Here is a 56,674-nt window from a genome sequence, read left to right as displayed (position 1 = left end):
GCGCACCCCAGGGGTTGCGCCCTTCTCGTTGCCGTACGGTTTCGGAGGGAGATCTTCCCGGGGACGGTCAGCAAGCCTCTTCCATGGGGCAGCCCAGCGCGGCGGCATGTCGCCGTCGCCCGAAGATCACGAAGCTCGTTGCCGCCAGCGCCCATACCCCCAGCGCGCCATAAAGCATCACCAGACCGAACCCATGCATGAGCGCAGCGTGCACGGCCGCGTCCGTCGGTACGGCAGATGACAGTCCCGGCATGCCCTGCCGGAGCGAGTCGAGATTTCCGGCGGCAATGGTCTCTGCCAGCAGGCGCAGTTGCGTGCCCTCGATCACTCCAGGCAGGGCGTCCGCCAGAGAAGAGGCGACACCCGCCACCAGGATCACGCCCATCAGGGCGATATTGATGGCCAGGGTGATCAGCCTGGCGCTGACATCGATGCCGGACGCCATGCCCGTGCGATGCATGGAAACGGAGCCCGTCGTGGTGTTGGTCACCGGCGTGTTTGTAAGGCCGAGTCCGCTGCCGGCGACAATGCAGCCCGGGAGCATCGTCAGCCAGTTGGCATGATCGAGAGCGGTGCCAAGCATCATCAGGATGAAGCCCAGCCCGATCACGAAAAGCCCCCCTGGAATGACCACGCGGGCCTGGTAGCGCAGCATGAGACGCTCGGCCAGCGGCGGTACGAAGAGGGTCGGCAGCGTATAGGCCAGCAGGGCCGCTCCGGCGGCCACGGTGTCGTATCCCAATCCTGCCTGGAAATAGATCGGCAGGTAGATGATGAAAGGCCAGAAGCTGAAGTTCATGCCGATGGAGCCCATGATCGCGCCGGAGAAGTTCCTGATCCTGAAGACGGAAAAATCGAACATCGGGCGTGCGCTCATCCGCTCGACCAGGATGAAGAGCAGGAAGCTTATCGCTGCCGCAGCCAGGATGAGGAGGGCGGCGAGGCTGGTGAAGCCGAGGTCAGGCCCCTGCGTGATGAAGTAGGCCAGGCCGAACACGGCCACCGACAAGGTGACGATGCCGAGGATGTCGAGCCTCTCGGCCTGGGGATCGCGTGATTCCCGGACGCCCACTAGGGCCAGGGCCAGAGTGAGGACGGTCAGCGGCACATGCACCAGGAACACCCACTGCCAGGTCGCCAATGCTACGATCACCGCGCCGATGATGGGACCGAAGCCCAATCCTATACCCAGTACGATCCCCCACATCGCGAAGGCCATGCTGCGCTCACGTCCGGCCTGAAACTGATGCGAAAGGATGGCCGTGAGGCAGATCAGCATGGCGCCGCCGCCCATTCCCTGCAGGAACCGGCTGGCGATCAAGAGGGGCGCGCTAGGTGCAAGGCCGCAGATCAGCGAGGCGACGCCGAACAGGATGAGGCTGAGGATGAACACCAGCCGCCGGCCATAACGGTCGGCCAGCGTTCCAGTCGCCATCAGCACGGTCGTGCAGGCGATTGTATAGGCATTCATGATCCACTGCATGCCCTTGAAGTCGCCATGCAGCACCTTCTCGAGAACGGGAAGGATCACCGGCACGCTGGAGATCTCCAGGGAAAACATCAGCGCGGCCAGACAGAGCGCGGCAAGCGCGATGCGATTGCGCGGGACGCTGGAGACCGCCATCACCTCTCGCTCCCCATTGAAGGGATGGCCAGCAGCGGCGATGGCCTGGAAATCCCGAACGGGTGACCGACAACCTGTCGGCGCCTCCCGGATCCGATTGCTTGAAAGCGTGACGTCATGAGCATTCTCCGAAGTTCTATCGAGAGAATGCATATGAGATTGGACGATCCATTTACATTATGACCGATATAGACTTATCGTCCTGTTTTTTGGACGATGAGGACGATGCTCAATCTCAACGATCTCCAGCTCTTCGTTCAGGTCGTCGATCATCTAGGGTTTGCGGCGGCCTCCCGTGCCCTGACCATGCCGAAGTCGACCCTTGCCAAGCGCATCGGCGATTTCGAGCGCGAGCTCGGCGTACGCCTGATCCAGCGCACGTCCCGCAGCTTCACCGTGACGGAGGTCGGCCAGGACCTCTACCGCCACGCGGCCGCCATGCTGATCGAGGCCGAGGCTGCCGAGGCCATGCTCAAGGGCCGCCTTGCAGAGCCAAGCGGCACCGTGCGGCTGACCTCCTCCATCCTCATGGCGCAGATGTATCTCGCCGATATCCTGCCGGCCATCGCCTTCGCCTTTCCCAAACTGCAGATCGTGCTGCACGCGACCGACCGCTTCGTCGATCTGGTACAGGAGAGCTTCGACATCGCCATCCGCATTCACTACGCACCGTTGCCCGATTCCGATCTCGTGAGCAGGCGCATCGGGTTCTCCCCCAACTACCTGGTTTCCTCGCCTGGATATCTGGAAAAACACTCCCTGCTCCGGAGCCCGCACGATCTGGCCGAGCATGACGGGCTGCTGTGGTCGACGGCCGCGAAGGCCACGGCATGGTCCTTCAGCCGTGTTGGCGACAGACCTCTCTCCGTCAAGCCACGCCCCCGCTTCACCTCCGACGATCCGGTCACCTTGCTGAAGGCTGCCGTCGCCGGGCTGGGCATCGCATCGCTGCCAGGCAAGATGTGCGTGGAGGCGATCGAGCAAGGCCGGCTTGTGCGGGTGCTGCCGGAGTGGGATGTAGGCGGCGAGACCACGACAATCCTGACGCCACACCGTCGCGGGCAATTGCCATCTGTCCGAACCGTGGTGGAGTTTCTGGCCGAACGGCTTTCCAGGACGATCATCGACTGATCTGCCGGCAAGGCGCCGCCTGAGGGGCGCCCCGGACTCCAGCCGCTCCGGCTACAGTTCTTCCATCCTCCCCTGCAGATAGCGGCGGATGGCCGGGTCGCGTTCCAGACCGATGGCGCACAGATAGGCTTCCCGTGCCTCGCATTGCCGCCTGGCCCGCGCCAGCAACTCCGCACGGGCTGCCCAGTAGGGCTGGTACTCAAGCAGGCGCGCATCCCCCGACAACGCGTCGAACACGGCGAGCCCCGCCTCCGCGCCCTCGACATGGGCGAGCGCCACCGCCCGATTGATGGCGGCGACCGGCGAACGAGTGATGAGGACCAGCGCGTCGTAGAGCTCGACGATCGCCGTCCAATCCACGGCATGCCCCTTGCGTCGGACCGCATGCGCCGATTGCAGCGCCGCCTCGAGCTGGTAGCGCCCGAAACGTCCGACGCTCACCGCGCGGGCCAGCAGCGTCTCGGCTTCATCGATGAGCGCATCGTCCCAAAGCAGCGTGTCCTGCCCGGCCAACGGCACGAAATCACCCTCCGGACTGCGGCGCGCGGCGCGGCGGGCCTCGGCATGCAGCATCAGCGCCAGGAGGCCCAGCACCTCGGGTTCGCCAGGCATCAGCGAGGCGATGAGGCGGCCGAGCCAGATACCCTCGGCAGCCAGGTTGCGCCGGCGCGGCTGGGCCCCCTCCGGATCGGCCCAGCCTTCGGCATAGACCGCATAGACTGCCTCCAGCACTGCATCGAGCCGGTCCGCGAGTTCCTCGCGTTCGGGCACGCGGAAGGGTATGCCGGCCTCACGAATCTTGGTCTTGGCACGCACCAGCCGCTGGCTCATGGCGCCCGGCGAGATCAGGAAGGCGGTGGCAATTGCGGCGGCGTCTAAGCCGAGAACCGTCTGCAGGATGAGCGGCGCGCGCACGCCTGCGTCGAGCGCCGGATGGGCGCAGGCGAACATCAGGCGCAGGCGCTCATCGGGAATGGCATGGTCCTCGGCCCCGATCATGGCGAGTTCCTCGATCTGCCGGGTGACGTCGCCCGTCTTCTCCAGGCGGATCTTCGCTTTCCGGGCACTGTCGATCTGGCGGCGCCGGGCCGCCGTGAGCAGCCAGGCTTCGGGATTATTGGGAATGCCGCTCGCCGGCCAGTGCTCCAGCGCGGCCGCGAAGGCATCGGCGAGCGCATCCTCCGCCCCGGCCACATCGCCGGAGCGAGCCGCCAGGAAGGCGACCAGCTTGCCATAGCTCAGCCGGGCAACGCTTTCGGCAAGGCTTGAGGCGGAGAGTGCCACCGGTCGGTCAGCCGTACTGCGTCATGTCCCAGACCGGGCGGACCTCGATGGTGCCGCGGCTGGCGCCGGGGCAGCGCGCCGCCCAGCTTAGAGCTGCATCGATATCGGCGACATCGATGAGATAATAGCCGGCTAATTGCTCTTTTGTCTCGGCGAATGGCCCATTCAGCACCTGAGTCTTGCCATCGGCCACGCGCACCGTGGTGGCGGAAGCCGTCGGCCGCAACCGGTTCGAGCCGAGCATCACGCCGGAAGCCTTGATCGCCTGCGTGTAGGCGCCATAGGCAGCCAGCGTTTCACTGGTGGTTGCCGGATCTGCATTCAGCATCGCCTCTTCATTGGCATAGATCAGAATCGCGAATTGCATTGGATCTCTCCTCGGTCAGCCGCGCGGTCTCGCCCGGCAGCACAATGACGCGCGATCTCCGCCCTCTTCGACTCAGCCTCCGAAAATCTGCGGCGCGTTGCTCTCCGGCCCGCTGCCGGAAATGGCAAAATCTAACAGCGCCCGGTGCGTCAGGTCGGGCAAACGCTCCGACCTGAACACGCTCCGGTTCAGGGCGCGCTGACCTTGGTCAGATGATCGATCTCGGTCGAGCCGAGATTGAGCTCGGTTGCCTTGATCAGGTCCTGCAATTGCTCGACGCTGGTGGCGCTGGCGATGGGCGCCACGATGCCCGGCCGGGCGATCAGCCACGCGATGGCGATCTGGGCCGGTGTCGCATGCTTGGCCTGCGCGACGGCGTCGAGCGCCTCAAGGATCCGCAGCCCGCGTGCATTGAGATATTCGCTCATCCCGCTGCCACGCGCCGAACTCTTGGCGAAGTCGGCGGGCGTGCGGTACTTGCCGGACAGAAAACCCTTGGCAAGAGAAAAATAGCTGGTCACCCCGATCTCGTTCTTCAGGCAGAAGGCTTCCAGTTCCGTCTCGTAACCGGCACGATCATAGAGATTGTAGTGCGTCTGCAGGTTCTCGAAGCGAGGCCACAGTTCCTTCGTGCTGATGGCGAGAGCCTTGAACATCGTATTGGCGCTGTGATTGGAATTGCCGATCACGCGTACCTTGCCGTCCTTCACCAAATCGGCATAGGTGCCGAGCGTCTCCTCGAGAGGTGTCTCGGGATCCTCCCAGTGGGAAAGGTAGAGATCGATATAGTCGGTCTGCAGGCGCTTCAGCGAAGCTTCCACCGCACTCTTGATATAGGCGGCCGACAAGCCTTTCTTCCCCGGGCCCATTTCCGAACCGACCTTGGTGGTCAGCACGATGTCGGAGCGGTTGCCGCGAGCCTTCATCCATTTGCCGATGATGGTCTCGGATTCGCCGCCTTGGTTGCCGGGTGCCCATGCCGAGTACACGTCGGCCGTATCGACCAGGTTGAACCCCGCCGCGACGAAGGCGTCGAGCACGGCAAAGGACGCCTTCTCGTCAGCGCTCCAGCCGAAAACGTTGCCGCCAAGGCCCAGCGGAGCAACCATAAGATCGGAGCGTCCAATCGCACGTTTTTCCATGAGTATTCTCCGTCTCGTCGCTTATCGGGAAAGTAGCTGGCGAAGCGGCCCGGCGCAGGAGCGCGCCGGCAACCGCGATGGAAGGATCAGATCGAATAATTCAGTTCGGGCTCCCTCACGCCCGCCCCGCGCATCTCCTCGACCGACATGTTGTCGAGCAGGTCGGAGGAAAGGTCGCGTACGCGGCGCATCAGGAGGCGCACGGTGCAGCCTGGAACATCCGGACAGTCGAGGCAAGGCTGATAAGCGGTATGGCTCGCGCATGCGATCGGCGCAAGCGGGCCGTCGAGGACGCGGATTGCATTGCCCACGCTGATCTCGCTGGCGTTGCGAGCCAGCATATAGCCGCCTCCCTTGCCCTTCCTCGATCGCACCATCCCCGCAACCCGCAATTCAGCCAATATGGCATCGAGGAACTTCTTGGGGATGCGGTTGGCCTGAGCGATCTCCTGGCTCTGCGCCGTCTCTCCCGGCGGCAGGCCGGCAAGATGAGACAACGCCTTCAGACCGTATTTGCCCTTGTTCGTCAGCATGCGCCCTGAGTACTCCGCCCGTACGACACAGTCGACCACGTCTATTCGCAATATAGGGAATATCGAACGGATGGATAGACGGGCGGCGCGGAGATTTGTCCGCCGCATCCCGAGGCGAAGTGCGGCAACCCCGGTTCTCCCTACATCGCTACCGAGGAGGCTCCGGAGACAGGTCCTCATAAAGCGTCTGGGCTTCCGTCGCGGGGCCGCGCCGCTCGCCGAGGGCCTTGACGCGATAGACCCGGACCGTGCGCTCCAGGGCGACGGTGAGAACGTCGCCGGCCTTCACCGTCTTGGCCGGCGCATCCGTGCGAGTACCGTTGACGCGAACATGACCGTCCGCGACCAATTTCGCCGCAAGAGAGCGTGTCTTCACAACACGCGCATGCCAGAGCCATTTGTCGATCCGTAGGCGATCCTGGCTGCCGGCATCGCTCATCGCCTATTTTTTGTCCGGCTTGCCGCCCTGCATCTGCTCCTTCAGGGCGAGCAGCTTGGCAAAAGGCGAATTCGGATCGGGAGCACGATTGGAGTCACGCCCCTGCGGCCGCGCGTCGCTCGACCAGTTGCGCGGCCCGCGATCGCCCCCTCGATCCTGACGGTCCGGACGCGGCCCCCGATCGGGACGCCCCTCGCCGCCCGGACGGCGCTGGCCATCGCCGGACTTGCCCTCGGGACGAGGCCCCCGCCCCTCGAAGGGCTTGCGCTCTCCCTGAGGTTTGCCGTTGCCGCGGTCGTCACGGCGCGGCCGATCGAAGCGCCGCTCGCCCTGGCGAGCCTCGGCTCCTTCGGCAGCGGGAGCCGGCGCGGCCCCGTCGGCCGGGGCCGGGCGTCCACGACGGAAACCGCCACCTGCACCATTGTCGCCCTGGCGTTCCCCACCGGCATGGCGGTTGCCATGCTGCGGACGGTTGTGCTGGCGCGGGTGGTGACGCTCGAAACGGGCCGGACGCCACACTTCGATTTCCGGAATTTCCTCGACGGCCGCTTCGGATGCGGTCTCGCCCTCCGGCATGGCGACAGCCTCGCCGGAAGATTCCGAAACTTCCTGGAAGGATTCTTCGTGCGGCGGCGAGCCCACCACTTCCATCGCGTCGATCTGTGCCGCGGTCGGCGCGGCGATCTCTTCGGCGACCGATGCCTCGGCCTGCTCGACGACTGCCGGGACGGATTCGGCCTCTTCAGCCGGCATGGCAACCGCCTCGCCGGACGCTTCGGAAAACTCCTGGAAGGATTCTTCGTGCGGCGGCGAGCCCACGACTTCCATCGCATCGATGGCGGCCGCGCCGGGAGCGACATCGTCCACCGCGGTCGCGGGAGCGGCCTCGTCGACAGCCGCGGTCTCCTCCGTGGCCGCAGCCTCCTCGCTCACGGCCGGAGCAGCGGGCTCCGTCGGTGCCGGCAGGCGGATAGCCTGGGTGATCGCAGGTCCCTTGCGCTTCTCGGAGCGATAGCCGAGCCCGCGAAGGATGGATGCGAAATCCTCGCCCGAGCATCCGACCAGCGAGGTCATCTGCACGCTGGCGACGAAGGCATCGCCATCGGCCGTGCCGGTCGGAGGCTGGCCCACGGTGGTGCCCGGACGATAGGCGATCGCCGGCCGGATGAGATCGGCCAGGCGTTCGAGAATGTCGACACGCACCGCCCTCTCGCCGCACACGCGATATCCCACGAGACGGTAAAGGTTCTTGTCGATGGACTTGTCGGCGGGCATCGAAGTCCGGCCGGAGGCGGCCAGGTGCGGGATCTCGTCGAGGCCCTTCTGGTCCAGCCCGCCATGTGTGAGCGCCCACAGCTGCGCCGCGAGGGCGCGCGGGGCGGGCTTCATCAAGGCCGGCAGGTAGACGTGATAGGCACCGAAGCGAACGCCGTGCTTGCGCAGCGAGGCACGCTGGTTCTGGTCGAGCTGCTTGAGATCCTCCGCCACCCTTGCACGGTCGAGCACGCCGAGCGCCTCCACCAGCTGGAAGGCGATGCCCTTGGCGAGGCCCTGCAGGTCCTCGGCCTTGTCGAGCGCCAGCAAGGGGCCGAGCAGTCTGGTGATGTGATTGCCGATCCAGATGTCGAGACGGGTCTGAACCGCATCGCGGGCTGGACCGGTCAGTTGCTCGTCGGCCAGCAGGCGAATGCGCGGGCCGAGCGGCTTTTCGCCCCCGACGAGCTTGGCCACGGGCTCGCCGATCCAGCGCACGGTACCATCGCTCGCCAGTGCGAATTCGGTATCCGGTGCCTGCGAGAACTTCTGGCTACGCGACTCGATCTCGCCAGCCAGAGCCTTGGCCGCGGCTGCTCGCAGGGCGCGGCCACTCTCCCCGTCACCGGCACTCGGGTCCGGGGCGAACTGGAAGCCCTGAAGCGTCCCGACATGCTGACCTTCGACAATCACATCGCCGGTTTTGGTAATTTCAGTCTCAAGCATAGCGTTTTCTCTAAGGCGCCGCATCAGCACGCTGGTGCGACGGTCGACAAAGCGTTGGGCAAGCCGTTCGTGCAGAGCGTCGGAGAGTTTGTCCTCCACACTGCGTGTCACACCTTGCCAATGAGCGGGGTCTTTCAGCCAGTCAAGCCGATTAGCCGCAAAAGTCCAGGTTCGGATATGGGCGATACGCGTCGAGAGCGTATCGATGTCGCCGTCGGTCCGATCCGACATGGCAACCTGACGGGCGAACCAGTCGTCCGGGACCTTACCCTCCCTCATCAGGAATCCATAGAGATTCGTGATGAGATCGGCATGGGAGTGAGGCGAAATCTTGCGATAGTCGGGCAAGCCCGCCACCTCCCACAGCCGGGCGACGGCCTGGGGCCCGTGAGCGTATCGCCGGACCTCCTCATCCCGGGAGACGATGGAAAGCGCGCGTATATCGTCGGCATCAGGAGCCCGCGTCAGCCCCTGTTCCTCGGGAGTGGCCGAGAGAGAAGCCTGCAGGGCCGCGAGCGAGGCGAAGTTGAGAGCGGGATTGCGCCATTGCAGCACCTTGATGCTGTCGAAGCTGTGCCCCTCCACGGCCTCGACCAGTTCGGGCTCGAAGGGATCGCAGCGCCCTGTGGAGCCGAAGGTGCCGTCGCGGACATGACGCCCCGCACGGCCTGCGATCTGGCCGAATTCGGAGGGCGTCAGGCGCCGGAACTGGTAGCCGTCGAACTTGCGGTCGCCGGCGAAGGCGACGTGATCGACGTCCAGATTGAGCCCCATCCCGATGGCGTCCGTGGCCACGAGGAAATCGACATCCCCGTTCTGGTACATCGCGACCTGCGCATTCCGGGTGCGCGGCGACAGGGCGCCGAGCACCACGGCGGCTCCGCCCCTCTGCCGGCGGATCAGTTCGGCGATCGCGTAGACCTCGTCGGACGAAAAGGCGACGATGGCCGTGCGCCGAGGCAGGCGGGTCAGCTTGCGGTCGCCGGCGAAGATCAGGTTCGAAAGGCGCGGACGCGTGACGACGTTGACGCCCGGTATCAGCTTCTCCACGATCGGCTTCATCGTCAATGAACCGAGCAGCAGCGTCTCGTGGGTTCCGCGGCGATTGAGCAGGCGGTCGGTGAAGACGTGGCCGCGTTCGAGATCGGCGGCGATCTGGATCTCGTCGAGGGCGACGAAAGGCGCCTCGATGTTGCGCGGCATCGCCTCGACCGTGGCGACCCAGTAGCGCGCCCGCTCCGGCTTGATCTTCTCCTCGCCCGTCACCAGGGCCACGAATTCGGCGCCCACCCGCTCGACCAGCTTGTTGTAGACCTCGCGCGCCAGCAGGCGCAGCGGCAGGCCGATGATCCCCGCGCCATGGCCGAGGAGCCTTTCGATGGCGAGATAGGTCTTGCCGGTATTGGTAGGCCCCAGCACCGCGGTCACGCCGCGGGCGCGCATGGGCGGGGGCAGGATGGGAGGCAGCATCAAGGTCTCGGCGGTCTTTCGGGCGTCAGTCTGGTGGGAATGCCGGACATTCCCGATTCACGGATTGCCGGACACCCCATGTCCCGCGACGGCCAACTCTTTGTCTCGATACACTCCCCTGGCCCAGGAAGCTGTAGACCTTACCGGGAAATGCTCCGGGAAAACACCAATCAAGGGGCTTTTTCCTGCTTGCTGGTAACAGACGCGAAGGAGTCTGTCTTGCTATGAAGCACAATATGGCGATCGCAAAGCCAAAATTTAACCCCTCGAACAACGCTGGAACGAAGCACGGCCGAATCGCTGCAGGGACTGATTTCACGTCTCGTTCCCCCATCCGGCACCATGGTTAAGACGGCGGCGGGGTCCAGGCGGGGCGCGAAAACGGCCCTGTCCCACTTTGAAGCGCCCTTCCACCCGCCGCCGCGATCCGATTAACGAATGGAACGACCGTTGAACGAAGAACGGCCGAATCACTACCTTCCGCCGTCATTGTACTTCCGCAGGCCCTGTACTCCCGATGACAGGACCATCGCCCCAGCCGGGAACGCCGTAAAACGGGCGCCGCGGCGCATCCGGCGGCCATGCATGGTTAAATCCGAAAATGGGTCAATCCGAGGGGTTCTTCCGGCCGGTGTTTAACGTCCGGAACGGGCCCTGAACGAAGCACGGCCGAATCGCTGACACCGACAAACCCGGCGGATGCCGGTACGAAAAAGGCGGGCCGCGGCCCGCCCTCCCCGGATCCGATGATCTCATGCCTTACCAGCGGCGATAGTAGCGGTAAGGGCGATAGTAGCGCGGCCCGTGGTAGTAGCGGGGGCCGTAGTAATAGCGGGGCCGGTAGTAGCCGGGACCGTAATAATAGCGCGGTCCATAGTAGCGATAGACCCGGGGCCGGACGCGCACGCACCGCCCCCAACGATTCTGAACCCAGCCGCGACCGCAGGGCCATACGACATCCTGCAGCAGGTTGGAGGCACCCTGCCGATGGTTCATCGCGGGTGCGGCCGGCATGGCCGAAGAGGCCTGCACGGTGGCGAAGATTCCCATCAGGGCGACGAAGGCAGCGAAGATCAGTTTGGCGGGTGTTCTCATCCCCTAGTCTCCTCAGCGTTCCAGTAACGGAGAAACTATCAAGCGCTGGCTGAACCGCGTCTGAATGGAACTTGTTCCGTCCCGTCCCGAGACAGGCGGATACGTCACGCTTAACATTTCGAACGAGGCCGGAACGAAAGGCGAGCGAATCAGCTCCCGCCAGGCTTCTTCGCGGAAGATTCGTCGCCCAGCTTGAGGAGCCTGTCCTTCACCTCGGCCAGTTCGCTCGAGATCTGGAACACGCGCTGCCTGAGTTCGGCCGCGATGCGGGCGGCGGCGGCCGGATATTCCTCGAGCGTGCGCCTGAACATCTGGCGCGACAGGCGCAGGATGACGGTGGGTTCGCGGGCGATGGCGGTGGTGGGGCGCCGCGTCTCCGACACCAGCGCCATCTCGCCGATCAGGGTGCCGGGGCCGACGACGGCGGTCGCGACGTCGTCATCGATCAGGGTGATGCTTCCGCTCACCACCACGAAGCTGTATTCGGAGATATCGTCCTTGCGGAACAGCGTGTCGCCTGCCCGCAGGCGACGACGTTCGGACGAGAATGCGAGCAGACGCAGGGCGTCGCGGTCCATGTCGCGGAACAGCGCGACCTGAGCCAGCAGAGCCATATCTTCTTCGAGCGCCATTCGCCACTAACAGTCAGTCGGCCCGCCTGGATCAGGGAACGAGCTTGTAACCGCCCCCCTCAGTCACGAGGAGCGCGGCATTGGAAGGATCCTTCTCGATCTTCTGACGCAAACGATAAATATGCGTTTCCAGCGTGTGGGTCGTGACGCCCGAATTGTACCCCCAGACCTCCTGCAGCAGCACATCGCGCTGCACCGCCTTCTGACCGGAACGATAGAGGTAGCGCAGGATCGAGGTTTCCTTCTCCGTCAGCCGGACCTTGGAGCCCTTCTCTGTGAGCAGCAGCTTGGAGGCGGGCTTGAAGGTGAAGGGGCCGATGTTGAAGACCGCGTCCTCGCTCGTCTCGTGCTGGCGCAGATGCGCGCGTACCCGCGCAAGGAGCACGGCGAAGCGGAAGGGCTTCACCACATAGTCGTTGGCACCGGCTTCGAGCCCGAGAATGGTATCGGCATCGGAATCATGGCCGGTGAGCATGATGATCGGCGACTTGAAGCCGTTCTTGCGCAGGAGCTTCACCGCCTCGCGCCCGTCCATGTCGGGCAGGCCGACATCCATGATGACGAGATCCAGATGGTCCGCCTTGGCTGCCTGCACAGCGCGGCTGGCCGACTCCGCCTGGATGATCTCGAACTCGTCATACAACGCCAACTGCTCCGCCAGAGCTTGGCGCAGCTCATTTTCGTCATCGACTATAAGAATTTTGCGACTGCCGGACATGACAATCCCCAAAGACAAAAACAGTGGAACGTAACAAGCAGGCGGGGCGCTTTGCGGGGCGCGGCAGCAAGGCCCGTGACGATGCATTCGCATGGCCTCTATCGCATTATGAAAGCATGCGCCATGATTTGTGAAATGTCGGAATGTCCTTTCGACAAAGAATTTGCGACCAAGAAGCCGGAAATTGCCTCGTGAAGTATAAAATAAGCCTCGTACGGGTTCGGGCTTCGGCCCTAGACCGAACCAAGGGGCGGCTGACGATAGCCGGCGTGTCGTTCCCCTGCGTGCTTGGCAGGAGCGGGCTCGTCCGGGCCAAGCGGGAGGGCGACGGCGGCACGCCGCGGGGCATCCTGCCCCTGCGCGGCCTGCTCCAGCGCCGCGATCGCGGGCCCCGCATCCCCTGCGCGCTGACCTTCCATGCGATCCAGCCGGAAGATGCCTGGTGCGACGACGTGACCGATCGGCGCTACAACAAGCCGATCAGGCGCCCGCTCGACCAGACGAGCGAGGAAAGGCTCACACGCGCCGACCGGCTCTACGACATCATCGTACCGCTCGGCTGGAACGACGGGCCGACCGTGAAGGGGCGCGGCAGCGCTATCTTCTGGCACCTTTCGCGCGAAAACGGCACACCGACCGCCGGATGCGTGGCGGTGGCGCCCGAAGTCTTCCGCAAGGTGCTCCCGCGCCTGTCGCATCGTACGGTGATGATGATCGGTTAGAGCGTTTTGTATTTTGACGGAATCGGCAAAACGCAAAGACGCGTCGAAAACCAAAGAGCTGGAGAAAAGCGGCGTTTCTACCTAAACGCGCTTTGCTCTGGCGCTGGGAGCCTGGCGCCTCCTCTTTTTGACAAGCGTCGCGCATTCAGGAGCAGGCAGGGAAGCCTGTGCGCCCGGTGCTACCTTGCCCCAAAGATCGCGCTGCCCACGCGCACATGAGTCGCGCCGACCTCGATCGCAGTCTCGAAGTCGCTCGACATGCCCATCGAAAGCAGCGGCAGACCATTGCGCCTGGCGATCTTGGCCAGCAGGGCGAAGTGAGGACCCGGCGACTGGTCGACCGGCGGGATGCACATCAGTCCCTCGATCTTCAGGCCATGCTCGTCGCGGCAGGCGGCGATGAAGGCGTCGGCCTCCTGCGGCGTCACGCCGGCCTTCTGCTCCTCTTCCCCGGTATTCACCTGCACCAACAAGCGGGGCGCCTTGCCCTGCCGAGCGATCTCCTTGGCGAGAGCCTGCGCGATGGAGGGGCGGTCGACGGTGTGGATCACGTCGAACAGCGCCACGGCCTCCCTTGCCTTGTTCGACTGGAGCGGGCCGATGAGATGCAGTTCGATCCCGGGAAAGCGGGCCTTGAGATCGGGCCACTTGGCCTGCGCCTCCTGCACCCGGTTTTCGCCGAAGACGCGCTGGCCGGCCTCCAGCACGGGCTCGATCGCATCCGGCCCGAAAGTCTTGGAAACGGCGACGAGGGTCACCGAGCCAACTGGCCGATGGGCATCGGCTTCGGCTCTGGTGATGGCCAGGCGGACTTCGGCAAGATGATCTGATACATCGGACATGGCAGGGCTTCCGGCAGGTGCGCGGGCGCACGGATCGAGCCTGGAGATAGCGCCGCCGCGATCCGAAGGCTATCGGAACATCACTTTGCCATGATAACAGTCCTCAACTTCGCGCGAAGATCCCACTTTGCAGGAAAGTGCGTCCATGTTCCGACTTGCCGGTCGAAGGGCCGCCATCGCCCTCCTTTTCCTCGGCAGCCTCGCGCTGCCGGCACAGGCTCTCGATATCGGTCCCCAGACGGTGCCCGTGAAGATCCTCGGCATCACCGTCGATGTCCCCGTGACCGCGACGCTCGACATGCATACCGATGCCGACCGAATGGCGCTCAACCTCGCCGCGACGGGTGACCTCAAGGACCTCCAACAGAAGGCCCTCGACATTGCGCGCCGCCTGCCGCTTCCCGATGATGCCTGCCGGCGCAAGGGGGCGAACATGGTGGTGGACAGCGTCGATGGCGCCCACATCCGTGCCGACGGCGACACCGCCGTGCTCGACATCTCCGGGCAGATGACCGCCTGGGCCTGCGCCAAGGTTCTGGGCCAGAAGGTCAAGACCAAGCTGGCCACCGACACCGTCTCCATTACCGTTCCGGTCGAGCTCTACACGCCGACCCCCCACGAGGTCGCATTGCGGGTGAAGGGCGAGGCGGAAATCCGCACTGGCCATCCCGAGACCGCGCAAGCCGCGTCCGCCATCCTCGGTGATGTCAATGCCCGCCTCACGGCAGCCATTGCCAAGGCGCTCGAATCGGACAAGGCGCATGCCGTGGTGCCCGAGATTCCCGGGCTGGACGTGAATATCGACAAGGCCAACTTTGCCGAGGACCAGGGCACGCTGCTGGTGAAGACGCATGTCCAGGGCCACGCCACCAGCGATGCCGTCAACGGTCTGCTGGAATACCTGAAGCACTGAGACCGTCTCGTGGCCACGGGGACGGCGGCTCAGGGCCTGCCGCCCGTGGGAACGGACAGCCCCGGCGCCAGATTTGCCGGCTGCCCGGAAGCCCGACGTTTCCAATCCCCCGCCAGCGCCACGGTGTTGCCGAAGACGCTGGCGGCGCCCGCGAGCGTCTGCACCGAGGCACTCGGCGCCATGAAGCGCTCGGCATCGATGCCGCAGCAGCTGGAGATGCCGTCGCTCAAGCCGCGAGAAAGGCACGACATCGGCGCGAGTTGCATGGGATCGCCAAGGATGACGGCTTGTTTCGCGCGGATGAGGCCACCCACGGCGTGCTGGGGTGGAATCTGGCCGGCACCGTCGATGAGCAGCCATCCCAGGGCTTCCGGCTCCAGGGAGCCGAACCAGCGTTCGATGCCTTCGAAAGTGGTCGCGATCACGGGAATGACGCAGGAGAAGGTGGCCCAAAGGTCGGGCATGAGGGGCCGCATCTTCTGCGTCCACTCGGCGTTGCCGGAAAAGCAGCGGAACAGCAGGTCGAGATTGCTGGAGATCGGCTTGGCGGCAACATCGACGAAGGCCCGGTGAAGCGCCATCGCGGCGGAAAAGAGATCCTCGCGCAACCGGTTCGTCTCGGCGCTCATCCACGGAGTGTCGCCTTGGACCTCGGCATCCGGCCGATCGAAGAAGGCTCCGTCGACGAATTGCAGGCCGCTCAGGGCAATTGCCTCGTCGATCGCCCGCGCCTCCGACAGCTTCCGGCTCTCCTGCTCATTCGCAGCATGACGGAGCCTTGCCAGAAGAGCCGCCGTCTCGTCCTGTCGGGACCGCGTCGCTCGAATCCTGGCCTCGAGAGTGCCGAGCTTCTCGGCGAGCCCTGCTTTCCGGCTCTCCAGTTCCTCCCGCGCGTGCTCCCAGGCCTGGCGCTTGGTCGAGCCGAGCAGGCGGCCGAGCAGGGACGGCTTGCCCGCGGCATGGTCCCGTACCGCCTCTTCGGCCTCCGAGGAGGCGAGACGCACTGCTTCGGCCTGCGTCTCGAGTTCCAAGCGAAGCGCCTGGAGTTCCTGCCCGGCCGTGTTCGCGGATGCGATCTCGGACTGCAGCGCAGTCTCCGTCTCCGGGTCCACGCGCTCGCCCAGCGCGATCCTCCCCCGCTCCAGCACTTCGAGCCGCGCACGAACCTCAGCGGCCCTGGTCTTGAAGAGGCGCTGGGCCTCCTGCCATCGTGAGACGGCTTCCGTCCTGTCCGGCGGCCTCTCCACCCTTGCCACGACTGGCGAACGTCGCTGCACCGTCGCCTCACTCCCCTTTGGGGTCTGGGACAGGCCGGCGGCTTCCAGCAGATAGGCCCTCAAGCCGTCTTCCCCCTCCCCCCAAACAGCCTCCCTTAGCCGATCAAAATCGGAAGCTCCGCCGAGCGCCGCGGCAATGAGCCCCCAGGCGCGCCTCCCCCTGTCGTCCGACGGAGCGAGGCGATCGGCCACAGTCGGGAAATAACGCAGCTCCGCGCGCGCACCGTCGACGGCATCGAGGCCCGTCAGTTCAGCCGCGATAGCTCCCGCCGCGTCGCCCGATGACACGACCAGGATCTCGAGGCCCTTCAGCATATCGTTGATCGCATAGCGATCGGCGAAACCGTCGGTCGCCCGCACCTTGCCGATATGGCTGAAGACCTCGCGCGGGCTTGATATCTCGGACATGACCTGGGCTCGGCGGATCACCAGGCCGGCGACGAGATCCCGCAGGACCGCACTCCCGCCGGTGCCCGGCGACGGCCCGTTGATCGGCAGGAGGCGGGACGACTCGTCACCGTCCAGGGCCAGGTTCACGGCCGCCTGCTGCAGCAGCACGAGGGGGCGGCTCCTGTTGGCAGCCCATTTCCCGGGAGGGATCCGTGCGGGAGCGAGCGCCTCGGCGAGCGCAATGTCGTTTCCCCTCAGATCGGTGCGACCAGGCGCTGTCTTCATGCCGAGGTATCTGGCGAGATTCTCGCCGGCACGGCCGCCGGCGAGCCGCTGCCGGGCGGCCGCCAGATCGGCAAGATGCAGGCTTTCGATACTGGGCGAATCAGGAAGGTGCTCGCCGCGCCAACTGCGATCAAAGCGGATGGCGAAATGCGGGCCGACAACCAGCTCCGCCGGAAGTTTCAGGCCGGTAGCCAGGTGCTCGAACAGCATCCTCAGCCGGGAGACCGTGAGGGGTGGCGGTTGCCCGGTCCCGTCCGGCGCGCCCAGCATCTCTTCGACCTGGCGAAGCATGGCCTGCCGCACCTGCGCCCAGCCGGCGAGGTCCGAGAATTCGCGCTTGAAGGCCAGCGGCAGTGCCCAGGCAAAACTGGCAAGGGTCACCGCCAGGCCCTGCACCGGCCTGCCGTCACGATCGAGTGTCAGCATCGCGATCGGCGCAAACCCGTTGGGCGCCGCGCCATCGATCTTCGCGTCCCCGTAGACCTCGAACAGGCGGGCGCCTGCCTCATCGAGGCGGATGGCTCCCAGGATCACCTGATAGAACACGCCGCCCTGCGGGTTGCCGCCTTCGCCGGACAGCCAGGACGGCTCCTCTCCTTCGGAGAATTCAACGATGGTCGTCGTCACGCCGTCCGCGAACTGGGAAGGCTGCGAATATTGGGCGGACGGTGAGAGAACCTCTGCGAGAATCCAGGCGTCGAGCACTCGCGCCGCCTGGGCCTGGTCCACCTGGAGCCGCTGGAGGGGGTCGGAAACCGGCTCCTGCCGGCTGGGCGGCCGGCTCGTCGAACTGGAACTGAGCGCCCTCGACGGCTCGGGCGGCATGGCATCCGGCTCGTCAGGCGCAGGCGCGGAGGATGCCGCTGCGGCTCCAGGAGGCTTGGCGGCGGGTCCGGTGGAATCCCGGCCGGTGCCGGCTTCGACACGAGCCTTCTCCCTCGCGCTCCGGCGGGCCATCTTGTCCGCATCGATATGTTCGGATACCCGGCGAAGCAGCTTCTTGGCCTTGGGAACGCTCCGACACTCCAGTTCCCTGGCGATTTCCCGGATCTTCCGGCCGTCCTGGACAGCCGCCGCCGTCTCGAAGGCTTCCTCGAGCTGCAGAATCGAAAACGCAATGAAGGGACGAACGGTCGGCTTGCCCATGCCCAGCCCTCAGTGTCCGTTACCGTATTGCCTATTTTATGAACCGCCCTAAGTTTTAGGCATGCATTCCGATTTGGGCAACGATGAACCGCATCCGCATTCATTTCCCCACACAAAGCTGGCAATAGCGTGCTCGCGTCGCTAAAAGCCTTCATCCTCCCCACACCAACGAGACGCGTGCTCGTTCTGGCCTACCTTTTTTGAGTTGCTGTTCCATGACCACCGAGCGCTATAACGCCCGCGAAGCCGAACCCAGATGGCAGAAGACCTGGGCCGACGACGCCATCTTCGCCACGAAGAACGAAGATGCGCGTCCGCGTTACTACGTGCTGGAGATGTTCCCCTACCCGTCGGGGCGCATCCATATGGGCCATGTGCGCAACTACACCATGGGCGACGTGGTGGCACGCTACCGCCGGGCCAAGGGCTTCAACGTCCTGCATCCCATGGGTTGGGACGCCTTCGGCATGCCGGCCGAGAACGCCGCGATGCAGAACAAGTCTCATCCGGCCAAATGGACCTACGCCAACATCGACACGATGCGCGGCCAGTTGAAGTCGATGGGCCTGTCGCTGGACTGGAGTCGCGAGATCGCCACCTGCGATCCCTCCTACTACCGCCACCAGCAGGCCATGTTCCTCGACTTCCTGCAGGCGGGCTTGGTGGAGCGCAAGGTTTCCAAGGTCAACTGGGATCCGGTCGATCATACCGTGCTCGCCAACGAGCAGGTGATCGACGGTCGCGGCTGGCGCTCGGGCGCGCTGGTGGAACAGCGCGAACTCGTGCAGTGGTTCTTCAAGATCACCGACTACTCGCAGGACCTGCTGGACGCCCTCGACACGCTGGATCGCTGGCCGGAGAAGGTCCGACTGATGCAGAAGAACTGGATCGGCCGCTCGGAAGGCCTGCAGGTTCGCTTCATGCTGGACAGGGACACCGTCCCGGCCGGCGAGAGCGAACTGGTGATCTATACCACGCGCCCCGATACGCTGTTCGGCGCCAAGTTCATGGCCATCGCGCCCGACCATCCGCTGGCCAGGGCGGCAGCCGAGAAGAACCCGGCGCTGGCTGCCTTCATCGAGGAGGTGCAGCGCACGGGCACGTCGGAGGCCGCCATCGAGGCAGCGGAAAAGAAGGGTTTCGACACCGGCATCCGGGCCGAACATCCCTTCGATCCCTCCTGGAAACTGCCTGTCTACGTCGCCAATTTCGTTTTGATGGAATACGGCACGGGCGCCATCTTCGGCTGCCCGGCGCATGACCAGCGCGACCTCGACTTCGTCAACGCCTATGGTCTGGGCAACACGCCGGTGGTGTGCCCGCCGGACCAGGATCCCTCGACATTCGTGATCTCCGACACCGCGTATGACGGCGACGGCGTGCTGATCAATTCGCGCTTCCTGAACGGCATGACCATCCCCCAGGCGAAGGAGGAAGTCGCCAGGCGCCTGGAAAGCCAGACGCGCGGCAACATGCCGGTGGCCGAGCGCAAAGTGAATTTCCGCCTGCGCGACTGGGGCATCTCGCGCCAGCGCTACTGGGGCTGCCCGATCCCGGTCATCCATTGCGAAGTCTGCGGCGTCGTGCCCGTTCCTAAGAAGGACCTGCCGGTCAAGCTGCCGGATGACGTCACCTTCGACAAGCCGGGCAATCCGCTGGACCGCCATCCGACCTGGCGCCACGTCTCCTGCCCGCAATGCGGACATGACGCCCGCCGCGAGACGGACACGATGGACACCTTCGTCGATTCGTCCTGGTATTTCGCCCGCTTCACGGATCCGTGGGTCGAGACCTCGCCGACCATCCGGAAGGAAGTCGACGAGTGGCTGCCCGTCGACCAGTATATCGGCGGCATCGAACATGCGATCCTGCACCTGCTCTACAGCCGCTTCTTCGTGCGCGCCATGAAGAAGACCGGCCATGTCGGGCTGGACGAACCGTTCAAGGGGCTGTTCACCCAGGGCATGGTGGTGCACGAAACCTATCGCGGGCCCGATGGCGAATGGGTGGTGCCCGCCGATGTGCGCATCGAGGGTGACGGTACCGAACGCCGCGCCTTCAACAACCGGACGGGAGAGACTGTCGAAATCGGCTCGATCGAGAAGATGTCGAAGTCGAAGAAGAACGTCGTCGATCCCGACGACATCATCGCCGACTACGGCGCCGACACCGCCCGCTGGTTCATGCTGTCGGATTCACCCCCGGAGCGCGACGTGATCTGGACGGAGGACGGCGTGCAGGGTGCCGGCCGCTTCGTGCAGCGCGTCTGGCGAATCGTGAACGAAATCCTCGCGCATGAGGCCGGTGCTGCCGGCCCCGAAGCCGGTGGGGAGGAGGCCCTGTCAATCCGCAAGGCAGCGCATCGGGCGCTGGCGGCGGTGGAGACGGATATCGAGCGCCTGGCCTTCAATCGCTGCGTCGCCCATGTCTACACGCTGACCAACGTGCTGGGCCGCGCACTGGACGGTTTCAAGCATGGAGAAGCCGTGCCGGCGGATATTGCGGCCGCTCTCAAGGAGGCCGTCATCATCCTCGTGCAGTTGATCGCACCGATGATGCCGCACTTGGCCGAGGAGTGCTGGGCACTGCTGGGCACGCCCGGCCTCGTGGCCGAAGCCGCCTGGCCCCAGGCGGAAGCTGCACTGCTCGTGGACGATACCGTGACCCTCCCGGTACAGCTCAATGGCAAGAAGCGCGCCGACGTGACGGTGGCGAAATCGGCATCGCCAAAAGAAGTCGAAGCTGCCACATTGGCGAACGAAGCGGTTCAGCGTGCCCTCGAAGGCCGCGAACCCAAGAAGGTGATCGTGGTGCCGGGAAGGATTGTGAATGTCGTCGTCTGATCGGATAACACGCCGCAGGGCGCTGTTTGCACTGGCGCTCGTCCCCACCCTGATGCTTGGCGGCTGCTTCCGCCCGATGCTGGCGGACCCGGCCAACGGCGCGCCCGGCCTGAAGGACCGCCTAGCTGCGATCTCGATCGACCCGGTCGACGATCGGGTCGGCCAGCAGGTGCGCAACAAGCTGTCCTTCAACCTTACCGGCGGTGACTATGCGCCGCCCCCACGCTACACGCTGGCGCTGGTGACATCGAGCTTCGCGGATTCCGCCCTCGTGGACGCGCTCAACCTCACGCCGCAGATCGACACGGTGACCCTGACCTGCGACTTCACGCTGAAGGATGCCGCGACGGGCAAGGTGCTGTTCAAGGCCAAGACCAACACCCGCAAGTCCTATGCCTCGGGCCTGCAGCGCTATGCCACGGTGCGCGCGCAGCGTGACGCGGAGAACGACGCGGCGGATGTCATGGCGGACCAGATCCGCCTGCGCCTGGCGACCTGGCTCGCCGACCACCCCTGACGATTCCGTCAGACCTCAGAAGGGGTTGAGGACATCATGGCGACGATCGAGCGGCGCGCCGTCGATGCCTTCGTCAAGAAGCCTGACGCGCATTTCGCGGTTATCCTGGTCTACGGGCCGGACACCGGTCTGGTGAGCGAGCGTGTGCGCGCGCTCGTCGCGGCATCGGTCGATGACGTCGAGGATCCCTTCCAACTCGTGCGCCTCGACGGTGACGAGGTGAGCAGCGATCCCGCGCGCCTCGCCGACGAGGCCTTCACCATCCCCCTCTTCGGCGGCCGGCGAGCCGTGCGGCTGCGCGCGGGCAATCGCAGTCTCGTGCCGGCGGTCGAGCCCGTCCTCGCTAATCCGCCAAGCGCCTGCCGGGTGGTGATCGAGGCCGGCGATCTCAAGAGAGGCCACGCGTTGATGACGCTGGTGGACAAGTCGCGGGCCGGGGCCGTCATTGCGTGCTTCGGCGACGAGAGCGCCAATATCGGCCAGATCATCGCCGAAGAGGTGGCAAATGCCGGTCTCACCATCGCTCCCGATGCACGCGAGATGCTGATGGGTCTTCTGGGCGGCGACCGGCTGGCAACGCGTGGAGAGCTGAGGAAGCTCACGCTCTATGCCCACGGCGCCGGCCGCATCGAGGCAAGCGATGTCGAGGCCGTGGTGGGCGACGCCAGCAGCCTCGCCACCGACGAGATCATCGACGCAGCCTTCTCCGGTCGTGCGGATGCACTCGACACCACGCTGGCCAAGGCCTGGAGCGAGGGTGTCAACACATCGCAGCTCGCGGGGATGGCGCTGCGCCACGCCCTCCTCCTGCACAAGCTGCGGGGCGAGGTCGAGAAAGGGCGGCCAGCGGCGGGCGTGGTCGAATCGATGGGGATGCAGATCTACTTCCGGCGCCGGGCGGCGGTCACAGCGCAATTGTCGGCGCTCACCATGGCGCGGCTCGACCGCATCGTCGCAGACCTGTCGGAAGCCGTGTTCGACGCCAGGCGGAATGCGGCGCTGGCCGAGGCGATCGTCTCGCGGGCCCTGATGCGGATCGCGCTCCTGGCCAAGAGGCGATAGCCACGAAGAAGAGGCGATAGCCACGAAGGCGAACGCCCTCGCCCGAAGGCCGAGGACGTCAGCTCCCCGTCACTTCAGGATCTTCTGCTGATCGATGAAGAAGATGCGATCCGGCAACTGGAGCTTGCGGTCGATGTCCGAGATGGTCACCGTGGTGTCGTAGCCCTGGGGATCGGTGATCGTCCACTGCTTGAGATCGTACGCCGGCGCTGGGAAGGTGAGCTGGATGCGCGACTTGCCGCCGCTCGCGGCCGAGCCCTCCTGGAGCACCACGCTGATGCCCGCCGGCTCCCGGCCGACTTCCAGGACCTTGGAATCCTCGATCAGGTCGAGCTTGTCGGCCAGCAGGAAGCGCAGCGGGGTCTGCTTGATGAAGTACAGGCTCTGCGTGTTGAGCTTGCGGTTGCGCACGGCCACCGACGTGCCGTCGGCCAGCAACTGCAAGGGTGACGGGGCATCATAGTCGAAGCGCATGCGGCCAGGCTTGGAAACCCAGAACTTGCCGGTGATGCGCTTGCCGTCCGAGCCGACCTGCACGAACTCGCCCGAGAAGAACTTGATATTGTTGAAGTAGGTGTCGATCTGGTCGAGCGTGGCCTTGTCCGCGGCAGTCAGCGCACTGGGGTTGACCGGATGGGTATCGATCTCCAGTGGCTGCCCGGAGGCGACGAATTCGGGCGGCGGCACGTCGCCGGCGCTGGCCGGCGTCTGCTGAACCGGAGGGCGCGTGGGCGGCGCGGGAGCACCGGCGGGATCGTTCTGCGCGAGGGCTGTACCCGCCAGCATGGAGAGGCTCAGGGCAGCGAGAACGGTCCGGACAAAAGGCATTGCAAACTCCGAAGGCGGCCGGCCCGAGAGGGCCGAACCGGCAGCTTGGACAAGAAGGCGGGCATATCCCACGGGACATGCCCTACCGCGTGTGTATGGCCTTTTAGCGGCTTTGCAACAGCAAAAGGGCGTCCTAGATGTGAATTGCGCGCCCTTCGACCGCCAAAGCGGCCTCCTTCACCGCCTCCGACATGGTCGGATGAGCATGGCAGGTCCGGCCGAGATCCTCCGAGGAACCGCCGAACTCCATGAGCACGACGGCCTCATGGATCATCTCGCCGGCTCCCGCCCCCAGGATATGGGCCCCGAGCACGCGGTCCGTCTGCGCATCGGCCAGGAACTTGACGAATCCCTCGGTGGTGCGGTTGGCGCGGGCGCGGCCATTGGCGGTGAAGGGGAACTTGCCGACCTTGTAGGCGATGCCCGCGGCCTTGAGCTCCTCTTCCGTCCGGCCCACCGAGGCGATCTCGGGATAAGTGTAGACCACCGCCGGGATGGTGTCGTAGTTCACATGGCCGTGCTGGCCGGCCAGGATCTCCGCACAGGCGATGCCCTCGTCCTCACCCTTGTGAGCGAGCATGGGGCCGCGCACGACGTCGCCGATGGCGTAGATGCCCGGCACGTTGGTGGCGAAGTGGTCATCGATCACCACCCGGCCGCGCTCGGTGGCGACTCCGGCCTCCTCCAGCCCCAGCCCGTCCGTGTAGGGACGGCGGCCCGTCGCAACCAGCACGATATCGGCGGCAATCGTCTCCTTCTCGCCTCCCGCAACCGGCTCGACCGAAACCACGGCGCCGGAGGCACTGGTCTCCACGCCGGTGACCTTGGTGGCGAGCTTGAACTCCATGCCCTGGCGGCCGAACAGACGCTGCGCCTGCTTGGCCACCTCGGCATCCATGCCGGGTAGGATGCGGTCGAGGAATTCCACGACCGTAACCTCCGCGCCGAGCCGGCGCCATACGGAGCCGAGTTCCAGGCCGATCACCCCCGCGCCGATCACCACGAGCTTCTTCGGCACGCCCGCAAGCTCCAGAGCGCCGGTGGAGGAAACCACGATCTTCTCGTCGATGGTGACGCCCGGCAACTGGGCGACGTCGGAACCGGTGGCGATCACGATCGACTTGGCATCGACGGTCTGCTTCGAGCCGTCGTCGGCGGTAACCTCCACCTTACCGGCACCCAGGATCTTGCCCCGGCCGCGATAGGCCGTGATCTTGTTCTTCTTGAACAGGAAGGCGACGCCCTGGACGTTGGCGTCCACCGTCTCCTTCTTGTGCTTCATCATCTGGGCGAGGTTGAGAATCGGCGCCGGCACCTCGATGCCGAAGGCCTTGAAGCCGTGGCCCGCTTCGTCGAACAGCTCGGATGCATGCAGCAGCGCCTTGGAGGGAATGCAGCCGATGTTCAGGCAGGTACCGCCATAGGTGGCGTTCTTCTCGACCACGGCGACATTGAGCCCGAGCTGGGCCGCGCGGATGGCACAGACATAGCCGCCGGGGCCGGTGCCGATAACGACGAGATCATGAGTGGGCATGGGGTGCTCGCTTCGGGTGCACGGGCATCCTGCCCGTTCTTGAACGGTTGGTTTGCGTGAGAGGAGGAGCGGGCAGGCTGCCCGCGTACCCGCACTACAGGTCCAGCACGAGGCGCGCCGGGTCTTCCAGGCTTTCCTTCACGCGTACCAGGAAGGTCACCGCTTCCTTGCCGTCGATGATGCGATGATCATAGGAGAGCGCCAGGTACATCATCGGCCGGGCGACGATCTGCCCGCCGACCACCATCGGACGCTCCTGGATCTTGTGCATGCCGAGGATGGCGGACTGCGGGGCGTTGAGGATCGGCGTCGACATCAGCGACCCGTAGACGCCGCCATTGGAGATGGTGAAGGTGCCGCCCTGCATCTCCTCGATCTTGAGCTGCCCGTCGCGCGCACGCCGGCCGAAATCGGCGATGGTCTTCTCGACGGCGGCGAGGCCCAGCGTTTCCGCGTCTCGGATCACGGGCACCACGAGGCCCTTGTCAGTGCCCACGGCCACGCCGATGTGGCAGTAGTTCTTGTAGATGATGTCCTGCCCGTCGATCTCGGCATTGACCGCCGGCATCTCCTTGAGCGCCTGGGTGACGGCGCGCACGAAGAAGGACATGAAGCCGAGCTTCACGCCATGCTTCTTCTCGAACAGGTCCTTGTAGTGGTTGCGCAGCGCCATGACGTTGGTCATGTCGACCTCGTTGAAGGTCGTCAGCATGGCCGCGTTGGCCTGGGCTTCCTTCAGGCGGCGGGCGATGGTCTGGCGTAGCTTCGTCATGCGCACGCGCTCTTCGCGAGCCGCGTCGGCGGCCGGCGAGGCAACTCGTGGCGCAGCCGGAACGGGAGCGGGCGCCGGCGCGGCAGGAGCCGGAGCAGCGGCAGGCTTCGGCGCCTCCGTGGCAAGGACGTCGCCCTTGAGCACCTGGCCGCGGCGGCCGGAGCCCTCGATCTGCGCGACGTCGAGACCGCGATCGGCAGCGATCTTCGCTGCGGCGGGGGAAGCCGGCATGGCGGGCGCGGCAGCGGGAGCCGGCGTCGCGACAGGCGCCGGAGCGGCAGGAGCCGGGGTTGCGGCAGGTGCGGGCGCAGCCGCGGGAGCGGCGGCAGCACCACCAGCCTCGACGGAGCCGAGCACTGCGCCCACGCCCACCGTCTCGCCGGTCTTGACCAGGATGTCGCCCAGCACGCCGGCGGCCGGGGCATTGACTTCCAACGTCACCTTGTCGGTCTCGAGTTCGACCAAAGGCTCGTCCGCCTTCACGGCGTCACCAGGCTTCTTGAACCACTTGCCGATCGTGGCTTCCGTCACAGATTCGCCGAGGGTCGGCACCTTGATTTCCGTCGCCATGTTTTCGCGCCCCGTGCGGGGTTCCTCTTCTAGCTGGATTGTGCAGGGTGCAGGCGGCGCCCGGAAACGGCCTGCATCATGGGAAGTATCTCGTAGGAAAAGCCGGCATCGGCCCGGATGACGGGATCATCGGCGGTTATCGCCTGGATCCTGACCTCATCCGCGACCTCGAAGATCCCGAGGCCCCAGGGGCCCTTGGGATCGGCGACCGGCCCGAACAGGACGGCACTGCCTTCCTCCGCCCAATGGCGCAGATAGGCGCCATGCCGGCCCATCAGCTCCCGCTCCGCCTCCGTCATGTCGAAGGCGAAGCTGGGCCGAGGAGGAATGAGCCGGCAAACGAAGAAAGGCATGTGCTCCATCCTGGATTCACCTGCCCCCGAGGGGCGGGTGCCGTATCTCCGCCCTCAGATCGTCAGGGCTTCGTCGGTGAAGGCCTGAAGCTGGGCCAGATGCTTGGACATCAGGCCCGTGGCCGTCGCCGCCGAGGCAGGACGGCCGGCATAGGCGGCGCGCTTGGCCTTGGTGCCGGCCTGGCCGAGCACCCATTCGAGATAGGGCTCGACGAAGGACCACGAACCCATGTTCTTGGGCTCTTCCTGGCACCACACCACATCCGCCTTGCGGAAGCGCGACAGCTCGGAAGCCAGCGACTTCAGCGGGAACGGATAGAGCTGCTCGACGCGCAGCAGGTAGATGTCGTCGATGCCCCTTTTCTCGCGCTCGTCGAGCAGGTCGTAATAGACCTTGCCAGTGCACAGCACGACGCGCCGGATCTTCTCGTCCGCCACCAGCTTGGTGGTGGAGTTTCCGAACTGGGCGTCGTCCCACAGGATGCGATGGAAGGTGGTATCCGCACCCAGCTCGCTGAGCTTGGAAACGCAGCGCTTGTGCCGCAGCAGCGACTTCGGCGTCATCAGGATCAGGGGCTTGCGGATATCCCGCTTGAGCTGGCGGCGAAGGATGTGGAAGTAGTTCGCTGGCGTCGTGCAGTTGGCGACTTGCATGTTGTCTTCGGCGCACATCTGCAGGAAGCGCTCGAGGCGTGCCGAGGAGTGCTCGGGCCCCTGCCCTTCATAGCCGTGCGGCAGAAGGCAGACGAGGCCCGACAGGCGCAGCCACTTGCGCTCGCCCGAGGAGATGAACTGGTCGAAGATCACCTGCGCGCCGTTGGCAAAGTCGCCGAACTGGGCCTCCCAAAGCGTCAGCGCCTTCGGCTCGGCGAGCGAATAGCCATACTCGAAGCCGAGCACCGCTTCTTCCGAAAGCATCGAATTGATGACTTCGTAGCGGCCCTGGCCCTCGCGGATGTTCTTCAGCGGGGTGTAGCGCTTCTCCGTCTCCTGGTCGATCAGCACGGAATGGCGCTGCGAGAAGGTGCCGCGCTCGCAGTCCTGGCCGGACAGGCGCACGCGATGGCCTTCGTCGCAGAGCGTGGCGAAGGCAAGCGCCTCGGCGGTAGCCCAGTCGAGTCCCTCGCCCGTCTCGATCATCTTGCGACGCGTCTCGAGGAAGCGCTGGATGGTCTTGTGGACGTGGAAGCCCTCGGGCGTTCCGGTCAGCCCGGTGCCGATGCTGGAGAGCTTGGCGACGTCGACGCCGGTGGCGCCGCGACGGGGATCGTCGTCGCCGGCTCCGATGGCGCGCAGGCCCGCCCACTGGCCATCGAGCCAGTCGGCTTTGTTGGGCTTGTAGGCCTGGCCGGCCTCGTATTCGGCCTCCAGGCGCGCGCGCCAGTCGGCCTTCATCTTGTCGACCTCGCCTGCGGTGACGACGCCGGCTTCGACCAGCCGCTTCGAATAGAGCTCGACCACGCCAGGATGCGAGCGGATCTTCTTGTACATCAGCGGCTGGGTAAACGCCGGCTCGTCGCCCTCGTTGTGGCCGAAGCGGCGATAGCAGAACATGTCGATGACGACGGGCTTGTGGAAGGTCTGCCGGAATTCGGTAGCCACCTTCGCGGCGAACACCACCGCCTCGGGATCATCGCCGTTCACATGGAAGATCGGCGCCTCGATCATCTTCGCCACGTCGGAAGGATAGGGCGAGGAGCGCGAATAACGCGGATAGGTGGTGAAGCCGATCTGGTTGTTGATGATGAAGTGCATGGAGCCGCCGGTGCGGTGGCCCTTCAGGCCCGACAGGCCGAGGCATTCCGCCACCACGCCCTGACCGGCGAAGGCCGCGTCACCGTGGATCAGCAGCGGCATCACCTTGGAACGGGAATCGGTGTCGCCATGCTGGTCCTGCTTGGCGCGCACCTTGCCGAGCACCACGGGATCGACGATCTCGAGATGGGACGGGTTGGCCGTCAGCGACAGATGAACCTTGTTGCCGTCGAACTCGCGATCCGATGAAGCGCCGAGGTGATACTTCACGTCGCCCGAGCCCTCCACGTCGTCGGGCGCGTAGGAGCCGCCCTTGAACTCATGGAAGATGGCGCGGTGCGGCTTGCCCAGCACCTGGGCGAGCACGTTGAGGCGTCCGCGATGGGCCATGCCCAGCACGATGTCCTGCACGCCGAGCGCACCGCCGCGCTTGATGATCTGTTCCAGCGCCGGGATGGCGGACTCCGCCCCGTCCAGGCCGAAGCGCTTGGTGCCGGTGTATTTGACGTCGAGGAACTTCTCGAACCCTTCCCCTTCGATCAGCTTCGAGAGGATGGCGCGCTTGCCCTCCCGCGTGAAGGAGATCTCCTTGTCCGTACCCTCGATGCGCTGCTGGATCCAGGCCTTCTGGGTGGGATCGGAGACATGCATGAACTCGACGCCCAGCGTCGAGCAGTAGGTCCGCTTCAGGATCGCCTCGATCTCGCGGATGGTGGCGAATTCGAGCCCGAGCACGTGATCGATGAAGATCTTGCGGTCGAGGTCGGCCTCGCTGAAGCCGTAGGTCTGCGGATGCAGTTCCTCGTGGTCGCGAGGCGGCTGCAGGCCGAGCGGATCGAGATTGGCGAAGAGATGGCCGCGCATGCGGTAGGCACGGATGAGCATGATCGCGCGCACCGAATCGCGCGTGGCCTGCAGCACGGCGTCGGGCGTGATCGTCGCCCCCTGCTCCTGCGCCTTGGCCTTGATCTTCTCGCCGACCTTCTTTTCGACCTGGCCCCAGTTGCTGTCGAGGGCGGAGACGAGTTCGCCGTTGGCGGCGATGGGCCAGTTGGGCTTGGCCCAGCTCGCGCCACGCGCATTCTTTTCGACAATGGCCTTGTCGTCGGCGAGGCCGGCGAAGAAGGAGGCCCATTCGCTGTTCACCGAAGACGGATTGTCCTCGTAGCGCGCATAGAGATCCTCGAGATAGGCGGCATCGCCGCCATAGGCAAAGCCTTGCCCGTTCACTTCGTCCTGACGATCCATCGTCCCGTTCCTTCGGCTTGGAGGGGCGATCCCGGCTGCGTCACCTGATGCAGCGGGATCGCCCGAACCTTTCCGGAAAGCTCACCGTTTCCAAAAATGGGCGATCGGTGATCGCCCCTCCTTATTCTCAGCCCTTCAAAAGTTCGCTCAGCGTCTTGCCCAGGCGCGCCGGCGAGGGCGAAACCCTGACCCCTGCCGCTTCCAGCGCCGCGATCTTGGAAGCCGCGTCGCCCTTGCCGCCGGAGATGATGGCGCCGGCATGGCCCATGCGTCTTCCGGGCGGCGCGGTACGGCCGGCCACGAAGCCGACGGTGGGCTTCTTTCGGCCGCGACGTGCCTCGTCGGCCAGGAACTGGGCCGCATCCTCTTCCGCCGAGCCGCCGATCTCGCCGATCATGACGATCGACTCCGTGGCGGGGTCCGCGAGGAAGAGTTCAAGGATGTCGATGAATTCGGTACCCTTGACCGGGTCGCCGCCGATGCCCACGGCCGTGGTCTGGCCAAGGCCTTCATTCGTGGTCTGGAACACTGCTTCATAAGTAAGCGTTCCCGAGCGGGATACAATGCCCACCGAGCCCTTGCGGAAGATGTTACCCGGCATGATGCCGATCTTGCATTCGTCCGCCGTCATCACGCCGGGGCAGTTCGGCCCTATCAGGCGCGACTTCGAGCCGGAGAGAGCCCGCTTGACCTTGATCATGTCGGCCACCGGGATGCCCTCGGTGATGCAGACGATCAGGGGGATCTCGGCGTCGATCGCCTCGCAGATGGCGTCAGCGGCGCCTGGCGGCGGCACATAGATCACGGACGCATCGGCGCCGGTCTTCTCGCGCGCCTCGGCCACCGTGTCGAAAACCGGCAGGCCCAGATGCTGCGAACCGCCCTTGCCCGGCGAAGTGCCGCCGACCATTTGCGTACCGTATTTGATGGCCTGCTCGGAATGGAACGTGCCGTTCTTGCCGGTGAAGCCCTGGCAGATGACGCGGGTGTTCTTGTTGATCAGGATCGACATTACTTGGCTTCCCGCACGGCTTTGACAATCTTCTGCGCTGCGTCGTCGAGGTCGTCGGCGGCGATGACATTGAGGCCGGACTCGCGGATGATCTGCTTGCCGAGCTCGACATTGGTGCCTTCGAGGCGCACGACCAGCGGGATCTGCAGGCCGACTTCCTGCACCGCAGCGATCACGCCTTCGGCGATGACGTCGCAGCGCATGATTCCGCCGAAGATATTGACCAGGATGCCCTTCACGTTCGGATCGGCGGTGATGATCTTGAAGGCTGCCGTCACCTTCTCCTTGCTGGCGCCGCCGCCGACGTCGAGGAAGTTCGCCGGCTCCTCGCCGTAGAGCTTGATGATGTCGAGCGTCGCCATGGCAAGGCCGGCGCCGTTGACCATGCAGCCGATCGAGCCGTCGAGGGCAATGTAGGAGAGGTCGTAGCGGGAGGCCTCTATCTCCTTGGGGTCTTCCTCGGTCTCGTCCCGCAGCGCCACGATATCGGGGTGGCGATAGAGCGAATTGGAATCGAAGCCCATCTTGGCATCGAGGCACTTGAGCTGGCCGTCCGTGGTGACGATCAGCGGATTGATCTCGAGCAGGGACATGTCCTTGGCCACGAAGGCCGTGTACAGCTTGGTGGTGAGGCCGATCGCCTGCTTGGCGAGATCGCCGGAGAGGCCAAGCGCCTTGGCCACCGTCAGACCGTGATGGGGCATCACGCCGGTCGCCGGGTCGACCGAGAAGGTCACGATCTTCTCGGGCGTCTCATGCGCCACCTTCTCGATGTCCATGCCGCCTTCCGTGGAGACCACGAAGGCGACACGGCTCGTCTCACGGTCGACCAGCACCGAGAGGTAGAACTCCTTCTCGATGTCCGAGCCGTCCTCGATGTAGAGGCGGTTCACTTGCTTGCCGGCCGGCCCCGTCTGCACCGTCACCAGCGTGTTGCCGAGCATCTCCTGCGCATTGGCGCGCACTTCGTCGATCGACTTGGAGAGGCGTACGCCGCCCTTGGCATCGGCGGGCAGTTCCTTGAACTTGCCCTTGCCGCGGCCGCCGGCGTGGATCTGCGACTTCACCACATAGAGCGGGCCGGGAAGGTCCTGGGCCGCCCTGACGGCTTCCTCGACGGAGAGCGCCGCGCCGCCGCGCGACACAGGCAGGCCGAATTCCTTCAGCACGGCCTTGGCCTGGTATTCATGGATGTTCATGGGACGTGGCTCCGGGAACGGACTGGATCAGGCAAGCGAGGGAGCGATGGTCTTGCAGGCGTCGACGAGGGTCTTCACCGCACTGACCGACTTCTCGAAGCCGGCGCGCTCCTCCTTGTCGAGCTGGATCTCGACGATGCGCTCCACGCCGCCTTCGCCGATCACGACGGGCACGCCGACATAAAGGTCCTTCACGCCATACTGGCCGGACAGGTAGGCAGCGCAGGGCAGCACCCGCTTCTTGTCCTTGAGATAACTCTCGGCCATCACGATGGCGGACGCCGCGGGCGCATAGAAGGCGGAGCCCGTCTTGAGCAGGTTGACGATCTCGGCGCCGCCGTCACGCGTGCGCTGCACGATCTCGGCGAGACGAGCTTCGGTGATCCAGCCCATCTTGATCAGGTCGGGCAGCGGAATACCGGCGACGGTGGAATAGCGCACGGAAGGCACCATCGTGTCGCCATGGCCACCGAGCACGAAGGCCGTGACGTCCTCGACGGAGACATTGAACTCGTCGGCCAGGAAGTGACGGAAGCGCGAGGAGTCCAGCACGCCGGCCATGCCGACGACCTTGTTGGCAGGCAGGCCGCAGGACTTCTGCAGCGCCCAGACCATGGCGTCGAGCGGGTTGGTGATGCAGATGACGAAGGCGTCCTTGGCATATTTGGCGATGCCGGCGCCCACCTGCTCCATCACCTTGAGGTTGATGGTGAGAAGGTCGTCGCGGCTCATGCCGGGCTTGCGCGGCACGCCGGCGGTGACGATCACGACATCGGCACCCTTGATGGCCTCGTAGGTCTGCGTTCCCGCAAGCTTGACGTCGAAGCCGTCCACCGGCGACGCCTCGGCGATATCGAGTGCCTTGCCCTGGGGAACGCCTTCCATCACGTCGAAGAGCACGATGTCGCCCAATTCCTTCAGACCGGCGAGAAGTGCGAGCGTGCCACCGATCTGTCCCGCTCCGATGAGAGCGATCTTTCTACGTGCCATAACGTAATGTCCCTGAGATTGTCGCCAAAGGTGTTGTGTTCCACACCTCCGATAGCCCCTTTGAAGGCGTGGTTCAAGTTTCAGGAGAATGAGTGTGGAATCGACGGGAGGATTGGATGCGTGGCACCGCCTTGTTCCACAAAAAATCCTTCTTTTTCAGATAGATATCATAATTCACGCCTTTTATAAGAAAGTCATAAGGCACGCGAAAACCCGCATTACAGATTTCAAATTTTGTAACATGTAACAGGCTTTTGAGATTTTATGAACTGAAACTCCCGTTCCATCTTTGGCTCCTGACGGGCGTTATGAATGAAAGTATTGCAAGGAAGAAGGACCGGGGCCGCGCATCAGTTGCAGCTTCGGCCGAAATTCAACCCTGCTGTGGAAGTTCAAGAGCATAGCGAGGGAATAAAGCCGAAAGATTGCGGCTGAAATGGGCAATTCACGAAAGTTGCAGCATGGCGGCCGGAAGCGCAGCCGTTGTGCACGGCCACCCCGGGATGTCGGCGGCGGCTCCATCGATTTCATGGAGCGCATCGCCGGCCGATGGCGATCTGTCGTGACAGACAAACCTCGGCGGGCTACAAGGCCGGCGGATTTCTTGGAGATTGTGATGCGTCCTTCCCGCCGCGCGCCCGATGAACTGCGCCCTGTTTCGATCGAACGCAATGTCGCCCGCTATGCCGAAGGCTCGTGCCTGATCAAGTTCGGCGAAACCCACGTGCTCTGCACAGCGAGCCTGGAGGAGAAGCCTCCGGCCTGGCTGCGCGGCACCGGCAAGGGCTGGGTCACGGCCGAGTACGCCATGCTCCCGCGCGCCACCCATGAGCGCACCCGCCGCGAATCCTCCTCGGGCAGGCCCTCTGGCCGCACCCAGGAGATCCAGCGCCTTGTCGGCCGATCCCTGCGCGCCGTCGTGGACCTCGTCCGCCTCGGCGAGAAGCAGATCACCATCGACTGCGATGTGCTGCAGGCCGATGGCGGCACGCGAACCGCTTCGATCACCGGCGGCTTCATTGCCCTGCAGGAGTGCGTGCGCTGGATGACGGAGCGCAAGATGCTCACCGTCAGCCCGATCAAGGACCACGTGGCGGCGATTTCCTGCGGCATCTCCAAGGGCGTCGCCGTGCTCGACCTCGACTATGCCGAGGACTCGGAAGCGATGACCGACGCCAATTTCGTGATGACCGGCTCGGGAGGCCTTGTCGAGATCCAGGGCACGGCCGAGGGCGCGCCTTTCACCGAGGCGCAGTTCCTGGAGATGCTGGGGCTGGCCCGCAAGGGCATCGGCGAACTGGTGGACCTCCAGAAGAAGGCCGTCGCCTGATGGGCCGGCGTCTTACCGGCAAGCTGGTCCTCGCCACGCACAACAACGGCAAGCTTGCCGAATTCCAGGCACTGATGGCTCCCTACGGGGTGGATGTCGTCTCGGTGGGCCAGCTTGGACTGCCCGTTCCCGACGAGACCGGCACGACCTTCGTCGAGAATGCCCGGATCAAGGCGCTCGCCGCCCTCGAGGAGACGGGCCTGCCCGCGCTGGCCGACGATTCCGGCCTGTGCATCGAGGCCCTCGGCGGAGCGCCGGGGGTCTATACGGCAGATTGGGCCGGCCCCACGCGCAGTTGGGACGTGGCGATGCAGAAGGCACAGGACGAACTCCTCGCCGCGGGTGCCACCACGCCCGCCCAACGCCGAGGCACCTTCGTGTCCGTGCTCACGCTCATATGGCCGGACGGCCACAGCGAGACCTTCGAGGGCCGAGCCGAGGGCACGCTGGTCTGGCCGACCCGTGGCGCCCACGGCCATGGTTATGACCCCATGTTCCAGCCCGACGGCTCGGACCGGACTTTCGCCGAAATGCTGGAAGCCGAGAAGAACAAGATCTCACACCGGGCGCGATCGTTCCAGCAATTGGCCGAGGCCTGCCTCGAGGATTAGGGATTTCGTTCTCGGACTGAACTGCAGGGAATCGCAGAATGTTCGTGATTTCTGTGTCCCCGGCTGGATGGGCGGCTCGGCTTGAAGGCATAGCGCTCTCAAGAGCAAAGCGCGTTTAGGCGGAAGCGCCGCTTTGCTCTAACTCTTCGTCTTTCAACCCGTCTTTGCGTTCTGCCGATTCCGTCAAAACTCAGGACGCTTTAGGCACCGCCCGCCGTCACAATTTCCCGAAACGCCCTGAAGGCCGGCGATGTTTCGCCATGACGGCGGATGAGCAGGGTGTCGACCGTGCCGAGGCTGTAGCTGCCGGTTCCCTTGCCGCCCGGCAAAAGGTCCAGGACCGAACGTGGCATCACGCCGATGGCATTGCCGGCCGCCACGCTCGCCAGCATGGCATGATAGGAAGCGACCTGCTGCACGCTGAAGACCGAAGGAGCCTTGCGGATCCAGAGTTCGGCCACGCCACGATAACTGCAGCCCACTTCAAGCGCCGCCAGCGTTGCCACCTTGAGATCCGCGGCGCTCTCGACGGCCGGATGTCCGGCCGGCAGCACGATGAGCAGTTCCTCGCGGAAAACCGGCTCGCCATCGAGCCGGTCGGAATCGAAGCCGGTGTCGATCGTCTCGCCATCGATGGTTTCCGAGGGCTGGGCAATGAGGGCGCAGTCGAGTTCGTGGCCGAGGACCGCCTTGACGAGCGGGCGTGTCGCTCCCGTGCTGAGTTGAAGGGAAACCGCCGGCCAGCGCCCATGAAAGTGCGACAGCACCGGCGGCAGACGGCTGGCGGCCGTGCTTTCCATGCTGCCGACCCTGAACAGGCCTGCCGGCGCAGTCGGTTTCAGGGCCTCGCGGGCTTCCAGGGCGAGCATCGCCAGCCGGTTGGCGTAGGCCAGGAATATTTCGCCTTCGCGCGTCAGGTGCATGCTCCTGGATCGGCGGGCGAAGAGGCTGACGCCGAGGTCGTGTTCGAGTTGCTGGATGCGGGTGGTGACATTCGACGGCGCCCGCCCCAATACGGACGAAGCACGAGTGACGCTGCGTGCCGCCGCCACGGCCCGGAAGATATCGAGGGAAGCCAGATCCATTTTCATTCTCAAAACAAGAATGATAAATTAATACCATTCTTATTTTAGGAATGATAGAGGACTCTCTCGCCATCGAGGCAGCGGAGACTCCAAACATGTGGCCCAACAATCGCATCCGGGAGCTTCTGGGTATCGAGCTTCCCATCATTCAGGCTCCGATGGCGGGGCCTGTATTCTCCGACATGGTGATCGAGGTTGCCGAGGCGGGTGGCCTGGGCTCCCTGCCCTGCGCGACCTTGTCGGCCGAGCAGGTTCGCGACGAGCTTGCCATCGTCCGCCAGCGCACATCCAAGCCGATCAACCTCAACTTCTTCTGTCATGCACCACCGCAGCCCGACGCCACCCGCGAAGCGGCGTGGCGCAAGCGGCTGGCACCTTACTACCTCGAGGCCGGCCTCGATCCCGCCGGACCGTTCCCCCTCTCCAACCGCGCGCCCTTCGACGGCACCTTGTGCGGCATCGTGGAAGAATTCCGGCCGGAAATCGTGAGCTTCCACTTCGGCCTGCCTGCACGGGACCTCCTCGACCGCGTGAAGGCGGCGGGCGCGAAGATCCTCTCCTCCGCCACCACGGTGGAGGAGGCACGCTGGCTGGAGGATCACGGCTGCGATGCCATCATCGCCCAGGGTTTCGAAGCGGGCGGCCATCGCGGCATCTTCCTCGACGACGACCTGTCGACGCAGATGGGCACTTTCGCCCTCGTGCCGCAGGTCGTGGACGCAGTAAAGGTCCCCGTCATCGCGTCGGGCGGCATCTCGGACGCACGCGGCATCGTCGCGGCCTTCGCGCTGGGTGCGGCGGCGGTGCAGATCGGCACGGCCTATCTCTTCACTCCGCAAGCCAGGCTGTCGCCGCCCCACCGCCTGGCCCTGCATGGGAACGATGCCGGCAAGACCGCGCTGACCAACCTCTTCACCGGCCGTCCGGCCCGCGGCATCGTCAATCGTCTCATGCGGGAGGTCGGACCCATCTCCGACTCCGCACCCGCATTCCCGACGGCGGGCGGAGCGCTTGCTCCTCTGCGGGCGAAGATGGAGAAGGAAGGTTCGGGCGACTTCATGTCTCTCTGGTCAGGCCAGGCGGCGAAACTCTGCCGTGACGCTCCCTCGGCCGGCGACCTGACCCGAGCGCTGGCCAGCGAAGCGCTCAGGGGTTTCGGTAGGCTGGCGGCGTGACGTCCTCGATATCGACAGCCTCGGGGTCGCCGCTCCTCGTGTCGATGGGCTTGCCGTCCCATTCGATGTCGTGGGTCGCGACGGCCCGCAGCGCAATACCCCTACAGACGCTCTCGATGCCCTGACGAGCCAACACCGCCAATACCCGTCCATTGAGGCCGGCAAGCACGTCCCGTGCCCTCGCAACGTCGCGCCGCCAGGTGCCGATCGCCCCCAGGCGCATTTGCGGCAGGGCGATCAAGACCATGGCGAGACGCAGCATGGCAGGCCGTCCCGAAGGTGTCGCGATCACCCCGTCTGCCTCGCCCGTCAGGCAAGCCGGGAAGCCGGTTCCATCGGCCATGAGATGCACGCCGCTGGTGGCCCGCGGGTTGCATTCGATGGGGATGAGCCGGCCGTCCGGCACGCGGATCGCATCGAAGGCAATCTGGCCATCATAGGCGAGGGTCTGCACGATGCGCCTGGCGAGAGCTTCCCCATCAGGTGCCGCCGCAGGTTCGAAATAGAAGCTCGACGCCTTTCCAAGGCGATAGAGCGGCCGGTAGGCGCAGAATGCCGTCAGCCGACCCTCCCGCGCGGTCGCGTAAAGACAGAGTTCCTCGCCGCGCAGGCGCTCCTGAGCCACCCAGGGCCGCTCACGCGTCGGTGCGAGACGATCCGGCGGCTGGCCCACCAGTGTCTGCGTGCCGAAGCGGGAGTAGACCGGCTTGAACACGAGGTCTTCGGCCTCGCGGGCCAGCGCCATCGCCTCATCGCGGCTCTCCAGGCGCCGGGTCCATGGCACCGGCAAGCCGAGATCATCTGCGAGAGCGATGAACGCATGCTTGTCGTGAAGCCGCCGGAGGACCGCCAGACCGGGTGCGAACAGCGGAATGTCATGCCCCTGGTCACGAGCGGCTGCGAGATAGAAGACTTCCTCGCAAGTCGGGATCACCCGATCGATCCCCTCCCGCGCCACCAGCGTGGCGACCGCTCGGCCGAAGGCAGCGGCCTGCGTGCGAGCCGGCGGCAACCTGTGCGGCCGCACGCCGTCGACGGCGCCGGCGAGATCGAAGGAGCCGGAATCGGCGACATGGACGCGGTGTCCCGCCTTACGCAACAACCGCGCGATGTCGACGGCGACGGGAGCCCGGGCACCGGTGACGAGCAGCCGCATCGGACCTCAACAGCGGCTCGAACCGGCCCCGCGCAGGGCCGTGCGCACCAGCATCTGGCCGATCTGCCTGGCCGAACTGCCGACCGATACGGTCGAGAGCTTGTCCTCCCGGTCCAACGAGGCGAGTCCATGCAGGCTTGCCCACAAGCCGATGACCAGTTCGGCGCAATCCTCCCGGCCGAGATGGGGCAGCAACGGTGAAAAAGCCGCGACGACACGGCGGACCAGCCCGTCGATTCCCTCCCGATACCAGTCCGGCAGCCGATAGTCCCGTGGCAGGTGATGCTCGAACAGCCCCCGCCAGGCGGCATCGTTCTGTTCGAGGAAATCGAAATAGGTATCGACCAAAGACGAAGGCTGCCAGTCCGCCTGCTGGAACACCCGCTCCGCAAGCGTCGCATCGAGGCGGGATATCGTCTCGGCATTGAGGTGCAGCGCGATATCGTCGAAGTCGCAGAAATGATTGTAGATGGTGCCGACCGAACAATCGACGGCGGCGGCGATGGTCCGGATGGACAGCCCCCGGAACCCCTGTGCGAGAACGATGTCGCGCGCCGCGTCGAGAATGCGCTGCCGGGTCGCGTCCTGGCGCGCCCGCGAGCGGGTCTGCCGCACCGTACCGGTATTCATATGCTCGCCTCCCGCATCTTGAACAGTGTTCATTTTCCTGATATCAAAAAAATGAACACTGTTCAATGTTGGCGACATGACGCTCGACGAATCCTTGCGGATCGAGGCCGAAGGCGCGGCGCAGATCCATCCCCGCGCCGCTCCCGCGCCTGCCGGGCGGTTCCAGGCCCGAGTCCGGATTGCCGGCACGGGCGTCTACACGCCGGCCACCCGGCGTAGCAGCGCCGACATCGATCGCATGCTGGGTCGTCCCGTCGGCCGCACCGAAAAGCGCTCGGGGATTGCGGAACGCCCGGTGGCCGTGACGGAATCCTCGAGTTTCATGGCCGCCGAGGCCGCGCGCGAGGCTATCGCCGCCGCCTGTCTTCCTGCCGACGGTCTCGACCTGATCCTGTCGGGCTCCTCTATACCGGAGCAGTTGATTCCGGCGATGGCGCCGCTGGTGCAGGCACGCCTGGGCCTCGGCAGATCGGGCATCCCCAGCTTCGACGTCAACGCAAGCTGCCTCAGCTTCGTCGCCGCCTTCGACCTCGCCGCCCAGATGATCGAGGCGGGGCGGGCCCGCCATGTCCTCGTCGTCTCCAGCGAGATCGCCTCGCGTGGCCTCCCCTGGCGCCAGGATCCGGACACCGCCGCCATGTTCGGCGACGGAGCAGCCGCGGCGGTGATAAGCGCCAGGGACGGAAGGCAGGGAGGCCTCGTCGCCTCCCTGATGGAAAGCTGGGGCGAGGGCTATCACGATTGCGAGGTGCCGGCTGGCGGCACGCGCTACGACCTGCATGGGGACACCGAGGCCTTCATCGCAGGCGCGTTTTTCCGGATGGACGGCAAGGCCGCCTACCGCCTTGCCGCCCGGGTTGTGGCGCCCTTCCTCGACAGGCTGCTCGCCAAGGCAGGCTGGCGCCTCGGCGACATCGACCTCATCGTGCCCCACCAGGCCAGCCGTGGCGCCATAGACCATCTCAGCGGCCGTCTCGGCATCGCCAGAGAAAAGATCGTCGATCTCCTGACCGATCACGGCAACCAGATCGCGGCGTCCATTCCCACCGCCCTTCACCATGCCTTCTCCAGCGGTCGCATCGGCAGGGGCAGCCGCGTCCTCGTTCTCGGCACCTCGGCGGGTTTTTCCGTCGGCGGGCTGTGCCTCGAAATGCCATGAGAATCGCCATCACCGGTGCGACCGGCTTCGTCGGACGCCATCTCGTCCGCCTGGCTGCGGAGAGTGGACATCAGGTGATCGCGACCGCACGCGGCATCACCGGACCAGGAGACTTCCAGGGGCTCGCGCGTTTCCGGACCGCCGACCTCGGCGACGAGGCGGCCTTGCGCCAGGCGTTTGCCGGATGCGATGCGGTCATTCATCTGGCGGCCCTCTCCGCGCCATGGCGCGCGGCAGGCGACTTCCGGCGCGTGAATGTCCTGGGGACTGCCAATGTCGCCCGTGCCGCGGAAGCGGCGGGTGTCGAGCGTCTCGTGCATGTCTCCTCGAGCAGCGTCTACTTCTCGCTGGCCGATCGCCTGGACCAGCGCGAGGACGCCCCGCTTCCCCCGCCCTTCAACGCCTATGCCGCCACCAAGCTCGCCTCCGAGGGCGAGGCGAGGCAGTTCGGCGGCGCCGTCTTCATCGCCCGTCCCCGTGCGATCTTCGGCCCCGGCGACGGCCAGATCCTGCCCCGCTTCCTCGCTGCGGCTCGCCGGGGGCCGCTGCCCCTGCTCCGGGGCGGGCTGGCCGTCACCGACCTCACCTATGTGGATTGCCTCTGCGACGTCCTGCTCGCGATGGCGCGGGCACCGGCCGAATCGGCGGGCGTCTACAATGTCTGCCAGGGGGAGCCGGCCAACGTGCGCGCCCTGGTCGACAGGCTGCTCGGCGGTCTCGGCGTCGACGTGCGCTGGCGCCGGCTGCCCAGTTCCCTTGTTTTCGCCGGCGCGCGCGTGCTGGAAGCACTGGCCCTGGTCGATCCCCGGCGACGCGAGCCAGCCATAACGGTTTACGGACTCGGCCTGTTGAGCTATTCGCTCACGCTCGATTTACGTGAGGTGAGGCACAAGCTTGGCTGGCGGCCTCCCATAAGCCTCGATGAAGCGTTGGAGCGGACAATTCGCGCTGCTGCCCAGACTTGACGACATGAAGATCCGATTTCCCATCTGTGCCCGCATTCGCGCTTCCGCCCGCCTGGTCGATCCGGCCGCCGGCTGGCAGCGTACGGACGTACCGATCCGCTACGGCCTGGTCGAGCATGACAGCGAAGGCCTGGTGCTCGTCGATACCGGCTACAGCGAGGATCTGTATCGTCCGCGTTCGGTCAGCCTTGCGCTCTACCGGACCATGCTTCGGCCCAGGCTGATGCCCGAAGGAGACGTTGCGGCCCAGCTCGCCGCGATCGGCGCGGGACCGGAGGACGTGCGTCATGTCATCCTCACCCATCTGCATGCCGACCATATCTGCGGGCTCGATCGCTTCCGCAACGCGACGCTGCATGCCTCCGCCGCCACGCTCCGGCTCTGGTCCCGGCGTCCGTCCTGGCGCGATTCCAGCCGTGCCTTCTTCCGCGGCCTCCTGCCTTCGCAATCGGCCTTCGCCTGCCGCACGCTCGAACATTCGCCCGAGACGCCCCTGCCCTGGGGCGGCATCGGTCACGACATCTTCGGCGACGGCTCGATGATTTCCGTTGATCTTCCCGGCCATATGGAAGGACATGTCGGCATCTACTTCGCGGCCGAGAACTGCCTCTACGCGGTTGACGCTGCCTGGACGATGGCGTCCGTCCTGGAGGAGCGGCGCCTGTCCTGGGTCGCCAGGCTGATCACGCCGGATCGTCCGGCCGCCCTGCGCAGCCTCGCCGTCGCCCGCGCCGCTCACGCCAGCGGCGTGACCGTTCGCCTTTGCCATGACCCCGAGCCGGCTTGATGAATCCCGCCCTCGCCATATTGACGGCCTACGTCGCCAAGCGCTGGACGCTGGCCAAGCTCAGGACCGTGCAGGACGTCAAGGCACGACAGGACAAGCTGCTGGCGCGGCTGCTCGACCACGCCGGCGCAAACATCCCCTTCTACAAGCCCCATGCGGGCAAGCATTTCGCCTACTGGCCGATAATGGACAAGGCGCTGGCACTCGCGCATTTCTCCGAGTTGAACGACCGGGGGGTGACCGCCGAGCAGGCCTGGCAGGTGGCGGAGAAAAGTCTCTCCGAATCCAATCATTCGGGGCGCCTGGGAGACCTCACCATCGGCACGAGTTCCGGCACCTCCGGCAACAGGAGCCTGTTCGTGATCAGCGAGGCCGAGCGCTACGAATGGCTCGGTTCCATTCTGGCACGCACCCTGCCGGACTTTCCCTTCATCCGGCACCGCGTCGCCGTGATGATGGCGACGGGCAATGCGCTCTACGAGACGACCGAACAGTCCCGACGCCTGGCTTTCGGCTTCTATGACCTGCGCCACGGCATCGCGACGCACCGGGAGGCGATGGAGGCTTTCGCGCCCGACGTGCTGGTGGCGCCTCCAAAGGCGCTGCGCGCCCTGGCCGAACAGAACTTCCGCATCAAGCCGGTGCACATCTTCGCCGGCGGCGAGGTTCTCGATCCCCTCGATGCCGTGCCGGTGACGGGGCGTTACGGCGTCGCGCCGCGCTCCATCTACCAGGCGACGGAGGGATTCCTCGGCATGACGTGCCGCTGCGGCATGATCCATCTCAACGAGGACGACATGCTGATCGAGCGCGAGCCGGTGGAGGGCCATCCGGACCGTTTCGTGCCGATCATCACGGACCTGCGCCGACGCACCCAGGCCATGATACGCTATCGTCTCAACGACATCCTCCTGCCATCCCCCTATCGCTGCGCCTGCGGCTCGCCGCTGCAGGCGATAGAACGGATCGAAGGACGCTGCGACGACATCATCGAGGTGAGCGAGGGGGTCACCCTGATGCCGGATGCCATCCGCGCGGTCATCCTCGACGCCGAGCGGCGGCTGGAAGACTTCCGCTTCGAGCAGATCGGAGACCGCCGTTTCAGGCTGCGGCTGTCCTACGATGCGCCGGAGGAAAGCGAGGAGAAGGTGACCGGTGCCCTGCGCGCGCTGTTCGAGCGGCATGGCGGAACCGGATTCACGATCCAGACGGCGCGGGGCATCCACGAGCCGATCGCCGGCAAGCTGCGTCGCATCCGGCGCATCACCCCTGGCGCGCCGACACCCCAGACGGCGGCAACGTAGCGCTGGTGAACACGGAAAGCGCCGGAGCCGCATCGATGGCGGAGGCAGCCCCCTGGATCCCGTTGCCGCGACCTTCGCCTGCCGGGAAGATGCCCTCTGCGTCGGGGCTCGCGCTCCACGACCCTCTCTGACGCCATTTTGCCGCAGATCCGGGCCGCGCCCTATTCCGCGGCAAGCGCCATGCGCGGCTTGAGCCAGAGATCCAGGAAGCGGTGCAGCCATTGCTGCACGCTGTGATCGTGCTGGTAGCGGCCCCAGATCTGGGTGTGGCGATCCTGCGCGCCGGCCATGGCGAGCTTTTCCTCGCTCTTGGCCGTCCAGCGATTCATCATCAGATAGGTGACTTCGGGGTGGAACTGCAGCCCGTAGGCCGCGCGCCCGCAGGCAAAGGCCTGGTTGGCGAAGGTGTCGCCGGTGGCGAGCAGGCGCGTGCCGCGCACATGCTCGAAGCCCTCGCTGTGCCAATGATAGACATGTCCGGGCCAATCCATCAACGTGCGCCCCTCCTGCGTCGGCTTGATCGGCCAATAGCCGATCTCCACGACGCCATCTTCGCGCGGAGCAACCTTGCCCCCGAGATGACGGGACAACATCTGGGCCCCCAGGCAGATGCCGAGGAAGGGCTTGTCCTCGCGCAGAGGCACGCCGATCCAGTCGATTTCGCGACGAATCCACTCTTCCTTGTCGTTCGAGCTCATCGGGCCGCCGAAAATCATGGCGCCGTCATGCTCGCTCATCGTCTTGGGAAGGGGATCGCCGAAGCGCGGCCGCCGGATGTCGAGCTCATATCCGCGTTCGACCAGGAACCGGCCGATTCGGCCTGGAGAAGAATGCTCCTGATGCAGAACGATGAGGATCTTTCTCTTCACGATTCGGCCTGTAAAACGATTTCGTAACCATAATGTTACGTAAATGTTGTCGAAAAGTTAAGCGGGTGCGGTGATCGATCGCACAGTCCCGACTGGGAACGAAGCAAAGCCTGTGCCAACGGCCGTGAAACGAACGGGACACGGAACGGCTCAAAGCCGCTCCCAGGTCAGAAAACCGCGGGCTGGCCGCGCCGCTGCGGGCCGTCCCCCATGCGGGCGGGCGGCGAAGCCAGCAGGGTAAACTCGGCTACCGGCACGCCATGGTCGCTCATCGTGCGGACATTGCGGTTCAGATCGGTCATGTGCGTGTCGACGACATGATCGTTGTAGACCTGCAGGTAGCGGAAATCGCCGATCTTGTAGGGGTTGCGGCTGTAGAATTCCTGGCTGAACAGGATGTGGTCGAGCACCTGGTAGTCGCCGAAGTGAATATGGGTGTAGAGCGTCGTGCCCTTGATATGGCTCGCCTGCTGGTCAGATGCCGCATAAAGGTGCAGGTCCCACAGCCGCCTGTTCTTGCGCTGCCAGTCGCCGGGATCGACCATCAGCGGCTTCAGGCTCTCGGGCAGCGGCTGCTCCCCGCGAATGAGTTCGGTGGTGACGCTGGTCAGTTCGTCGTTGAGATCGCCGAGCACCATCAGGGGTCTCGGCTCGGTGCCGCGTCCCTCGAGCTCTCGTGTCAGCATGACCCTGAGCGCCGCCGCCTCGGCGCCGCGCTGGACGAGCGCGCGCACCACGGCGAGGGCCCGCACGGCCGGGTCACGCCTGTCCTCGCCCTCCAGCACGACGGGACGGCGCGACTTCAGATGGACGACATAGATGGCGAGGGGGATGCCCGTGGGAAGCAGGACCTCCGCGCGGAGTACGGGCCGCTCGAAGAAGCCGATGGCGACCGGCACCGCCTGCTGCCGGCCGTCTTCGTCGCGGCGGACGGCGAAGCCGTTGCCCAGCCCGGCCGGAAACGCCCGGATCGATTCCACCTTCGTCACGGGCAGGCGGCTCGCGAGGCCGACGCGCGGTGCGTTCAGGGCACCGTCGGGAGTCCTGGGGCCGCTGTCGTCGGCATGCGGCGCATGGACATGGGCACCCCTGAGACGGGGCGCATTCTCGATGGCGTCCCGCAGCGCGTCCTCGTGGAACACTTCCTGGAAGCCTGCAATGTCGACCTGCCCGCGCTCCAGGAGGTCGCCGATGAAGCTGGTCTTGGCGGCATATTCGTCGAGCGTATAGGGCGCCTGCTCGTGGAAGCGCACGCCTGCTCTCGCCAGCAATTCGGTGTTGAAGGACGCAACGCGGAGGAGGGAAATCGGCATCGAGGAAACCTTGCGAGGGGGCGCACTCTCGCAAGGGCAGGGATTCGAGGCAAGCTTGAGAGCCGGACGCTGGCGCGACAAGGGCCTTCCCCCGGCGGCTGGGAAGGATCAACCGCCTCGCCACGCACGTCTGGCGCCGCCTAGAGCAAAGCGCGTCTAGGTAGAAACGCCGCTTTTCTCTAACTCTTTGTTTTTCGACGCGTCTTTGCGTTTTGCCGATTCCGTCAAAACACAAAACGCTTTAGGGCAACTCCCTGCGATTGCGCAGCGGGCGCCCCGGCGCCAGGGCCTGCGCGGCGTGCAGGATGGCGTTGGTATCGATGCCGTGATGGCGATAGAGGTCCTGGATCGTTCCCGTCTGCCCGAAATGCTCGATGCCCAGCGACGTCACCCTCTGGCCCCGAACCCCGCCGAGCCAGGCGAGCGTAGCGGGGTGCCCGTCAAGCACGGTGACGATGCCGCAGTCGCGCGAGAGCGGCGCAAACAGGCGCTCGATATGGCTGCGTGCGCCGAAGTTGCCGCGCTGGCGTGCGCGTTCGGCGGCCGTCCAACCGGCATTCAGGCGGTCGGCCGACGTGATGACCAGAAGGCCGGCGTCGCGGCGATCCTCGCTCATCAATCCCATGGCCTCGATCGCCTCGGCCGTCGGCGCGCCCATCACCGCCAGCACGATCTCGGCATTTGGACCGGGCCTGCGCATCCAGTAGGCACCGTTCACGATGTCGGTAGCCAGTTCCGGCGTCATGATGCGTTGCGGCTGGTCGAGCGTGCGGGTCGACAGCCGCAGATAGACCGAACCGCCTGTCTGGTCCCGCAGCCAGGTGGTCTCGTCGGGATCACCCTCGCCATCCCTCTGCATGTAGTCGAAGGCGAACCGCATGATCACGGCAAGTTCGTCGACGAAGGCCGGCTCGAAGGCCGCGAGCCCGTCCTGGGCGATGCCGATCAGGGGCGTGGCGATCGACTGATGTGCCCCGCCTTCCGGCGCCAGCGTCACGCCCGAGGGCGTCGCCACCACCATGAAGCGGGCGTCCTGGTAGCAGGCGTAGTTGAGGGCATCGAGGCCCCGCTGGATGAAGGGATCGTACAGGGTGCCGATGGGCAGCAGGCGTTCGCCGTTGATGGAGTGCGAGAGACCGAGGGCCGAGAGCAGGATGAACAGGTTCATCTCCGCGATGCCGAGTTCGATGTGCTGGCCCTTGGGCGAGAAGTCCCAGGCGAAAGTGGAGGGTATCTTCTCCTTTCGAAAGATATCGGCCAGTTCCTCCCGCGCGAACAGGCCGCGGCGGTTCACCCACCCGCCGAGATTGGTCGAAACGGTGACGTCCGGCGCGGTGGTGACGATGCGGCTCGCGACCGGCAGGTCGGTCGCGGCCAGGTCGTTGAGGATCACGCCGAAACCCTGCTGGGTCGACATGGCCGCTGCGGCGCGATAGGGCAGCGCATCGGGCACCTCCACCTTGGCGGCGGCAAGGCGCCGGCGCCCCTTCTGGATGAAGGGCACCTTGTCGAGCGCCGCCTGCATGGCATGGGGCGGCAGGTCGAGCCCTTCGAACCTGTCCCATTCATGGCCGGGCCGGATGCCCATGGCTTTTTGCCAGACCTCCATCTGCGCCGGCGTCATCAGGCCGGCATGATTGTCCTTGTGGCCCTGGAAAGGCAGGCCGAAGCCCTTCACCGTGTAGGCGATGAAGCAGGTCGGGCGGTCATGCGCGGCGGCGGCCTCGAAGGCATCCAGCAGGCTCGGCATGTCATGGCCGGCGAGATTGGTCATCAGGCGCGCCAGTTCCTCGTCCGAGCGGGCGTCGATAAGCCTGGCCGCCTCGCCCTGGTCGCCGATGGCGTCCATCAGGTGCCGGCGCCAGGCCGCCCCGCCCTGGTAGCAGAGTGCAGCGTAGAGCTGGTTCGGGCAGCTATCGATCCAGCGGCGCAACGCCTCGCCGCCAGGCTCGGCGAAGGCCGCCTCGAGCAGCTTGCCGTATTTGAGGATGACGACATCCCAGCCGAAATTGCGGAAGATCGACTCGAACCGCTCCCACAACCCCTCGCGCACAACCGCGTCCAGCGACTGGCGATTGTAGTCCACGATCCACCAGACATTGCGAATGCCCTGCTTCCACCCCTCCAGCAGCGCCTCGAAAATGTTGCCCTCGTCCATTTCGGCATCGCCGACAAGGGAGATCATGCGCCCCTCGGGCCAGTCGCCCCAGCCCTTGGCCTTCACATAGTCCTGCACCAGGGAGGAGAACAAAGTCTGGGCCACGCCCAGGCCGACGGAGCCCGTGGAGAAATCGACGTCATCGATGTCCTTGGTGCGCGAGGGGTAGCTCTGCGCGCCCTTGAAGCCACGGAAGTTTTGCAGCTTCTCCAGGTTCTGCAGGCCGAAGAGATAGTTGAGCGCGTGGAAGATCGGCGACGCATGCGGCTTCACCGCCACCCTGTCCTGCGGGCGCAGGGCGGCGCCGTAGAGCGCCGTCATGATCGTTGCCAGCGACGCCGAGGATGCCTGGTGCCCGCCGACCTTCAGCCCGTCCTCCTTGGGCCGCAGGTGGTTGGCGTTGTGAATCATCCAGGAAGACAGCCAGAGCGCCTTGCGCTCGAGTGCGGCGAGGAAGGGAAGGCGGAGATCGGCCATGACAAGGGTTCCGGCGGGCAACTCCACTGAGAATAGCAGAAAGCCGCAGGCGATTTTGGTCAATCTTGCGAGATTGTAATGTTATATTTAGCGATTATCGCTTGGAAGAAGAGATTCCCCGCGTAATATGATCTTCGGCGTTCGAGCCCTTCCCGGACTACAGGCGTCTTGCCTGTTCTTCCTCCTTCGGGCGCAGGCGAGACGCCTTCGATCCCAGGAAGAGCGCTTGCCTTCCGTCAGGAAAGCCCATGCCCCTTGACGCCATCGACCACAAGATCCTGCGCCTGCTCCAAGAAGACGGTCGCATGACCGTGCAGGCCCTGGCGGAAAAAGTTGGCCTGTCCCACTCTCCATGCCTGCGACGCGTAAGGCAGCTCGAGGAAAGCGGTGTCATCCGCGGCTATGTCGCTGTGGTCGAACAGAAGGAAGTCGGTCTGCCGGTCAGCGTCTTCATCTCGATCAAGCTGGAGCGCCAGATCGAGGAGTATCTCGATCGTTTCGACGCCGCCATCGTACAATGGCCGGAGGTTCTGGAATGCTATCTGATGACAGGCACGCGGGATTACCTCCTGCGCGTGGTCTGCGCCGATCTCGCCGCCTATGAGCGCTTCATCAAGGAGAAGCTGACCCGCCTCGACGGCATCGCCTCCATCGAGTCCAGCTTCGCGCTGGCGCAGGTGAAATACACCAACGTGCTGCCGATAAAGGGCGAGGGGTGAGGGCCTGAGCTTCGATCGACGCAATTGCGCGCGAGACCGCTGCGTGCCTATCGGGCCATTGCCGCCGAAAGCGCCAGCATGAGCCAGGCGAGAATGGAAACCGTGCCTCCGGTGGGGGCCGCCATCGGGAAGAGATGGCCTTCGGTAACGGCGTGCAGCGCCACATCGCCGGAGAACAGCGCCACCGCGGCGGCTAGCACGAAGGCGGCGGGGCGGGCGACCAGATCGCGAAGCAGGCCGAGGCGGATGGCGACGGCAATGCCCAGCAGCACCGGCGCATGAGCGAGCACCATGACGGCGGCGTAGTTGATCTCCGGCCAGCGGCCATGGGCGGCGAGCGCCATGAGCACGATGCCGGCGGCGCCGAAAAGACAGCCGATCAGGGTGAGGAGGCGATCCGCGATCATGGCTTCAGGCCGCCGCGCTCGGCCAGGATCTGGGCAATCGCGGCGCGCAATTCCTCCATGCCCGTGCCCTCGCGGCTTGACGTCACGATCAGTTCGGGAAAGGCGGCGGGACGGCGCGATATCTTCTCGCGCGTCTCGGCCACGCACTTTTCGAGTTCCGCCTTCTTCACCTCGTCCGACTTGGTCAGCACGATCTGGTAGACCACGGCAGCCTTGTCGAGCGTTTCCAGCACGGCGTTGTCGGTGGTCTTGAGACCATGCCGGGCATCGATCAGCACGAAGACCCGGGCAAGGTTCACCCGGCCCCGCAGATAGTCATGGATCAGCTTCGTCCAGGCCTTGACCTTCTTGTCGCTCACGGCGGCATAGCCATAGCCGGGCATGTCGACCAGGGTCAGCGGCGCCTGGGACGAAAAGAAGATCAATTCCTGCGTGCGGCCCGGCGTGTGCGAGGTGCGTGCCAGCGCGTTACGGCTGGTCAAAGCGTTGATCAGGCTCGACTTGCCCACATTGGACCGACCGGCAAGCGCGATCTCCACCCCCTCGGGAGGCGGCAGCGCTTCCAGCGTATTGGCCGCGTGACGGAAATCCCACGTGCTGGCGAAGAGCTTCCTGCCGGCGGCCGCGTAGTCCAGCGCCTCAGGCATCTACGCGCGATCCGTCAGCATTCTTCTTCTTGCCGAAGATCGACTTGAGATTGTCCCACAGTTCGATCTTGGCGCCGTTCTTCTTCATGATGAAGGTCTGCTGCAGGATCGAAAGCGTGTTGTTCCAGCAATAGTAGATCACCAGTCCGGCCGGGAAGGCCGCGAGCATATAGGTGAAGACGATCGGCATGTAGCGGAACATCATCGCCTGGGTCGGATCCGGCGGAGCCGGATTGAGCTGCATCTGGACGAACATCGTGCAACCCATGACGATCACCCAGAAACCGATCATGAGCGCCGCCGGCGGCGTCCAGGGGATCAGGCCGAACAGGTTGAAGATCGTGGTCGGATCAGGCGCCGAAAGGTCGTGGATCCAGCCGAAGAACGGGGCCTGGCGCATTTCGATGGTGACGAACAGCACCTTGTAGAGCGCGAAGAACACCGGGATCTGCAGCAGCATGGGAAGGCAGCCCGACAGCGGGTTGATCTTCTGCTCCTTGTAGAGCGCCATGATCGCCTGCTGCTGCTTCATCTTGTCGTCGGGATACTGGTCCTTGATGACCTGCATCTCGGGCTGGACCTTCTTCATCTTCGACATCGACTCATAGGAGCGATTGGCGAGCGGGAAGAAGAACAGCTTGAGGATGACGGTCGTGCCGAGGATGGCGAGACCGAAATTGCCGAACAGATGGAACAGGATCTCGATCAGGCGGAAGAGGGGCTTGGTGATGAACCAGAGATAGCCCCAGTCGATCAGGTAGGAGAGGTTGTCGATCTTCAGCGTCTCGTCGTAGTGCGAGAGCGTGGCGACTTCCTTGGCCCCGGAGAACAGGTCCGTGCTCACCTCGTATCCGGCGCCGGGCGCCACCGTCTGCATCGGCCGCTGGAGGCTGGCGAGATAGGTCTGGACGCCGTTGACGGCGCCGACTTCGAACTTTCCGTCGAAGGTCGCCGTCGGATCGGGCACCAGGGCATTGGCCCAATATTTGTCGGTGAAGCCGAGCCAGCCGGAAGCGTTGGCATGGTCGACCGGCTTGCCGGGCTCGAGGCTCTTGTAGGTGGTCTCGACATGGGTGCCGCTGAAGCGGCCGATCAGGCCTTCATGCAGCACCGAATAGCCACCCACCGTGGGCGTGCCGATGCGGGCGATGTAGGCCGCCTGCGAGAGCTGCACCGGTGCCGAGCCCTTGTTCTCCACGCTGTCCTTGATGGTGAACATGAAGCCGCCGACCGGCTTGGCGCCCGTGCCCTGCTGGTCCTTGGGTAGGTTCTGGCGCGGAATGTCGAGCTGCCCGGCGGGCTGGTCGTCATTGTCGACGGAGATGGTGCGGTGGAAGACGAGGCCTTCGCCATTGTCCCATTCGAGCTGGACGGGCGATGTCGAGGACAGCGGAGCGGTAGACTTGGCGGTCCACACGGTATCGAGGCCCGGCACCTTCACGTTGCTGCCGGGCTGGGCGGTCCAGTTGAAGCTGGCGAAATAGGGGCCGTGGTTCTCGACGATGGTGTGATGGTCGGCCGCCTGGATCGGCGTGCCGCGCGGAGAGAACAGCTTCACATTCGGCGAAGCGGGATCGAGCGTCTCGCGGTAGCCGCGCAGGGCGAGATCGTCGATCAGGCCGCCGGTGAGATTGATCGAACCGATCAGGCGCTGCGAATCGATCTGCACGCGCTGGGAGCTCGCCACGGCGTCCTCACGGCTGGCAAACTGCCGCTGGCCCGCCGTCGCCCCGGGGACATTGCTGGTGCTGGTTCCCGAAGCCGGCGCTGGCTGTTGGGCCTGCTGAGTCGCCTGCTGCTGCTGTTGGATCTGCTGTTGCTGCTGGGCAGCCAGTTCCTGCCGCCTCTGCATGGGCTGGCCGATGAAATATTCCCAGACAACAACCACAACCAGCGTCAGGAAGATCGCCAGAACGAGGTTCTTGGTGTCTATGTTCTTCATCGCGCAGCCTCATCGGCCGAACGGCGCGCTTTGCGGGCGCCCTGGCGCTCGGCATGCACGCGGCCGAACGCCGCTATCATATCGTCAACGATCGTCGCAAAAGATGCGTCGAGAGCGGAACGCCGCCCAACGAGCACATAGTCATGGCCCGCGCGCGCGTGAAGAGCGCCAGAGAGCCGCACCGCCTCGCGCAGCCGCCGGCGGATCCGGTTGCGCTCGACGGCGCCACCTTCCTTCTTGGTCACCGTGAAGCCGACACGCGGCTCATCGCCCAAAACGAGGGCGCCAGACTGCTCCGCAACGCGGTCTTCGCGCCGGCGCGCCTGCAGGGACAATGTCGCAACATTTGCCCTGCGGCCATCGCGGACGAACAGAAAGTCCCGGCGCTTGAGCAATCGCTGCATCGATGAATGCCTGGCCTTTGGGGCGCAATGATACGGCATCATCGCGCCAAGCCCGCTCGCCTCAGGCGGACAGGCGCTTGCGGCCGTGAGCGCGACGGGCAGCGAGAACCTTGCGGCCACCCTTGGTGCCGAGGCGGGCGCGGAAGCCGTGGCGACGCTTGCGGACAAGCTTGGAAGGTTGATAGGTACGTTTCACGGGTCGTTCTCCGCAGTCGCGGCCGGATGCCGATCGAGTTGAAAGGAACAGCGCCTATCCTGCAACGGCAAAAACGCGCCCCGGCCATCGCCCTGGGTGCGTCCCGGCCTGAGGGCGACGCCAAATTCGCCGGTGCTTATGGGGTAAGCCAGACGGGAAGTCAATCAGGAGTCTTGGGGAAAGACGAGGATTACGAAGCTGTCATGACAGCAGCTTGTTCGCGGGCATGCACTGCCGCGAGCACGCACCTCCCCCCGTATCGCCGGCAGGATGCCGACGATCCCACGAAATCACGTCCCCCTCGGCTTCGCCCTGGTCGTCGGCAATGCCGCGGCGGGATCCTCCGGCCAGGGATGGCGAGGATAGCGCCCCTTCATCTCCACACGCACGGCCGCGTAGGAGCCTCTCCAGAAGCCCGGCAGATCCCTGGTGACCTGCACCGGACGGTGAGCGGGCGACAGCAGGTTGATCGTCAGGGGCACGCGCCCTCCGGCGATCGCGGGATGTTTCGAGAGACCGAACAGTTCCTGTACGCGCACCGAGATGGCCGGACCGCCCTCCGCCTCGTAGTCGATGGCGAGGTTGGTCCCGGTCGGTGCCTCGAAAAACGCAGGCGCTTCTGCATCGAGCCGGCGCCTCTCATTCCAGGGCAGCAGCCTCGACAGGCCGGTATCCAGCATGTCCGGCGTGATCGCGGAGAGGCTCCGCACGCCTTCGATGGCCGGTGCGAGCCACGCCTCCGCCTCGGCGGCCAGGGCCGCATCGGACAGGTCGGGCCAATCGGGCGAGCCGCTGGCACGCAGAAAGGCGACACGATCCCGCAACTGCCGCTGGGCCTTGCTCCAGGGCAGGCGCCCGATGCCGCTCTGGGCGATGCCGCGAGCCAGCACTGCGGCGGCCTCCGCATCGAGCGGCAGGGAGGCCGTGGTCTCCTGCAGCACGAGCCGCCGGTAGCGCCGTACCGAGCGGGCCTTGAGGCTCGCGGAGGCGGGGTCGTAGCCGGATGTCACGGTCTCGCCGACACCGTGCAGCGTCTCGATCTCCGGAAGCGAGATTGGGGCGGCCAGAAGGACGCGGCTGGCCCCGGCGCTGCCGGCGATCTCCGCGATGGCGAGATAGGGCTCGCGCGCCAGCCGGTCATGCGCCTCCAGCCTCGCAGCCCGCCCGTTCTCCATGGTGAAGCTGCCCGGCTGCCCCCTGCCCACCGCCACCCGGTCGGGAAAGGCGAGAGCGAGGACGGCGCCGGCTCGTCCGGGATCGGTCTCCTCCATGCCGCCGGAGACCGCCTTGACCCAGCCTCGCGCAAGGCGCCGCATATCCTGCGCCCGGCCGCCGCGATCTCGGCGGAAGCGCTCGATGCGCTCGACAAGGTCCGTCCCCTCCCCGCCGAGCCCCCGTTCGGAGAGAACCGCCGCGATCTCGGCCGCCAGCAGGGCCTCGCCCCCCTCGGCCGCAGCCACGATCATGCGGGCGAGCCTCGGCGGCAAGGCGAGCGCGGAGAGATGCCTGCCCATCTCGGTAAGGCGCCCGTCCCCGTCTAGCGCCTCGATGGCGGTGAGCAGCGCCTTCGCCTCGCTGAGCGCCGGCCTGGGCGGCGGATCGAGCCAGGCCAGGCTCAGCGGATCGGCAACACCCCAGGCTGCACAATCGAGCAACAGCGGGCTCAGGTCGGCGGCGAGGATCTCGGGTTTGGCAAAGGCATCCAGCGCGCCCGTGGCCGCCTCTTCCCAGAGCCGATAGCAGGCTCCCGGCTCCGTACGGCCCGCGCGGCCGCGGCGCTGGTCGGCACTGGCACGCGACACCCGCACCGTCTCGAGTCGGGTGAGGCCGAGATCGGGCTCGTAGCGCGGCACGCGGGCCAGGCCCGAATCGACGACGACGCGCACCCCTTCGATGGTCAGGCTGGTCTCGGCGATCGAGGTCGCCAGCACGATCTTGCGCCGGCCGGCCGGGGCGGCCGCCACCGCCCTGTCCTGGTCACGAGCATCCAGGGCGCCGTAGAGCGACGCTATGTCGACGGCATCCCCGAAATTCCTTTCGGCCAGTTGGCGGGCGACACGCGTGATCTCGCCCTGCCCCGGTAGAAAAACCAGGATGGAGCCTTGCTCGGCACGAAGCGCACGCGCCACCGCATCGACCACGGCCTCCTCGATGCGCTGGCGCGGATCGCGTCCCAGATAGTGCGTCGCAACCGGAAATGCGCGCCCTGCGCTCTCGATCACGGGCGCCCCGCCGATGAGACCCGCGACCCGGGCGCCATCGATCGTGGCGGACATCGGCAGGATGCGCAGGTCCTCGCGCAAGCCCGATTGCGCATCCAGGGCGAAGGCAAGGCCCTGGTCGGCATCGAGGGAGCGTTCGTGGAACTCGTCGAACAGCACGGCCGCGATGCCGGTCAAGCCGGGATCATCGAGGATCATGCGGGCGAACACGCCCTCGGTAACCACCTCGATGCGCGTCCTCGACGAAATGCGAGATTCCAGCCTCACCCTGAGACCGACCGTCGCGCCGACCGGCTCGCCGAGCGTGGAGGCCATCCGGGCGGCCGCCGCGCGGGCCGCGAGACGGCGAGGCTCCAGCACGATGATCCGGCCGCCTCCCGTCCAGGCCTCGTCCAGCAGGGCGAGCGGCACGCGCGTGGTCTTGCCCGCGCCTGGCGGGGCGACGAGCACGGCGTTCGACCCCGTCTCGAGGGCATGGAGCAAGGCCGGAAGGGCGTCGTCGATGGGGAGGGGCTGGTCGAAGGAGCGCATCGCGCCGATGTGGCGCATCGGGCCGCACAGTGCAATGGGCAAGCTGCCGCCGAACTCCGCATGCAGGCCGACAGGACTTCCACGGGAGGATTCGGAGCGACGTGCCCCACCGATGCAATCGAAGCCGAGGCCCCGCCGCGGACCTTCCGGCAAGAATGCGAGGATACCCTCTACTTTCACGGCGTCGCTCCCGTCCCGCAGGTGCGGTACCGCCCTCCGCAAGCCATCCCGGCGATCCTTAGCCGAGTACGATTTTAACCATGGTGTGTCTTTTTCGTCATGGACGCTCCAGAAGCCTTCCGCCATAGCTAGGTCATGTTGTGTTGAGGACGAGGCGATGGAACGGCGCGCCTATGAAGCTCCGCTCGATCCCGCGCTCGCGGTTTCGGGCCTTCTAACCCGGCTGGGCTTGTTCCTGCTGGTGATCTTCGCGCCCCTCCTCGCGATGTTCTCGCGCCATGCGGTGGCGATCATCGTCCCGATCGCCACGGCGCTGCTGATTCTCGCCGCGGCCCTGGACGGACGCCTGCCGACGGCGCTGCGCCGGCTTACCCGCTCGCTGCTGTCCTACGATACGCTGGCTCTGTTCCTGCTCATGATCTGGGCGGCGATCACCATTTTCTGGACGCCGCAGCCCTCCGGAGCAGCCGGCCAGTTGCCCGGCATCCTGCTCGTGGTACTGCTGTTCGTGGTCGCCATCTCCTGCCTGAAGGCGAACGTCCGGTTCAGCGACGTCAACCTCATTCCGATCGGCGTCTCCGTCGCGGCGATCGTCCTGATCCTGGAATTCCTGCCTCACTCGCCTCTGTGGGGCCTCGGCGAGGTCGGCGGCGAGAACACCGAGAGCGTTCGGGCCGCGATGCTGCTCGCGCTGCTGATCTGGCCCGCCGTGGGGGCCGTGCTGGCCCGCGGACGCAGCTGGCAGGCGCTGCTGCTGTGCCTGGTGACGATCCTCGCCCTGTGGCTGGTCCGCAACCTCGTGGTGTTCGCCGCCTTCATCACCGGCATCCTGGTGATGACGCTGGCGCTCTGGCGCCCGCGCCTTGCCTCGCGCATCGTCGCGATCGGGGCTCTCGCCCTGCTCTTCCTGGCGCCGCTCGTCGGCTGGCTGATGGCCCGCTATGGCGGGTTCATGCTGCCGGCGGAAGGCGATCACCTCGTCGCCATCTGGCGCGACGTGACCTACGGCCTGCCGGCCCACCTGGTCGCGGGCTACGGCTTCGACGCGAGTTCGGCCCTTACCCGCGGTGTCGGCGGCCAGCTCCTCGCCTCCCCTCGCAACGCCGCCCTCCAGATCTGGCTGGAGCTGGGGATGATCGGCGTGGTCCTGGCGGCAATCGCGCTCTGGCTGGCCTTCCGCGGCATGGATCGCGACGACGACCGTTCCACGCCGGCGGCGCTCGCCGTCTCCGCCACCGCGATCGTGATGATGTTCACCGGCCTCGCCGCCTGGCAGACCTGGTGGCTGATGGCGCTCGGCCTCACCAGCGTGTCGCTCGCCTTCCTGGCCCGCCTGGGAGCCCGTCGGCGCCGCGACTGACCGGGGTCAATGCGCCGGCTGCGGCACGAGCCCCGCCAGATTGGCCAGCGCGGCGTCCAGCGTCTCGTCCCGCTTGGCGAAGCACAGGCGCACCACCGACCTCACCGCATTCTCCGCGTAGAAGGCCGAGACGGGGATCGCCGCCACCTTGCGCTCCCGCACGAGGCGCTGGCAGAAGCTGACGTCGTCCTCCTCGATGCCGCTGGCGGAGAGGTCGATGTTGAGAAAATAGGTCGCCTCGCTCGGCAGAGTCACGAAGCCCAGTTCGCCGAGGCGCGCGGCAAACCTGTCGCGGGAGCGCTGGAAATCCGCCCGCATGCCCGCGAAATAGGCGTCATCCTTGCCAAGGCCATAGGCCACCGCCGCCTGCAGGT

The 56,674-nt window shown here is 65.5% G+C and carries 48 protein-coding genes (1 of these 48 cut by a window edge); 15 read left to right on the top strand and 33 right to left on the bottom strand.

Annotated elements, in window-relative coordinates:
* Positions 1–67 precede the first annotated feature (67 nt).
* Positions 68–1,624 carry an MFS transporter gene (locus tag AC6H34_RS14790; RefSeq protein ID WP_448149235.1) on the bottom strand — a complete coding sequence of 519 codons (1,557 nt, stop codon included), beginning with the start codon at positions 1,622–1,624 and terminating at the stop codon, positions 68–70.
* 225 nt (positions 1,625–1,849) lie between these two features.
* Between AC6H34_RS14790 and AC6H34_RS14785 the strand changes: the two genes are divergently transcribed.
* A complete protein-coding gene (locus AC6H34_RS14785) occupies positions 1,850–2,755 on the top strand; it encodes a LysR substrate-binding domain-containing protein (protein WP_448149236.1) in 906 nt (301 codons plus the stop codon).
* Between the two features lie 51 nt (positions 2,756–2,806).
* On the opposite strand, the gene AC6H34_RS14780 is transcribed toward AC6H34_RS14785, so the two are convergent.
* From AC6H34_RS14780 to AC6H34_RS14740, 9 genes are all read right to left on the bottom strand, one after another.
* Positions 2,807–4,039, bottom strand: a complete 1,233-nt coding sequence (locus AC6H34_RS14780) for an RNA polymerase sigma factor (RefSeq protein WP_497539266.1) — start codon at positions 4,037–4,039, stop codon at positions 2,807–2,809.
* A 7-nt stretch (positions 4,040–4,046) separates the two neighbouring features.
* Positions 4,047–4,406: a YciI family protein gene (locus tag AC6H34_RS14775; RefSeq protein ID WP_448149238.1), complete on the bottom strand. Its 360-nt coding sequence runs from the start codon at positions 4,404–4,406 to the stop codon at positions 4,047–4,049.
* Between the two features lie 188 nt (positions 4,407–4,594).
* Positions 4,595–5,548 (bottom strand): aldo/keto reductase, encoded by a 954-nt coding sequence (locus AC6H34_RS14770; protein WP_448149239.1) that lies wholly within the window; start codon positions 5,546–5,548, stop codon positions 4,595–4,597.
* Between the two features lie 86 nt (positions 5,549–5,634).
* A complete protein-coding gene (locus AC6H34_RS14765; RefSeq protein ID WP_448149240.1) occupies positions 5,635–6,081 on the bottom strand; it encodes an RrF2 family transcriptional regulator in 447 nt (148 codons plus the stop codon).
* A 148-nt stretch (positions 6,082–6,229) separates the two neighbouring features.
* Entirely contained in the window at positions 6,230–6,520 is a 291-nt protein-coding gene (locus AC6H34_RS14760) for an RNA-binding S4 domain-containing protein (protein ID WP_448149241.1), read from the bottom strand.
* 3 nt (positions 6,521–6,523) lie between these two features.
* Positions 6,524–9,970 (bottom strand): helicase-related protein, encoded by a 3,447-nt coding sequence (locus tag AC6H34_RS14755; RefSeq protein WP_497539265.1) that lies wholly within the window; start codon positions 9,968–9,970, stop codon positions 6,524–6,526.
* 759 nt (positions 9,971–10,729) lie between these two features.
* Positions 10,730–11,065 carry a hypothetical protein gene (locus AC6H34_RS14750; protein ID WP_448149243.1) on the bottom strand — a complete coding sequence of 112 codons (336 nt, stop codon included), beginning with the start codon at positions 11,063–11,065 and terminating at the stop codon, positions 10,730–10,732.
* A 149-nt stretch (positions 11,066–11,214) separates the two neighbouring features.
* Complete coding sequence (locus AC6H34_RS14745; RefSeq protein WP_448149244.1) at positions 11,215–11,679, bottom strand: cyclic nucleotide-binding domain-containing protein; 465 nt, start codon at positions 11,677–11,679, stop codon at positions 11,215–11,217.
* 49 nt (positions 11,680–11,728) lie between these two features.
* The gene (locus AC6H34_RS14740) at positions 11,729–12,415 is read right to left on the bottom strand and encodes a response regulator transcription factor (RefSeq protein WP_448149245.1); all 687 of its coding nucleotides are present in this window, start codon (positions 12,413–12,415) and stop codon (positions 11,729–11,731) included.
* Positions 12,416–12,606: 191 nt separating this feature from the next.
* Here AC6H34_RS14740 and AC6H34_RS14735 point away from each other — a divergent pair, with 191 nt between their 5' ends.
* Positions 12,607–13,137 (top strand): L,D-transpeptidase family protein, encoded by a 531-nt coding sequence (locus AC6H34_RS14735; RefSeq protein WP_448149246.1) that lies wholly within the window; start codon positions 12,607–12,609, stop codon positions 13,135–13,137.
* A gap of 179 nt (positions 13,138–13,316) precedes the next feature.
* Here the strand turns inward: AC6H34_RS14735 and AC6H34_RS14730 are convergent, their stop codons facing one another.
* The gene (locus AC6H34_RS14730) at positions 13,317–13,979 is read right to left on the bottom strand and encodes a YggS family pyridoxal phosphate-dependent enzyme (RefSeq protein ID WP_497539264.1); all 663 of its coding nucleotides are present in this window, start codon (positions 13,977–13,979) and stop codon (positions 13,317–13,319) included.
* A 145-nt stretch (positions 13,980–14,124) separates the two neighbouring features.
* Here AC6H34_RS14730 and AC6H34_RS14725 point away from each other — a divergent pair, with 145 nt between their 5' ends.
* Positions 14,125–14,892: a hypothetical protein gene (locus AC6H34_RS14725; RefSeq protein WP_497539263.1), complete on the top strand. Its 768-nt coding sequence runs from the start codon at positions 14,125–14,127 to the stop codon at positions 14,890–14,892.
* 29 nt (positions 14,893–14,921) lie between these two features.
* Here AC6H34_RS14725 and AC6H34_RS14720 read toward each other — a convergent pair whose 3' ends face one another.
* Positions 14,922–17,990 carry a hypothetical protein gene (locus AC6H34_RS14720; RefSeq protein WP_497539262.1) on the bottom strand — a complete coding sequence of 1,023 codons (3,069 nt, stop codon included), beginning with the start codon at positions 17,988–17,990 and terminating at the stop codon, positions 14,922–14,924.
* Positions 17,991–18,205: 215 nt separating this feature from the next.
* Between AC6H34_RS14720 and leuS the strand changes: the two genes are divergently transcribed.
* From leuS to holA, 3 genes are read left to right on the top strand one after another with little or no spacing between them, the layout of a single operon-like run.
* Positions 18,206–20,833, top strand: a complete 2,628-nt coding sequence (gene leuS / locus AC6H34_RS14715) for a leucine--tRNA ligase (protein WP_497539261.1) — start codon at positions 18,206–18,208, stop codon at positions 20,831–20,833.
* On the top strand, positions 20,820–21,350 hold the full coding sequence (lptE, locus tag AC6H34_RS14710; protein WP_448149251.1) for an LPS assembly lipoprotein LptE: 531 nt from the start codon (positions 20,820–20,822) through the stop codon (positions 21,348–21,350). The genes leuS and lptE overlap by 14 nt, the downstream gene beginning before the upstream one ends.
* Positions 21,351–21,386: 36 nt before the next feature.
* Positions 21,387–22,412: a DNA polymerase III subunit delta gene (gene holA, locus AC6H34_RS14705; protein ID WP_497539260.1), complete on the top strand. Its 1,026-nt coding sequence runs from the start codon at positions 21,387–21,389 to the stop codon at positions 22,410–22,412.
* A 69-nt stretch (positions 22,413–22,481) separates the two neighbouring features.
* Here the strand turns inward: holA and AC6H34_RS14700 are convergent, their stop codons facing one another.
* The 8 genes from AC6H34_RS14700 to mdh form a co-directional block, all read right to left on the bottom strand.
* Entirely contained in the window at positions 22,482–23,240 is a 759-nt protein-coding gene (locus AC6H34_RS14700; RefSeq protein ID WP_448149253.1) for a LolA family protein, read from the bottom strand.
* A 133-nt stretch (positions 23,241–23,373) separates the two neighbouring features.
* Positions 23,374–24,774, bottom strand: coding sequence for a dihydrolipoyl dehydrogenase (gene lpdA / locus AC6H34_RS14695; protein WP_448149254.1), 1,401 nt, complete (start codon positions 24,772–24,774; stop codon positions 23,374–23,376).
* 94 nt (positions 24,775–24,868) lie between these two features.
* A complete protein-coding gene (gene odhB, locus AC6H34_RS14690) occupies positions 24,869–26,116 on the bottom strand; it encodes a 2-oxoglutarate dehydrogenase complex dihydrolipoyllysine-residue succinyltransferase (RefSeq protein WP_497539259.1) in 1,248 nt (415 codons plus the stop codon).
* A gap of 29 nt (positions 26,117–26,145) precedes the next feature.
* Positions 26,146–26,469 carry a YciI family protein gene (locus AC6H34_RS14685; RefSeq protein WP_448149256.1) on the bottom strand — a complete coding sequence of 108 codons (324 nt, stop codon included), beginning with the start codon at positions 26,467–26,469 and terminating at the stop codon, positions 26,146–26,148.
* Positions 26,470–26,523: 54 nt separating this feature from the next.
* A complete protein-coding gene (locus AC6H34_RS14680) occupies positions 26,524–29,472 on the bottom strand; it encodes a 2-oxoglutarate dehydrogenase E1 component (protein ID WP_497539258.1) in 2,949 nt (982 codons plus the stop codon).
* Positions 29,473–29,599: 127 nt separating this feature from the next.
* A complete protein-coding gene (sucD, locus tag AC6H34_RS14675; RefSeq protein WP_497539257.1) occupies positions 29,600–30,484 on the bottom strand; it encodes a succinate--CoA ligase subunit alpha in 885 nt (294 codons plus the stop codon).
* Positions 30,484–31,683 carry an ADP-forming succinate--CoA ligase subunit beta gene (gene sucC / locus AC6H34_RS14670; protein WP_448149259.1) on the bottom strand — a complete coding sequence of 400 codons (1,200 nt, stop codon included), beginning with the start codon at positions 31,681–31,683 and terminating at the stop codon, positions 30,484–30,486. Before sucC ends, sucD begins: the two co-directional genes overlap by 1 nt.
* 27 nt (positions 31,684–31,710) lie before the next feature.
* Complete coding sequence (gene mdh / locus AC6H34_RS14665; RefSeq protein ID WP_448149260.1) at positions 31,711–32,673, bottom strand: malate dehydrogenase; 963 nt, start codon at positions 32,671–32,673, stop codon at positions 31,711–31,713.
* 616 nt (positions 32,674–33,289) lie between these two features.
* Here mdh and rph point away from each other — a divergent pair.
* Together rph and rdgB are read left to right on the top strand one after the other, a co-directional pair.
* Positions 33,290–34,003, top strand: coding sequence for a ribonuclease PH (rph, locus tag AC6H34_RS14660; protein WP_497539256.1), 714 nt, complete (start codon positions 33,290–33,292; stop codon positions 34,001–34,003).
* Positions 34,003–34,614 carry an RdgB/HAM1 family non-canonical purine NTP pyrophosphatase gene (gene rdgB / locus AC6H34_RS14655; RefSeq protein WP_497539255.1) on the top strand — a complete coding sequence of 204 codons (612 nt, stop codon included), beginning with the start codon at positions 34,003–34,005 and terminating at the stop codon, positions 34,612–34,614. The genes rph and rdgB overlap by 1 nt, the downstream gene beginning before the upstream one ends.
* A 200-nt stretch (positions 34,615–34,814) precedes the next feature.
* Here the strand turns inward: rdgB and AC6H34_RS14650 are convergent, their stop codons facing one another.
* Positions 34,815–35,699 (bottom strand): LysR substrate-binding domain-containing protein, encoded by an 885-nt coding sequence (locus AC6H34_RS14650; RefSeq protein WP_497539254.1) that lies wholly within the window; start codon positions 35,697–35,699, stop codon positions 34,815–34,817.
* A 95-nt stretch (positions 35,700–35,794) separates the two neighbouring features.
* Between AC6H34_RS14650 and AC6H34_RS14645 the strand changes: the two genes are divergently transcribed.
* A complete protein-coding gene (locus tag AC6H34_RS14645; RefSeq protein ID WP_497539253.1) occupies positions 35,795–36,874 on the top strand; it encodes an NAD(P)H-dependent flavin oxidoreductase in 1,080 nt (359 codons plus the stop codon).
* Here the strand turns inward: AC6H34_RS14645 and AC6H34_RS14640 are convergent.
* Positions 36,846–38,030: an ATP-grasp domain-containing protein gene (locus tag AC6H34_RS14640; protein ID WP_497539252.1), complete on the bottom strand. Its 1,185-nt coding sequence runs from the start codon at positions 38,028–38,030 to the stop codon at positions 36,846–36,848. The two genes, AC6H34_RS14645 and AC6H34_RS14640, sit on opposite strands and share 29 nt — an antisense overlap.
* 6 nt (positions 38,031–38,036) lie before the next feature.
* Complete coding sequence (locus tag AC6H34_RS14635; RefSeq protein WP_448149266.1) at positions 38,037–38,660, bottom strand: TetR/AcrR family transcriptional regulator; 624 nt, start codon at positions 38,658–38,660, stop codon at positions 38,037–38,039.
* Positions 38,661–38,736: 76 nt separating this feature from the next.
* On the opposite strand from AC6H34_RS14635, the gene AC6H34_RS14630 reads away from it, so the two are divergent.
* Genes AC6H34_RS14630 through AC6H34_RS14615 form a run of 4 tightly spaced genes read left to right on the top strand, consistent with a single transcriptional unit; the run spans position 38,737 to position 42,875 of the window.
* Positions 38,737–39,819, top strand: coding sequence for a 3-oxoacyl-[acyl-carrier-protein] synthase III C-terminal domain-containing protein (locus AC6H34_RS14630; protein ID WP_497539251.1), 1,083 nt, complete (start codon positions 38,737–38,739; stop codon positions 39,817–39,819).
* The gene (locus AC6H34_RS14625; protein ID WP_497539250.1) at positions 39,816–40,784 is read left to right on the top strand and encodes an NAD-dependent epimerase/dehydratase family protein; all 969 of its coding nucleotides are present in this window, start codon (positions 39,816–39,818) and stop codon (positions 40,782–40,784) included. The genes AC6H34_RS14630 and AC6H34_RS14625 overlap by 4 nt, the downstream gene beginning before the upstream one ends.
* Complete coding sequence (locus tag AC6H34_RS14620) at positions 40,741–41,571, top strand: MBL fold metallo-hydrolase (protein WP_497539249.1); 831 nt, start codon at positions 40,741–40,743, stop codon at positions 41,569–41,571. The genes AC6H34_RS14625 and AC6H34_RS14620 overlap by 44 nt, the downstream gene beginning before the upstream one ends.
* Positions 41,571–42,875: a F390 synthetase-related protein gene (locus tag AC6H34_RS14615; protein WP_497539248.1), complete on the top strand. Its 1,305-nt coding sequence runs from the start codon at positions 41,571–41,573 to the stop codon at positions 42,873–42,875. Before AC6H34_RS14620 ends, AC6H34_RS14615 begins: the two co-directional genes overlap by 1 nt.
* A gap of 161 nt (positions 42,876–43,036) precedes the next feature.
* Here AC6H34_RS14615 and AC6H34_RS14610 read toward each other — a convergent pair whose 3' ends face one another.
* From AC6H34_RS14610 to AC6H34_RS14600, 3 genes are all read right to left on the bottom strand, one after another.
* The gene (locus AC6H34_RS14610) at positions 43,037–43,744 is read right to left on the bottom strand and encodes a glutamine amidotransferase (protein WP_448149271.1); all 708 of its coding nucleotides are present in this window, start codon (positions 43,742–43,744) and stop codon (positions 43,037–43,039) included.
* A gap of 167 nt (positions 43,745–43,911) precedes the next feature.
* Entirely contained in the window at positions 43,912–45,057 is a 1,146-nt protein-coding gene (locus AC6H34_RS14605; RefSeq protein WP_497539247.1) for an endonuclease/exonuclease/phosphatase family protein, read from the bottom strand.
* A 241-nt stretch (positions 45,058–45,298) separates the two neighbouring features.
* A complete protein-coding gene (locus AC6H34_RS14600; RefSeq protein ID WP_497539246.1) occupies positions 45,299–47,692 on the bottom strand; it encodes a thiamine pyrophosphate-binding protein in 2,394 nt (797 codons plus the stop codon).
* Positions 47,693–47,940: 248 nt separating this feature from the next.
* Between AC6H34_RS14600 and AC6H34_RS14595 the strand changes: the two genes are divergently transcribed.
* Positions 47,941–48,411 carry an Lrp/AsnC family transcriptional regulator gene (locus AC6H34_RS14595; RefSeq protein ID WP_497539245.1) on the top strand — a complete coding sequence of 157 codons (471 nt, stop codon included), beginning with the start codon at positions 47,941–47,943 and terminating at the stop codon, positions 48,409–48,411.
* A gap of 47 nt (positions 48,412–48,458) precedes the next feature.
* Here AC6H34_RS14595 and AC6H34_RS14590 read toward each other — a convergent pair whose 3' ends face one another.
* From AC6H34_RS14590 to hrpB, 6 genes are all read right to left on the bottom strand, one after another.
* On the bottom strand, positions 48,459–48,818 hold the full coding sequence (locus AC6H34_RS14590; protein ID WP_448149275.1) for a DUF423 domain-containing protein: 360 nt from the start codon (positions 48,816–48,818) through the stop codon (positions 48,459–48,461).
* The gene (gene yihA, locus AC6H34_RS14585) at positions 48,815–49,465 is read right to left on the bottom strand and encodes a ribosome biogenesis GTP-binding protein YihA/YsxC (protein WP_448149276.1); all 651 of its coding nucleotides are present in this window, start codon (positions 49,463–49,465) and stop codon (positions 48,815–48,817) included. Before yihA ends, AC6H34_RS14590 begins: the two co-directional genes overlap by 4 nt.
* Positions 49,458–51,407, bottom strand: a complete 1,950-nt coding sequence (gene yidC / locus AC6H34_RS14580) for a membrane protein insertase YidC (RefSeq protein ID WP_497539244.1) — start codon at positions 51,405–51,407, stop codon at positions 49,458–49,460. Before yidC ends, yihA begins: the two co-directional genes overlap by 8 nt.
* Positions 51,404–51,811 (bottom strand): ribonuclease P protein component, encoded by a 408-nt coding sequence (gene rnpA / locus AC6H34_RS14575; RefSeq protein WP_497539243.1) that lies wholly within the window; start codon positions 51,809–51,811, stop codon positions 51,404–51,406. The genes yidC and rnpA overlap by 4 nt, the downstream gene beginning before the upstream one ends.
* A gap of 61 nt (positions 51,812–51,872) precedes the next feature.
* Positions 51,873–52,007 (bottom strand): 50S ribosomal protein L34, encoded by a 135-nt coding sequence (gene rpmH / locus AC6H34_RS14570; protein ID WP_307426214.1) that lies wholly within the window; start codon positions 52,005–52,007, stop codon positions 51,873–51,875.
* Between the two features lie 290 nt (positions 52,008–52,297).
* On the bottom strand, positions 52,298–54,760 hold the full coding sequence (hrpB, locus tag AC6H34_RS14565) for an ATP-dependent helicase HrpB (RefSeq protein WP_497539893.1): 2,463 nt from the start codon (positions 54,758–54,760) through the stop codon (positions 52,298–52,300).
* A 337-nt stretch (positions 54,761–55,097) separates the two neighbouring features.
* On the opposite strand from hrpB, the gene AC6H34_RS14560 reads away from it, so the two are divergent.
* A complete protein-coding gene (locus AC6H34_RS14560) occupies positions 55,098–56,300 on the top strand; it encodes an O-antigen ligase family protein (RefSeq protein ID WP_448149279.1) in 1,203 nt (400 codons plus the stop codon).
* A 6-nt stretch (positions 56,301–56,306) separates the two neighbouring features.
* Here the strand turns inward: AC6H34_RS14560 and AC6H34_RS14555 are convergent, their stop codons facing one another.
* A protein-coding gene (locus AC6H34_RS14555) for an aminotransferase (RefSeq protein WP_497539242.1) crosses the window boundary here: on the bottom strand, positions 56,307–56,674 show its 3' portion. It continues 793 nt past the right edge of the window; only the last 368 of its 1,161 coding nucleotides appear in the window; the start codon falls outside the window, past its right edge — the gene reads right to left on this strand; it ends in the stop codon at positions 56,307–56,309.

It is taken from the genome of Labrys sp. ALF-8 (assembly GCF_059699065.1).
The sequence above is the reverse complement of the archived record's forward strand: the minus strand, read 5'-3'. Positions and strand labels throughout refer to the sequence as shown.

Excerpts from the sequence above, each read along its gene's own strand:
- AC6H34_RS14720 (WP_497539262.1), bottom strand. The coding sequence starts at position 17,990 with ATGGGCAAGCCGACCGTTCGTCCCTTCATTGCGTTTTCGATTCTGCAG.
- AC6H34_RS14700 (WP_448149253.1), bottom strand. The coding sequence starts at position 23,240 with ATGCCTTTTGTCCGGACCGTTCTCGCTGCCCTGAGCCTCTCCATGCTG.
- AC6H34_RS14600 (WP_497539246.1), bottom strand. The coding sequence starts at position 47,692 with ATGGCCGATCTCCGCCTTCCCTTCCTCGCCGCACTCGAGCGCAAGGCG.
- AC6H34_RS14785 (WP_448149236.1), top strand. The coding sequence starts at position 1,850 with ATGCTCAATCTCAACGATCTCCAGCTCTTCGTTCAGGTCGTCGATCAT.
- hrpB (WP_497539893.1), bottom strand. The coding sequence starts at position 54,760 with ATGCGCTCCTTCGACCAGCCCCTCCCCATCGACGACGCCCTTCCGGCC.
- AC6H34_RS14740 (WP_448149245.1), bottom strand. The coding sequence starts at position 12,415 with ATGTCCGGCAGTCGCAAAATTCTTATAGTCGATGACGAAAATGAGCTG.
- rnpA (WP_497539243.1), bottom strand. The coding sequence starts at position 51,811 with ATGCAGCGATTGCTCAAGCGCCGGGACTTTCTGTTCGTCCGCGATGGC.
- rph (WP_497539256.1), top strand. The coding sequence starts at position 33,290 with ATGCGTCCTTCCCGCCGCGCGCCCGATGAACTGCGCCCTGTTTCGATC.
- AC6H34_RS14765 (WP_448149240.1), bottom strand. The coding sequence starts at position 6,081 with ATGCTGACGAACAAGGGCAAATACGGTCTGAAGGCGTTGTCTCATCTT.
- AC6H34_RS14770 (WP_448149239.1), bottom strand. The coding sequence starts at position 5,548 with ATGGAAAAACGTGCGATTGGACGCTCCGATCTTATGGTTGCTCCGCTG.
- AC6H34_RS14685 (WP_448149256.1), bottom strand. The coding sequence starts at position 26,469 with ATGCCTTTCTTCGTTTGCCGGCTCATTCCTCCTCGGCCCAGCTTCGCC.
- AC6H34_RS14560 (WP_448149279.1), top strand. The coding sequence starts at position 55,098 with ATGGAACGGCGCGCCTATGAAGCTCCGCTCGATCCCGCGCTCGCGGTT.
- AC6H34_RS14680 (WP_497539258.1), bottom strand. The coding sequence starts at position 29,472 with ATGGATCGTCAGGACGAAGTGAACGGGCAAGGCTTTGCCTATGGCGGC.
- leuS (WP_497539261.1), top strand. The coding sequence starts at position 18,206 with ATGACCACCGAGCGCTATAACGCCCGCGAAGCCGAACCCAGATGGCAG.
- AC6H34_RS14630 (WP_497539251.1), top strand. The coding sequence starts at position 38,737 with ATGACGCTCGACGAATCCTTGCGGATCGAGGCCGAAGGCGCGGCGCAG.
- holA (WP_497539260.1), top strand. The coding sequence starts at position 21,387 with ATGGCGACGATCGAGCGGCGCGCCGTCGATGCCTTCGTCAAGAAGCCT.
- AC6H34_RS14725 (WP_497539263.1), top strand. The coding sequence starts at position 14,125 with ATGTTCCGACTTGCCGGTCGAAGGGCCGCCATCGCCCTCCTTTTCCTC.
- odhB (WP_497539259.1), bottom strand. The coding sequence starts at position 26,116 with ATGGCGACGGAAATCAAGGTGCCGACCCTCGGCGAATCTGTGACGGAA.
- AC6H34_RS14745 (WP_448149244.1), bottom strand. The coding sequence starts at position 11,679 with ATGGCTCTGCTGGCTCAGGTCGCGCTGTTCCGCGACATGGACCGCGAC.
- AC6H34_RS14635 (WP_448149266.1), bottom strand. The coding sequence starts at position 38,660 with ATGAATACCGGTACGGTGCGGCAGACCCGCTCGCGGGCGCGCCAGGAC.
- yihA (WP_448149276.1), bottom strand. The coding sequence starts at position 49,465 with ATGCCTGAGGCGCTGGACTACGCGGCCGCCGGCAGGAAGCTCTTCGCC.
- lptE (WP_448149251.1), top strand. The coding sequence starts at position 20,820 with ATGTCGTCGTCTGATCGGATAACACGCCGCAGGGCGCTGTTTGCACTG.
- AC6H34_RS14605 (WP_497539247.1), bottom strand. The coding sequence starts at position 45,057 with ATGCCGATTTCCCTCCTCCGCGTTGCGTCCTTCAACACCGAATTGCTG.
- rdgB (WP_497539255.1), top strand. The coding sequence starts at position 34,003 with ATGGGCCGGCGTCTTACCGGCAAGCTGGTCCTCGCCACGCACAACAAC.
- AC6H34_RS14640 (WP_497539252.1), bottom strand. The coding sequence starts at position 38,030 with ATGCGGCTGCTCGTCACCGGTGCCCGGGCTCCCGTCGCCGTCGACATC.
- AC6H34_RS14775 (WP_448149238.1), bottom strand. The coding sequence starts at position 4,406 with ATGCAATTCGCGATTCTGATCTATGCCAATGAAGAGGCGATGCTGAAT.
- yidC (WP_497539244.1), bottom strand. The coding sequence starts at position 51,407 with ATGAAGAACATAGACACCAAGAACCTCGTTCTGGCGATCTTCCTGACG.
- AC6H34_RS14755 (WP_497539265.1), bottom strand. The coding sequence starts at position 9,970 with ATGCTGCCTCCCATCCTGCCCCCGCCCATGCGCGCCCGCGGCGTGACC.
- AC6H34_RS14620 (WP_497539249.1), top strand. The coding sequence starts at position 40,741 with ATGAAGCGTTGGAGCGGACAATTCGCGCTGCTGCCCAGACTTGACGAC.
- mdh (WP_448149260.1), bottom strand. The coding sequence starts at position 32,673 with ATGGCACGTAGAAAGATCGCTCTCATCGGAGCGGGACAGATCGGTGGC.
- AC6H34_RS14645 (WP_497539253.1), top strand. The coding sequence starts at position 35,795 with ATGTGGCCCAACAATCGCATCCGGGAGCTTCTGGGTATCGAGCTTCCC.
- AC6H34_RS14730 (WP_497539264.1), bottom strand. The coding sequence starts at position 13,979 with ATGTCCGATGTATCAGATCATCTTGCCGAAGTCCGCCTGGCCATCACC.
- AC6H34_RS14615 (WP_497539248.1), top strand. The coding sequence starts at position 41,571 with ATGAATCCCGCCCTCGCCATATTGACGGCCTACGTCGCCAAGCGCTGG.
- AC6H34_RS14790 (WP_448149235.1), bottom strand. The coding sequence starts at position 1,624 with ATGGCGGTCTCCAGCGTCCCGCGCAATCGCATCGCGCTTGCCGCGCTC.
- lpdA (WP_448149254.1), bottom strand. The coding sequence starts at position 24,774 with ATGCCCACTCATGATCTCGTCGTTATCGGCACCGGCCCCGGCGGCTAT.
- AC6H34_RS14590 (WP_448149275.1), bottom strand. The coding sequence starts at position 48,818 with ATGATCGCGGATCGCCTCCTCACCCTGATCGGCTGTCTTTTCGGCGCC.
- AC6H34_RS14750 (WP_448149243.1), bottom strand. The coding sequence starts at position 11,065 with ATGAGAACACCCGCCAAACTGATCTTCGCTGCCTTCGTCGCCCTGATG.
- sucC (WP_448149259.1), bottom strand. The coding sequence starts at position 31,683 with ATGAACATCCATGAATACCAGGCCAAGGCCGTGCTGAAGGAATTCGGC.
- AC6H34_RS14760 (WP_448149241.1), bottom strand. The coding sequence starts at position 6,520 with ATGAGCGATGCCGGCAGCCAGGATCGCCTACGGATCGACAAATGGCTC.
- AC6H34_RS14650 (WP_497539254.1), bottom strand. The coding sequence starts at position 35,699 with ATGGATCTGGCTTCCCTCGATATCTTCCGGGCCGTGGCGGCGGCACGC.
- sucD (WP_497539257.1), bottom strand. The coding sequence starts at position 30,484 with ATGTCGATCCTGATCAACAAGAACACCCGCGTCATCTGCCAGGGCTTC.
- AC6H34_RS14625 (WP_497539250.1), top strand. The coding sequence starts at position 39,816 with ATGAGAATCGCCATCACCGGTGCGACCGGCTTCGTCGGACGCCATCTC.
- AC6H34_RS14595 (WP_497539245.1), top strand. The coding sequence starts at position 47,941 with ATGCCCCTTGACGCCATCGACCACAAGATCCTGCGCCTGCTCCAAGAA.